We start from the raw sequence: 55,107 nt of genomic DNA, 5'->3' as shown, positions 1-55,107 counted from the left end.
ACACGATCTCGACGATCTCCTCGTTCGTGCTCGGGCTGTCGATGCTGCCGTTCCTCTACAACGTCTGGAAGACCGCCAAGTACGGAAGGATGATCACGGTCGACGACCCGTGGGGCTACGGTCGCTCCCTCGAATGGGCCACGTCCTGCCCGCCGCCCCGGCACAACTTCCTGACGCTCCCGCGCATCCGCTCCGAATCACCGGCGTTCGACCTGCACTACCCCTCGATCCGCGCACTCGAGGAAGCGGCGAACCGCCCCCATGAGTCCGCCACCGTGGCCCCCGGGGACAAGCAGGCCTAGGAGCCGGGGCACCGGACCGAGGAGAGGAGGAGCCGGTGAAGCCGGACAAGGAGAGCGCCCGGGGCCTCGCCCAGGTGGAGGGCTATCTGCTCTGGAACGCCGAGGTCGAACAGGCCCGCCGCGAGGCCCGGCTCTTCACCGAGGCGCTGCCCTGGCTCACCACCGCGCAGCGTGAGGACGTCGAGCGGGTCTACGTCACGGACAGGGTGGCCGTGTGCAGGGAGACGCTGACGAGGATCGCAGGCCGTGCCACGGAGCTCCGGGGTGAGTACACCGCCCGCTACGACCGGCTCAGGGCCCGCTGCGTGGCGATGTCCGTCCTCGCCGTGGGCATCACGGGCGGCACCTGCGCCGCGCTGACACTCATCAGCCGCTGACCACGGCCGTCGGGCGCCCCGCAACCATCAGCGGGGCGCCCGACGGCCGTACGGATGCCGTGCGGATCCGCGTACAGGCGCCGCACCCTCTACGTGCGCGCCGGCATCAGCGCGCGGGCACCGCCCACGCCCGGTCGAGCTCGAACAGCTGCGCCGCGAGCAGTTCCGCGTGCCCCGGGGGCAGTTGCGCCGCGCGGTGGTCCAGCTGGACTGCGCACGCCGTCGTGGTGTCGATGAGCCGCTCCAGGGCGCCGGCGACGCCGTCGGAACCCGCGGAGTGCCGGGCCACCGCAGGGAGTTCGGCCGCGGACAGGTCGATCGCCGTACGAGCGGCCGCCAGCGAACGGTAGGCCTCGCGGCGCAGCGCCCCCCGCCCGGTGTGGTCCTGGGGGGCGTTCAGGACATGCCCCAGATACCGGTGGGCCGCGTCCACCGCCGTGTCGAGAGCGGCCCGCACGGTGTTCCCGCGCCGCCCGGGCAGCGGGAGGTGCCCGACGAGCAGCACCGTCGCACAGGCGAGGAGCGACTCCACCACACGCCGCCAGGACGCCGGAGGCTCACCGCCCAGCATGACCAGCGACAGCACCAGCACGGTGACCACCGCCGTCTGCACCGCGAAGTGACGCGTGGCGACCGGAAGAAGCGCGCCGCAGAGCGTCACCGCGGCGAACAGCGGCCACGGCCCGGACACCGTCAGCGCCAGGAGACCGAACACCGCGGCGCCCACGACGGTACCCACCGCACGGCACAGCACCCGCGACAGGAGCGGCCCGAGATCGGGCTTGACGAGGAACACGGTGGTGGCGGGCAGCCAGTACCAGTGGTCGTGGTGCAGCCACTGCGCCACGACCGTACTCGTCGCACAGCACAGCGCGACCCGCAGTCCGTACTCACGTCCCGCGGGGCTCCACGCACGCCGGAGCACGGAGACGGGTGAGCCCCCTTTCCGCGCGCCCTGAGGCGCCCCGGACGGGCGGTCGAAGACCGAAGCGGCCCGCAGCAGCGCGTCGTCCAGAGCCCGCAGCCCGGCGTCCGTACGCGCCGGAGCCGGCAGCGGCCCGCAGGGACCGCCCGTGCGCACCGCGTCCGCCAGCCTTCCGGGGCCCTCCGCGACCCGGGCGGGCAGCGGCTCACCGGCCCAGGCCAGTGCGGTCGCGGCCTCCGCGAGCGGGAACGCCGCCGCGTACTGCGCGTGCAGCCGGCGCTCGGCCCCGGAGCTCGCCCGGCGCCGCAGCCTCGGCCCGGCCAGCGCGTCCTGCGCCTGGTCGAGCGCGGCGCTCAGGGCCGCGCGCTCGGCGCGGGCGTGCGGGCCACCGGTCGCGCGCAGGAGCCGGGCCACCGCCTCGTACACCGCCGCGACCGCCTGCCGTTCCCCGTCCAGCCGGTACGGGCCGCCGCCCGTACCGCTGTTGGACGGCAGAACCAGTCGAAGCAGGAGCAGCCAGCCTGCCCCGGCCAGGAAGAGCAGGGCGCGCACCGGGCCGGGCTCGGGGAGCGGCATGCCGGCCCCGATCACGACCGCGACCATCACCTGCGTGCCGCACGCCGAGGCCACGGGCCCCGTGGAGCTGACCGCGCCGGCGACCAGACCCAGCAGCCCGAACAGGAGCGGCAGGACAACCAGGGACCGACCGCCCCCCACCGCCGAGGCGATCACCGTGCCGAGCAGCAGACCGGCCGAGCCCGCCAGTGCCGGAACTCCCAGGCGGGTGACCGAGGCACGGCGGCTTCCGGGCCGGTCGTTGATCCCGGCGAGCATGGCACCGAGCGCGGCAGGGACCCCGGCGGTAGGCCGCTCGGCCAGCACGGACACGAGCAGCGGTAGGGCGGCGAGGGCCCCGCGCAGCACCGCGTTCCAGGGGACCGGTCCGCGCTGGGCTCGCAGCACGTGGCCGAGCCACGGGGGAAGGCGGGTGGCGAGAGCAGAAGGGGACACCGGGCTCCTGTCCGCGAGGGGATAGCGACGTATCGCCGGCGGACGCCGTCGGCCTGGGCGCGGACCCAGCGTAACTCCCCCGGGTGGAGCGGGTGCTAAGCGCGCGTTTCCGGCATGTGACACGGCGGCAGGAGCCCAGGAGTCACAGCGCGGCGCCGAACACCTGCGTCCACACGGGACCGCCCGACGAGTCCTCCTTGCCCACGCCGATCTCCTTGAAGGCGCAGTTGAGGATGTTCGCCCGGTGGCCGGAACTGTTCATCCAGGAGTCCATCACCGCGGCGGCCGTCTGCTGGCCCTTCGCGATGTTCTCGCCGTACGTGCTCCACCGGTAGCCGGCTGCGGTGATACGCGCACCGGGGTCCGTGCCGTCCGGCGAGGTGTGCGAAAAATAGTCCCGCGCCACCATGTCGGCGGAATGACGGGAGGCGGCCGTCGTCAGCAGGCTGTTGGCGCTCACCGACCCGCAGCCCTCCTTCGCCCGCTCGGTGTTGACCAGGGCGATGACCTGCTCGGCCACCGACGGGGCCGACGAGGGCTTCGGCGCGGCGGGCGGTTTCGGGGACGGGGTGCGCGGTGCCGGAGCCTTCTCGGGAGTCGCGGAGGCGGTCCTGCTCCTGGACGGGGACGGAGAAGCGGTCCGCGACGGCGAGGGCGAGGCGGACGAGGGAGTGGGGGAGGGGGTGGGCGATGCCGACGGGGACGACGGCGTGGTCACCGGTGCGGAGGGACCCTCCAGCGGGGTGATCGCCGTCGCCGGGTCCTCGCCCGCGTCGTCCGTGTAGAGGTGTACGGCGGTCCCGCCGCCTCCCAGGGCCGCGACCGCGACCAGTCCGGCGACGACCGTGGTGCGGCGCCGCCGCCGGGCGCTGTCCCGCCGGCGCGCGGCACGTCCGTGAGCGGACACGCCGTCGGCGGGCAGGTGGGCGGCAGGCAGGAGATCCGCCGTCTCCGTCACGGGGCCCCAGGCGGACGCGGCCACGGGGACGAGTGCGAGCCCCACCAGCAGTCCCTCCGCCGGGACCAGACCCGACCGGTGCCCCGCGCACACCGTGCAGTCCCGGGCGTGGCGGACCAGACGCTTGCGCCAGAGCGCGGACGGCATCCCGTCCCACCCGCCCGTCAGATCGGCGAGCAGGACACACCGTGGCTCCGCCGCCAGGGCACGTACCACCACCCGGGCGGCCTCCAGCCGCTCCTTCATCCGCTGGACGCGCACCGCGGTGTGCTGCGGTGAGAGGTCGAGGGCGCTCGCCACCTCCGCCCGGGACAGCTGCCCCGCAGTCTCCAGCCACCACAGCGAGACCAGCTCACGGTCGTCGTCGTCCAGCCACCGGGTGGCCTCTGCCGCTTCGCGGCGCTGACCCGTCAGTCCGAGCCGGACGATGGTCAGCTCCACGAAGTCGGCCGCCGGATCGACGACGTCGTACGCGACCGCCATCGGGTCCGCCGATATCTCCCCGGTCCGCCGCTCGCGCAGGTGCCCGCGTATCTCGTTCATGGTGATGGCCACGAACCACGACCGGAAGCTCTTCGGCGTCCGCAGTGAGGGCAGGCCGCGGAGCATGCGCAGCACGCTCTCCTGAACCACGTCGTCGACGTCGGCGTGGCCGTTCAGCGCGCGTCCGACGATGTTGTAGACCAGCGGCAGGTAGGACGCCACGAGCCGGTCCTGCGCCTCGGGGTCGCCCTTCTGCGCGGCCTTGATCAACGCCGTCTCGCGTGCCTCGCCCATGCTGTGCTCACTCTTCCGGGGTCCTGTTCCGTCACTTCCCACACTCGGGAGACGCTGTGCGGCGGGGACAATAACAGGAATCCGGTCAGGTGCTCGATATCCGGTCCCGGATCCGAACACACCGGACGCCGGAGCCGACGACGGTCGCACGGACCGCCGCCAGCTCCGGCGCACCGGCAGGAGAGCGCCGCGCGAAGGGCCGGCGCCCCGGGTCAGGCGTGAGGCGGGTTGTCCCGGTCGCGGTCCGCGCCGAGCTGCTGCTTGAGCTTGTCCTGGCCGGTGTCGACGTGCTTGCCGTACTTGCCCTGGGTCCGGTCGTCGACCATGTCACCGGCCTTGTCGACGCCCTTCCCGGCCTGGTCCTCGTGGCCCTTGAGCATCTTCTTGATCTTGTCCAGCGCGGACATGGCAGATCCTCCTCGCTCGGCTTCCCCCGCCCATCAAGGGTCACCGCACATCGCCCGGTCCGCATCCCCGCGGGACGCCGAGCGGTCCGCGGGGTCCCCGACGTGTGAACAGCGGCTGGCTGGGCAGATACCGGATGACCAGGGAGGTGGTGGCCGTGGGCCGCATCCGGATCGTCCGCCGACCGCAGCCCCCCACGGGGCCGCCCCCGCTCGACCTGAGAACCCCGTCCGGGCGACCCCTGCCCTACTGAAGCTCCTGACGCCCGCGAGCCCCCACCGGCGTCGCGGGCACGGGGCGTGTGAGGCTCCCGACATGAGTGATCAGCCACAGCCGTCGCAGGACCGGCTGCGCACGGACGTCCCGCACTCCGCGCGCGTCTGGAACTACCTGCTCGGCGGCAAGGACAACTACCCCGCCGATGTCGAGGCGGGCCAGATGATCCTCACGGCCTTCCCCGGCATCGCGGGCATCGCACGTGACCAGCGTGCTTTCCTCGCCCGCGCGGTGCGTTTCCTGGCCGCCGAGGCCGGAATCCGCCAGTTCCTCGACATCGGCACCGGACTCCCCACGGCCGACAACACCCACGAGGTCGCCCAGCGGACGGCGCCGGAGTCCCGGATCGTCTACGTCGACAACGACCCGCTCGTCCTGACACACGCCCGCGCGCTGCTCACCAGCACCCCGCAGGGCGCCTGCGCGTACATCGACGCCGATGTGCGCGACACCGGCCGTATCCTCGCGGAGGCCGCCCGGACCCTCGACTTCGACCGGCCCGTCGGCCTCACCCTGCTCGGCATCATGGGACAGCTGCCCGATGAGGAGGACCCGTGGGCCCTGGTCACCCGGCTGATCGCGGCGCTCCCGCCCGGGAGTTATCTGGCTCTGGCCGACGGCACGGACACCAGCGACTCGCTGAACCGCGCGATCGAGGCGTACAACGCGAGGTCGGCCGGCTCGTACCACCTGCGGAGTCCTGAGAGGATCGCGACGTTCCTCGACGGCCTGGAGCCGGTCGAGCCGGGCGTGGTCACCCTGTCGGACTGGCGCCCGGAGCCCGGCCGGAGCGGCCAGGGCACACAGCCCAGCCACGCGGTCGGCGGTGTGGGCCGCAAGCCCTGAGGCAGCGGCCCGGCGGAGCGTAAGCTCCGGAGACATGATCGACCATTCCGCGCACGCCCCTTCCGCCCGCCGGACGAACTGGGCCGGCAACATCACCTTCGGCGCGAAGCAGCTGCACACACCCGCCTCGGTCGCCGAGCTCCAGGACCTCGTGGCGGCAGGGACGGCCGTACGGGCGCTGGGCACCGGCCACTCCTTCAACACCGTCGCCGACACCAGCGGCTCCCTCATATCCGTCGCGGGCCTGCCCCGGTCCATCGAGATCGACCGGGAAGCCCGGACGGCGACGGTCAGTGCCGGTCTGCGCTTCGGCGAGCTGACGGACGCGCTGCACCGTGCCGGCTTCGCGCTGCACAACATGGGCTCACTGCCGCACATCTCGGTGGCCGGAGCCTGCGCCACCGGCACCCACGGTTCGGGTGTCGGCAACCGCTCACTGGCCGGTGCGGTCCGGGCACTGGAGCTCGTCACCGCCGACGGCGCCCTGGTGACCCTGCGTCGGGGCGAGCCGGACTTCGACGGTGCGGTGGTCTCCCTGGGCGCCCTGGGCGTGGTGACCCGCCTCACCCTGGACCTCGTGCCCGCGTTCGACGTCCAGCAGTGGGTGTACGAGGCCTTTCCGCAGAACCGGCTGCTCGCCCGGTTCGACGAGGTGATGTCCGAGGCCTACAGCGTGAGTCTCTTCACCGGCTGGCACGGCGGCCCGGTCGACCAGGTCTGGCTGAAGCGGAAGGTCGGAGACGAGGGGCCCCGCACCGCCCCGGACCAGTGGCACGGCGCGACCCTCGCGTCCGGCCCCAGGCATCCCGTTCCTGGCGTGGCCGCCGAGCACTGCACCCGGCAGCAGGGCGTCCCCGGCCCCTGGTACGCACGGCTGCCGCACTTCCGGCTCGAATTCACCCCGAGCAACGGCGACGAACTGCAGTCGGAGTACTTCGTCGCCCGTCACGACGCGGTGGCGGCCTACGAGGCCCTGGACCGCGTCAGGGACCGGTTCGCGCCGCTGCTCCAGATCGGCGAGATCCGTACCGTGGCCGGAGACGGCCTGTGGCTCAGCCCGGCGCAGGGGCGGGACTCCGTGGCCTTTCACTTCACCTGGGTACCGGACACCGCGGCCGTCACGCCCGCGCTCCGGGCCATCGAGGAGGCACTCGCCCCGTTCGCCGCCAGGCCGCACTGGGGCAAGGTCTTCACCACCGGGCCCGGCGCCCTGCGGGAGCTGTACCCGCACTACGCCGACTTCGAGGGGCTCACCGCCCGCTTCGACCCCACAGGAACCTTCCGCAACGACTTCCTGGCGCACCACTTCCCCCGTACGCACTGAACCGCTAGCCGAGTCCGCTCCGCGGGCCGTCGGACCAGCCCCCCGACGACGGCCGCGGCGCGAGCTCCTCCACGAGGGCGGCCAGCTCCTCGCAGGCCACCTCCGTCTCATGGCGGATGTTGTTGTGCTCGGTCACGATCGCCGCCAGCAGCAGTGCGGTGAGCGCGACACAGCCGTTGAGGATGCTCAGGTTCAGCATCACCTCGAGCACCGAGTGGTCCTCGAACGGTCCCACCCCGCCGGTTCCGGCGATGATCGCCATGACGGACATCAGCAGAGCGCACGGGGCGCTGCCGGCCAGCTGGAACCGCAGGGCGGCCCAGACCAGTACCGGGAAGAGGAGGTAGATCATCGACAGCGAGCTCCTGGTCGCGACGACCGTCGCCGCCACCGCGACGAGCGCCAGCGCCAGCGCCTCCGCCCAGCGGTCGTCCAGGCGGGGCATCCGCGCCTTGCGCAGGACGAGCAGCAGCGGAGTGACCATGAGCACGCCCATGGCGTCTCCCGCCCACCACGCCGACCAGACCTGCCAGAACTGATCCGCCGGGAGGGACCCGCTCAGCAGCTGCACGCCGGCCCCCGCGGTGGCGCTGATGACCATGCCGCCCATCGCTCCCAGGAAGACCAGCACTACCCCGTCACGCAGTCGGTCCAGCTCGACACGGAACCCCACGGCGCGCAGTGCGAGATAGGAGCACAGCGGGGCCAGGGTGCTGCCCGCCGCCACGGCGGCACTCCAGAACGTGAAGCTGTCGGTCAGTGACATGACCACGAGCACGGCCCCCAGCGCGATCGCGGGCCAGATCCGGACACCCAGGTAGAGGAAGGACGCCAGGGCGATGCCGGAAGGAGGCCAGAGCGGCGTGACGACCGCGCTCTCCACCGACACCTGTCTGAGCAGGCCGAGTCGTGCGGACCCGAAATAGGCCGCGGTGATGGCCAGCATCTGCACGACGGTCACGGCTCGGCGTCTGTTTTCCTCACTGCGGATCACGCATCTCATCAGACACCGCGCATGAGGGCAGGCCGCCGTGACACGCGCGGCGTGGGCCTCGCTATCCGGGGGCCGGGGAGATGGCCCCATGGCGCAGGACGAGGACGGCCGCGTCGTCCTCGTGGCCGGTGAAGACCGCCGACTGGAGCACCAGGTCCGCCAGTTCCTCGGCGTCGGCTCCGGCGTGGGTGCTCACCAGGCGCCTGACCCGCTCCATACCGTCGTCGATGGACAGGGACGGCCCTTCGACGACGCCGTCGGTGAGCAGCACGAAGGCGCCGTTCGTCCCCAGATCGCGCCGCGTGACGGGGTAGTGCTGGCGGAGCGCGATGCCGAGGGGGAGACCGCCCGCGTCCGCGGTGATGCCCGAGCGCCCGTCGGTGGTCGCCCACACGCACGCGACGTGACCGGCGCGGGCGCTCTGCAGCTCCCGGGTCCACGGGTCGAGCCGGAGGAACGAACAGGTCGCGAAGAGGCTGGAGTCCATCGACAGGATCAGATCGTTCGTGCGGCCCATCACCTCCCCCGGATCGGCGGCCGAACTGGCGATGGCGCGCATGGCTATGCGTATCTGGCCCATGAAGGCGGCGGCCTCCACGTCGTGTCCCTGCACGTCACCTATGGCGAGGCCGAGCGCGCCGTCGGGCAGCAGGAAGCCGTCGTACCAGTCGCCCCCGATGTCCAGACCGTCGCGGGCCGGCGCGTAGCGAGCAGCGGTCTGCAGTCCCGGCAGCGCGGGGAGCGCGGCGGGCAGCATCTTCCGCTGCAGGGCCTGCGCCAGCTCGACGCGTGCCTGATGCAACTCCACTTCCTGCCTGGCACGGGCAGTCAGGTGCTGCAACGTGCTGAGCAGGTCCTCGGCGCTCGCCGACCGGGGAGTTCGACGCCGGTTCATGGGCCGCTCCGCGTTGGATATTTCCTGCATCCTATTTCGGAGGTGAAACTCCTGCGAGCGCTGGGCCGACCGGGAGGGCGGAGCGGCGGCCAGGTCAGCCGGCCCGTCCGAGGGACGCGGTCAGCCGCCCGAGAGTCGCCTGCAGGACGAGGATCTCCTCCACCGACAGGCCCGTGGCCCTGAGGATCGCCCGGGGCACGGGCAGGGCGCGCGCGCGGAGGTCCGCTCCGGCATCCGTGAGATGCACGGTGACCGAACGTTCGTCCTCAGCGCTCCGCTCGCGTCTGACGAGCCCTGCCGACTCCAGCCGCTTCAGCAGCGGCGAGAGCGTGCCGGAATCCAGGTGCAGCAGCTCGCCGATCGACTTGACCGGCAGGGGGCCGTGCTCCCACAGCACCATCATCGCCAGGTACTGCGGATAGGTGAGGCCCAGGTCCTTGAGCGCCTCCCGGTAGACGCCGCCGAAGGCGCGGGAGGCCGCCTGCAGGGAGAAGCAGACCTGATGGTCCAGCCGCAGCAGCTCGGTGTCCGGCAGGTCCGTGAGGCCCGGGGCGGAGGGCGGAGGTGGCGTCATGGCTCCAGGGTAGCCTGCCGCTCGCCATTTAGTTGTGTGCAATTGAATTGTGTGTCATTCTTTTGGGCGTGACCGGCCCTCGGTCACCGTCGTACGAGATGAGGACATTCCATGGACGCGCTGTACACCGCTGCCGCCACCGCGAACGGCCGCGAAGGCCGGGCAGTGAGTTCGGACGGCCGGCTCGACCTCGCCCTCGCGATGCCGCCGGCCCTCGGGGGCAACGGTGAGGGCACCAACCCCGAGCAGCTCTTCGCCGCCGGATACGCCGCCTGTTTCGCCAGCGCCATGAGCGCGGTCGGCCGTCAGATGAAGATCGACACCAAGGACGTCGCCGTCACGGCCGAGGTCTCGATCGGCAAGGACGGCGACGGCTTCGGTCTCGCCGTCGTCATGCGGGTCGAGCTGCCCGAGGCGCTCGAGGGGGAGACCGGCCGGAAGCTCGTCGAGGCGACGCACGCGTACTGCCCCTACTCCAAGGCGACGCGCGGCAACATCGACGTGGAGCTCGTCGTCGAGTAGGGCCCCTCAGGGCCCGCGCTGCACTCGGACACTCCGGCTCCCCACCCGCACGGGTGGGGAGCCGGTCCTGCAAGGGCGGCAGGAGTCGAACCTGCGGCATCCGGCTTTGGAGGCCGGCGCTCTGGCCTCTGAGCTACACCCCCTCGGTGTGAGCAGACTGACAGCCGGGGGCGCCGCCCGGCAACGCGTTTTCCGTGACGGTCGTCATTGCCCCGTACCGCCTGGAGGCGGCTCCCGGCGTGCGCGTACACTCGGCTCCCGTTTCCGCTGATTGGCGGGCATAACCGATCGATAGGCAGTTTCACGTGAGTTCCGCAGAGACATCCGACGCGCCGATCTACGCCGGCCTGGTGGAGGAGCAGGGCGACGTTCCGGCCGAGGTGCGCCGCGTGGCCGAGGAGACCCTGCTGGAGGTGGAGCTCGCGCTCGACTTCAGCGCGGTGCACGCCGCGGCCGGCGCCCGCTAGCGATCGGCCGGATCAAGCCGGGCCCCGTGGGAAGGATCATGGCGTCCCCCTGGTTACTCACCGTCCGGAGCCTCGTGTGACCGTCAGCCTGCACCGCTCAGCAACCGTCCTGTTCCAGGGCGACAGCATCACCGATGTGGGCCGCCTGGTCGAACCGGACACACCGCTCGGCAACGGCTACGCGCGCATGGCGGCCGATCTCGTACGCGCCGCGCGACCCGGCAGCGGCATCACGTTCGTCAACCGGGGCGTCGGCGGCGACGGCGTAGCCGATCTGCGGGCCCGCTGGCGCGAGGACGCCATGGACGTCGCACCGGACGTGGTGTCGGTCCTGATCGGCGTGAACGACACCTGGCGGCGCTACGACTCGGGTGAGGTCACCTCGCCGGAGGCCTTCGAGGACGACTACCGTGCGATCCTCACGCAGGTACGGGACGGGCTGGACGCCCAGCTGATCCTCATCGAGCCCTTCCTCGTTCCCGTGACGGACGAACAGTGGGCCTGGCGAGAAGACCTCGACCCCCGGATTCAGACGGTCCGCAGGCTGGCCGAGGAGTACGACGCCGCTCTGCTCGCGGCGGACGGCATGCTCAACCAGGCGGCGCGGGCCGCGGGCGGAGCCGAACACATCGCGGGTGACGGGGTCCACCCGACGCCGCTCGGGCACAGGCTCCTGGCGGAGGCCTGGGCCGCGCTCGCCGGTGTGGAGCGCCCCCGCTCCTGAGGTACGGGAATCCTGGCCCAGACGGTCTTGCCCGCCCGGGTGGGCCGGGACCACCCCCATGAGCTGCTCAACGCGTCGATGATGCTCAGACCCCTGCCCCTTTCGAGCGATTCCTCCGCACCGCGCAGCACGGGCACATCCGGGCTGGGGTCGTTGACCGCGCAGACCAGTGTGCTGTCCTGACACGCGAGGCCGAGCCGCGCCGTGGGAGGGACCACGGGCTCCGCTCCGGGCCGCAGCCCGTGACAGACCGCGTTGCTCATCAGCTCACCCGCGACGAGAGCGACATCGTCGGCACAGGACCGCAGGCCCCACCGCTCCAGCGCCTCCCGGACGAACGCCCGCGCCTGACGCAGGCTCTCCGCGTCCGGACCCAGCCGCCGTGTGATGAATCCCGGTGCCCCGATGCCGAGTTCCCGTGCCAGCTCGTCGTGGGGGTCTCCGCCGGATCCGGCCGGACCGGGCGTGGCCGCTGCTGCTCCGTCGCGTGATGTGTTCTCCGCGTGCATGAGCGCTGATCATCCTCCGCAGAAGGCCGGTTGATGGTGCCGTGGGGGCCGGATGGCCACTAGTATCCTCGCCGTCCGCCCGTGCAGTGCAATTGCATCCGGAATTGCACCCAGGGGTGTGAGCAGGGGACATCTGTTCACCCGTGGCGGAGCCTGGCCGCGTATCAGGGCCGGTTCGCACAACAGCCGACAAGGAATGGATCGCATGCAGAACATCGACAACGGCGTTCCCGCCAACTCCCTGACGGGCGTGGAATGGAAGAAGAGCCGCCACAGCAACCCCAGCGGCAACTGCGTCGAGATGGCAGTGCTGCCCGGAGGGGGAGTGGCCGTCCGCAATTCCCGGCACCCCGAGGGGCCCGCCCTCGTCTACACCGACGCCGAGGTGCGCGCATTCCTCGCGGGCGTCAGGGACGGCGACTTCGACGGCATGGGCGGCTGAAAAGCATAGGGATGAAAGGCTGAATCGGGACGGCATTCCCGTACCCGCCGGACCTCCGGGGGCTCCTGATGGCACACTGGCGTCACGACGCCCGCCCTCAGGAGTCCGCATGCCTGGAATCGAACCGCTTCAGCCGTTACGGAAGCCGGCGCTCGCCCCGGTCGCGGCGGCAAGTCCCACCGCCCTGCGCCTGGTTCTGGGCGCACAGCTGCGGCGGCTGCGCAGCGAGGCGGGACTCACCCCCGAGGCAGCCGCTTCCTGCATCCGCTGTTCCACCGCGAAGATCAGCCGCATGGAGACGGGGCACTCCCCGTGCAAGGAACGCGACGCCGTCGATCTCCTCGCCCTGTACGGCGTGGCCGATCCCGCCCGCACGGCCGAATTCATCGAGCTGGTGCGCAGGGCGGGACAACGCGGCTGGTGGCGCCATTACGCCGATGTGCTCCCCGACTGGTTCGAGCCGCTGGTGGGACTGGAGGAGGCCGCCGCGTCCATCCGCACCTATGAGGCGCACTACATTCCAGGGCTCCTGCAGACCGCCGACTACGCCTATGCGGTGGTGCGTTCAGGCCACGCCATCGAGTCGGAGGACGTCACCCGGCGGCGCGTCGAGCTGCGCCTCAAACGGCAGGAGCTGCTGCGGCGCCCCGACGCGCCCAAGCTCTGGGTACTGCTGGACGAAGCGGTGCTGCTGCGCCCGACGGGCGGCGCCGCGGTGATGCGCGACCAGCTCGCCCATCTGCTGGACATGACCGAACTGCCCCATGTGATCGTGCAGGTGGCGCCCTTCGACGTGACCGCCCACACGTCGCCGGGCAACGGCATCACCTATCTGCGATTCGCCATGGAGGGGCTTCCCGACGTCGCGTACATCGAGCACCTGACGAACGCCACCTCCGTGAACAAGCAGGAGAGCACGGACGAATACCGCTGGATCCTGGACTCCCTCAGCGCGCAGTCCCCGAGTCCGGCGGCGAGCAAGGACCTGCTGAGGCAGGCGCTGGAGCGCTACAGCTGAGCGGCTCCACCGCTCCGGTCCGGGCGCCTGCCCCCACTCGTGTGCCGCTCCCGCCCTCGTCCCCGCTCAGGCGGAGCGTCCGAGCGCCCGCGTCACCACTTGCGGCCGACGCCGCCGTACTCGATCCACTCCTGGGTCTCCTGCTTCGGCGCCAGATCCGAGTCCGGCCGCCACGTCGACACCTCCACCAGGCCCGGCTCCAGCACGTCCAGCCCTTCGAGGAAGTCGCGTACGTCGTCCTGCCGGCGCACCCGTCCCCACTGGTTCCCGGTGCTCCTGGCCATGAAGTCCGTGACGAAGTCGCGGGTGGCGGCGTCCTCGCTCACGAGCTGGCACACGACGAGGAAGCTCCCTGGCGCCAGCCTGTCCGCGACCCTGCGCACCAGACCCGCGGGGTCGTCCTTGTCCGGAATGCAGTGCAGCACGGACACGAACAGGGCGGCCACGGGCTCCTCGAAGTCGATGAGCCGTTCCACCTCCGGGTGGCCGAGAATCCCCTCGGTGTCCCGCATGTCCGCCTGGATGACGGCGGTCCTGTCGTTCTCCTCGAGTATGGCCTTGCCGTGGGCCAGCACGATCGGGTCGTTGTCTATGTAGACCACCCGGGCGCCGGGGTCCACCAACTGCGCGACCTGGTGCACGTTGTCCTGCGTCGGGAGGCCGGATCCGTGGTCGATGAACTGGCGGATGCCGTACTCGGACGCCAGATGGTGCACGACCCGCCGGAGGAACCGCCGGTTGTTCACCGCCAGGACCTTGGTGCTCGGCACGACCTCCAGCAGCTCTTCGCACGCGACCCGGTCGGCGGGGTAGTTGTCCTTGCCGCCCAGGTAGTAGTCGTACATCCGTGCGACGCTCGGTACGTTCACGTCGATGTTCTTCGGAATGGAGGTGTCCCCGTTGCTCATTCAGCCCCTCGCGGTTCTGAGAGTAAATCAGTGTCGGTGTGGGGTCATGCTAGGGATCTCCGGGAGGGCCTGACAGTCCTCGGGGGAGTGAGACAAGGGTGCATGACGTGAAATCAGCCAGCTGCGGCCGATGCCGGACACACGCTGGGTCCGGCTTCCTTCGCCCCCTCGCGGCATATGCAGTCGATGCCGGGCGACGGAGTGTCAATATGCCCTGGTGGAAAGCCATTAATCGCATGGCAGCCTCAAACGGTCCGCCGTGCGCGGTCGATGCGGAACGGTGCTCCAACGCGGCTTGAATTCGTTGGTGGTGAGCATGCGTCGGTTCCCTTCGGCGGCGCCGCGAACACGCCGCACGAAAGCGGAAAGGCAGTCGGTGCCGCACGTCCTCCCATTGCCGTCGGCGGACTATCGTTGGCCCCATGTCCGCCCCTGAGCTGATCCGCATCGTCTCGCGCGACTCCCCCATGGCCCTCGCCCAGGTGGAGCGCGTCCGTGCCGAACTGGCCGCCCTGTACCCCGACACCGCCACCGAGGTCGTACCCGTCAGGACCACGGGCGACAAATGGATGGGCGACCTCTCGAAGGTCGAAGGCAAGGGTGCCTTCACCAAGGAGGTCGACGCGGCCCTGCTGGCGGGGGAGGCCGACCTCGCCGTCCACTGTGTGAAGGACATCCCCGCCGACCGCCCACTGCCCGCCGGGACCACGTTCGCCGCGTTCCTCCAGCGCGACGACATCCGTGACGCCCTCGTCCATCCGGAGGGGCTCACACTCGACGAGCTGCCCGACGGCACCCGCATCGGGACGTCCTCCGTGCGCCGTGTCGCCCAACTCGCGGCATCGCATCCGCACTTGACGTGCGTCCCGTTCCGGGGCAACGCCAACCGGCGACTGGCGAAGCTGGCTGACGGAGAGGTTGACGCGCTCCTCCTGGCCGTCGCGGGCCTCCACCGCATCGGCCGACCGGACGTGATCAGCGAGGTCCTGTCACCCGAGACGATCTGTCCCCCGATCGGGGCCGGTGTCCTGGCCCTGCAGTGCCGTGAGTACGACACCAACACCATCGACATGGTCTCCGCGCTCAACCATCCCGGCACCTACCGGGAGATCACGGCCGAGCGCATGTTCCTCCACGTCCTCCAGGGACACTGCAACTCCCCGATCGCCGGATACGCCAAGTCCCAGCGCAACGGAGACCTCTCCCTGCGCGCCTGCGTGTTCACGCCCGACGGCAAGACCGTGCTCAACGCACACGAGTGGGCCGGCCCACTCGACCCCGCCACGCTCGGTACCTCCGTGGCCGTCGCCCTGCTGCGTCAGGGTGCCCGCGAGCTGATCGACACGATCGCGCACTGAGCCGGATCGCCTCCCGCACGCGATCCACGTACAACCCTTCTCGCGCGCGCGAGGTCGAACAGGACGCGTCGATCGACGAGCACGCCCGCGGTCCGGCGGAACCCCATGTCCGCCGGACCGCGCACGCCGCCCCCGAAGGCTGAGGTGCGCGCCCTGCCGACGGGGCCGGAGACACCCGATTGCGCTCCGAATCCGCCCGACCGGCTGCCGAGCGGTCTCCCGGCGCGGATGCTGGGAAGCAGCGCCACGACGGGTGTGCCGCGCCGCGTGCTCCTGCCCGTCGCACGAGAGGAGTCCCCCATGTCCCGGTTCGAGGTGACGGTCGACATCGACCGTCCTGTCGCGGAGGTCTTCGCCTTTCTGGCGGACGGCGAGAACGACAAGAAGTTCAGCCCGCGCGTCCAGGAGATCTCCAAGACTCCGGCCGGTCCCACGGAGGTGGGCACCGTCTTCCGCAGCACGGTGAAGGACGCCGGCATGACGACGCAGCGGGAATTCAGGATCAGCGAACTCGTCGCCCCCACCCGTATCCGCTGGAAGGAGATGTCGACCAACCTCGTCACGGCCAGGGAAGGCGGGTACGACCTGGAGTCCCTGGCCGATGGTCGAACGCGGGTGCGGATCTTCAACGACCTGGAGGGCCACCGCGTGGGCAAGCTCCTGGTCGGACTCGCCGTCGCTGCCGCGCGGAAGGACGCCCCGGCGTTCGGGCAGCGGATCAAGGCCGCCGTCGAAGCGTCCTGAACCCCCTGGCGCGGCCATGCCCGCCATGTCCTTACGCTGATCCGCGCCCGCACGCGTAGGGTCGTGGCCATGGTGCATGTACTGAGCAGCCGGGTGCTCGTGAGGCCCGGTGACCCGGAGGCCTCCCGCCAGTTCTACGGACAGTCGCTCGGGCTCGCCGTCTACAGAGAGTTCGGCACCGGCCCCGAGCGCGGGACGGTGTACTTCCTCGGCGGCGGGTTCCTCGAGGTGTCGGGCCGTTCCGAGGCCCCGCCGGCACAGACGCTGCAACTCTGGATGCAGGTCGCCGACTGCGCGGCGGCGCACGAGGAGGTCTCGGCGCGGGGAGCGCGCGTCCTCAGGCCGCCGGTCCGCGAGCCCTGGGGGCTGATCGAGATGTGGATCGCCGACCCCGACGGCCACCGCATCGTGCTGACCGAGGTTCCCGCGGACCACCCGCTCCGCTACCGCCCCTGAACGGCATCTCTCAGACGAGGGCGGAGAGCGCGACGCGTGCAGCCTCGGCGATCAGCGTGTCCTGGTGCACCGCGTCCCGGGTCGCGCGGCGGGTGAGCACGGCGAGCACGACCGGCTCCGAGTCCGGCGGCCAGAGCACGGCGATGTCGTTCCGGGTCCCGTAACCGCCCGTGCCGGTCTTGTCCCCCACCACCCAGCCGTCCGGGGTACCCGCGCGGATGACGTCGTCGCCGGTCGTGTTGCGCCTGAGCCAGTCGGTCAGCAGGGCGCGCTCCTTCGCGCCGAGGACGTTCCCGAGGGCGTAGGCGCGCAGACCGGCGGCAAGGGCACGCGGCGTACTGGTGTCACGGGGATCGCCGGGCGCGGCTTCGCTGAGCTCGGTCTCGTAACGGTCGCAGCGCGTCGTACGGTCGCCGAGGCCGCGGAGCGCGTCCTGGAGACCGCGGGGCCCGCCGACCTCGCGGAAGAGGAGATTGGCCGCCGTGTTGTCGCTGTAGCGGATCGCGGCATCGCACAGCTCACGCAGGCTCATCCCCGCGGCGACGTGCTGCTCGGTGACCGGGGAGTTGGCGACGAGCTCATCGCGTCCGTAGCGCACACGCCGGTCCAGACGCGCGACAGTGCGGACGTCCAGCACGGCACCGGCGAGCAACGCCTTGCAGGTCGAGGCGTAGGCGAAACGCTCGTCCGGCCTGTGGGTGACGGACGATCCGCTCCCGGTGTCGATCGCGTACACACCCAGCCGCGCGTCGAACTTCTGCTCGAGCTCACCGAATGCGGCCTTCGTACGCGCCGGCTTCGTCGACGGCGAGGACGTGCCTCCGGCCGGACCCGGATCGGTGCGAGTCGGGGGTGCGGAGTCCTGGGAGGCCGGCGCGCACCCGGCGAGCGGGACGGCGGCGAGTCCGGTCAGTGCGCGGAGCGCGGCGCGACGGGAGAGCGGGGGCGGCACGAGGTCGGTGGCTCCTGTTTGTGGGGCCTGTACGGCGATCACCGGGTCCGGGCGATCGTGGGGCCTGCACAGCGATCACCGGGTCCGAGTGGCTCCCAGACTAGGCGCCGCACCGCCCTCTCCCGCCGGCCTGCGGGCCGTGTCGCAGCAGGGGAGAGGACGTGCGCCCGGCGACGGCGCGGGGGAGCACCCCAGGTGCCGTCGCCCCTCGTGTCAGCACCCTTGGCGCGCTGCGTCGCCGAGGCGTATCCGGGTCAGCCCGTCCTCGCCCGCCGTGCCGGAAGCGGACTTGTCCAGGACGTACGCGGTGCCGTCGTCGGTCACCTTGACGTGGTTGGGGTACGCGTCGGTGGCCACTGTTTCCACGATGCTTCCCGCACGCGGGTCCACCACCGACACGCTTCCCGCCAGCCGGTTGACCACCAGGACCTGGCCCGAACACGGTTCGGTGGCAACCGACTTCGCGCCTTCGCCCGTCGGCACCGTCTTCGCGACCGTGCCGCCGCGCAGATCGACGACCGAGAGCGTGCCCGATCCCTGGTCGGCGGTGTACGCCGTCCTCCCGTCGGCGGACAGTGCGATCGAGAGCGGGCCGGTACCGGTGGGAATGAGCCGCGGGGTCGCGGAGCCGGCCCGGACCTCGATGATCCGGCTGTTGGTGAAGTCGGCGGCGTAGACCGTCCCGGTCCGTTCGTTCACCGCGATTCCCGTCGGACCGCTTCCCTCGACGGTGACCCTTCTGACCTCCTCTAGGGTGCGACTGTCGAAGGCGACGAGGGAGCCGTCGCCGAAGGCGCTCGCCCACACGAGGTCGCGCTTCTCGTCCACGACGACCTCGCGGGAATGGTTCACATCGAGTCGGGTGGCGAGGTGTCTGCCGGTTCTCTGGCTGTAGACGGCGACCGAGTTGTTCCGGGTGTTGGTGACCCAGAGGGTGTGGTGCTCATCGTCCACGTCGATGCCGTACACGGCCTCGACCGTGCCGTCGGTGCGGGGAGTGTAGGCCGCTTCCACCTGGAGGGTGTCAGGGTCGATCTTCAGCAGCCGGGACCCGGTGGTGGGGGCCGGCGGCTGGCCCACGGAAGAGGTGGCCCACAACACGTCGTTGCGTTCGGAGTAGGCGGACTGGTAGAGCCCCTGGGCGAGCGGCACCGATGTGACGTGGGTGCCGGCCCGGGTGCCGGTCTCCGCTGCTGCGGAACCGGCGGGCGTGAGTGCGCCGCAGGCGGCAAGCGCCACGGCGGTCGCGGCTGCGCGGCGGACGCGGCGGTTGAGCGTGGCCATGTGTGCTGTTCTCCCTGGACGTGCGCCTCCGGTGGGGCGCACGCGGTACGCGGACGCGGCTGGGACCGCGCCCTTCTGTCCACTGTCGTTCGGCTGTTCTGAGGTCTCGGGGCCACGGGTGGGCCCACGGTCGGAGTGACGTGTACTCAGCGCGCGGGGTGTGTCCGGGACTCAGAACCTCAAGCAAAAGTTAGGTAAGCCTAAGCTAATGTTTGATCAAAGGGCAACAGTCGCAGCTCGCACCTGGGGGCCGGTGGTCCGCCGAAGTGAGGAAGGCGGACGGTGTGGGCCCGGTCCCCGGCGGTCGGCGGGTAGCGTGACCACCGTGATGGCAGGTACTGAGGAAACCCGGCTCGTCATCCTGCGTGGCAACAGCGCGTCGGGGAAGTCGAGCGTGGCGGGCGGCCTGCGTGACACGTTCGGCCGTGGCGTCGCCCTGGTCGCCCAGGACAACCTCCGCCGCCTCGTCCTGCGCGAACGGGACCGGCCGGGAGCAGCCAACATCGGCCTGATCGAGATGACCGCCCGCTATGCCTTGGACGCCGGATTCCACGTCGTGGTCGAAGGGATCCTGTACGCCGACCACTACGGCGACATGCTCGCGCGGCTGTGTGCCGACCACCGCGGCCCGACCCATGCCTACTACCTGCACGTGCCGTTCGAACAGACCCTCCTCCGTCACGCCACCAAGCCGATCGCCGACGAGGTCGGCGAACCGGAACTACGGGCCTGGTACCGGGAGATGGATCTGCTGCCCGGCAGGATCGAGACCGTCATCGGTGCCGACAGCAGCCTCGCGTCCACCGTCGACCGCATCATGCGCGACACCTGCCTGGCCGCTCTCCCGGCCCGGGACCGCTGACGGCTCCGCGCGCTGTAGGTTTTCGCTGTGACAGGTGAGTGGCGCAGGGACCGGATCGGGGCCGCGCTGAGGGGTGAGAACCCGACGGTCGTGCGGCGGCTGACGGCGGGGTTCGCGGTGATCGGCGATGTGCAGTTCCTGCCGGGATACTCGGTTCTCCTCGTGGACGAACCGGATGTGCGGCGGCTGTCCGACCTGCCGAGGGTGAAACGGCTGTCGTTCCTGTCCGACATGGACCAGCTGGGGGAAGCCGTGGAGCGGACCTGCCGGCGGCTGGACCCGGCATTTCTGCGGGTGAATCTGGAGATCCTGGGGAACACGGACCCGTTCCTCCACGCCCATGTCTGGCCCCGGTATGCGTGGGAGCCTGCCGATCGGGTGCGGGGCCCGGTATGGCTCTATCCGCGTGACCGGTGGAGCGATGAGCGGTACGGGCTCGGTCCGCGGCACGACGGCTTGCGCGAGGCGATCGGCGGCGAACTGGACGCACTGCGCTCGGCGGTCTGACGGGATCGGTGGCCGGCGGTCCTGTCCGTCCCTGCCCCCGTGGACCCGGGCCTCAGCGCGCGGGGTGCGATGGAGCGGCCGGAGGCTGCGGCCGACGGTCCGCTGGCAGTCCGCAGGCCGGCGTACCGCCGGGGAGCCGCTCCCGGTTGTTCGCGACGAGCCGGTAGACGCCGTGGGCGATCCAACGCAGGGGAGGCAGGGTGAGCAGGGCTCCCAGGACGCTCCAGCCCTTGCCCGCGCTCAGCAGGAGTTTGGCGACCGCCTGCGCACCGCCGTGCACCGTGCCGTTGGGGGTGATCCACAGGACTTCGTACTCCGCCCGCTCGCGAGTCGTTCCCAGGGAGTCCAGATCGGCGAACTGCCATGGGGTGATCTCGCAGCGGGGCCTGAGGCGACGCTCGGCGAACGTCACCGAAGAAGTGCAGAAGGCGCAGTCTCCGTCGAAGACGAGTACAGGTCGGGTACGCATGGCATCGATGATGCCGCATCGGCCGGCCGGGCCGTTCGCCGCCCGGCGCTGCGCGGGGGCGGAGGGGATCCGGGAAGGGCCGGGGCCGCCGGCGGCCGGTCATAAACCACGGCCACTTTGCGGAACCTTTACCTTGGGTGGGTCGTTGGCTGATTGAGCTCGCGGGCTCGGGACCGACCATTCAGACGAAGACCGAGGTGACCTCAATGGCAGTATGGGACCGGCTCAAGGACCAGGCCAAGACGCTCCAGCAGTCGCAGGGATCGCGCGCGTCGACCGGTGGGCGCAGCGCCGGCCACGGATCGGGCGGCGGGTCACGCGCGCAGCTGGTGAGCACGCTGAAGTCGCAGCTCGCCTCCCTCAAGACGGAGCTGAAGAGCGGCGCCTACCGGGACGCGAGCATGGCGATGTGCGCGCTGGTCGCGGCTGCGGACGGGCATGTGGACCCCGCGGAGCGCCAGCACGTGGAGTCGATGATCCTGGGTAACGAGGTGCTGCAGAACTTCCCGCCGGAGCAGCTGCGCCAGCGCTTCAACAAGCACGTGGACCAGCTGTCCCTGAACTTCCAGCAGGGCAAGGCCGACGCGATGCAGGAGGTCGCCAAGACGGCCAAGAAGCCGACCGAGGCCCGGGCCGTACTCCAGACCGGCATCGTCATCGCGGGCGCCGACGGCAACTTCTCCCAGCCCGAACACATGATCCTCCGGGAGGCGTGCACGGCATTGGGCCTGTCGCCGGCGGAATTCCAGCTCTGACCCGAGGAGGCGGTGTGCCGCAGCGCGCCGCCCCGGGGCGTCTGCGGGGTGGGGGAGGAAGCGGGAGTAGGCCGGTCGGGGCGCGTTGCGACGTTCCGTGAAGTTGCTCCAGCTCTTCCTCGCCGGCGGACAAGGCGGCAGGTCAGGGAGTCACCCCCGCACACGCAGGGATGACCGGACGCGTAGCCACGGCAGCGCGGCCGAGCACCCCGGTCCGGCGCACCGGGCGCCCGGCGGGCCCCGTAACAATGCGCATGCGGGGCGCGTCCGGTCCGTGCTTGCATGGCCGTCATGGTCTCTGCTGAGCGCTTGCTCGCCTTCGCGGCTATGTCCTTCCTGCTCATCATCATTCCCGGGCCGAGCGTGCTCTTCGTTATCGGCCGGGCCCTGGCTCAGGGGCGTCGTGCCGCGCTCACCACGGTCGTCGGGAACACCCTGGGCGCCTACGTGCTCGTCGTGGCCGTGGCTCTCGGTGTCGGGTCGGTCGTGGAGCGCTCGATTCTCGTCTTCACCGTGCTGAAGCTCGTCGGCGCCGCCTACCTCGTCCACCTGGGCATCAAGGCCTGGCGGCAACGCGGCGCCCTGCAGGCCGCGTTCACCGGTGACAAGGCCGTGCAGGGCGGCATGCGTACCTTGGGGGAGGGCTTCGCGGTCGGTGTGGCGAATCCCAAGACCATGGTCTTCTTCGCCGCCGTGCTGCCCCAGTTCGTCGACCGTGCCCAAGGACACATCGTCGTCCAGATGCTTCTGCTCGGCCTGGTCTTCAACATCATCGCGGTGACCTGCGACTCCCTATGGGGACTCGCCGCGTCAACCGGGCGCGACTGGTTCGCCCGGTCCCCTCGGCGGCTCTCCCTGGTCGGAGGAGTCGGCGGTCTCACGATGATCGGCCTCGGGGTCACCGTGGCCGTGACAGGACGCAAGGACTGACCGCACGTCAGAGACGCCCTGCGCGGGCGGTCTGCCTGCTGCGCCCACCAGTTCGCCGGTGTGGGCCACTCGTCTGCCGGCCGGGGGATACCGTTGAGGGGACACGCCAAGCCGCCTCCTGGAGCCCCCGATGAGCGAACAGCCGGCCGCAGACCGGAAGCCGCTGGAGCCCGCCGCCGCCGACGCGGTCCGCGCGTACGCCGCCAAGACCCGCGCCGACGCCGACCGCCTGGCCGCGGTTCTCGAGGACATCGCCACGAACGGCCTGCCCTCCGTGGAGGAGTGCACCCCGTGGGAGGACCTGCGCGACGCACGCCTCGCGCACCTCGCCACCCAGCGCCCCGCCGTCGCCTGATGGCCCCCAGGCGCGCCCGCATCGCGTTCAGCGATTCCGCGGCCAAGCAACTCGAAGAGCTGCCGGAGAGCGCGGTACACGCCCTCGACCGTACCCTCGTCGCCATCAGTGTCGACCCCGACATCGGTGCCCCCATCCCCGGGCACACGGCGCAGCCCGCCCTGCGCCAGTACGCCGATGAGGTCGAGGACGTCCGCGTCCTGTACTTCGTCACCGCGCTGCGCACGGTTGTGGTGGTCGCCTACATCGAGGCGTGACCGGGCGCGAGCGTGCGGGCGGTGCCCCTGCGGAATGCCCGCCTCCCGGCCGGTAGCCTCAGCAGGAGCAAGTAGCACGCGAGCCCGTACGGAGTCAGCATGACCGATAGCGCCCATGTCGTGCTGGAAGGCCTCGACAGCATCCGGACCGACATCGAGGATCTGTACAAGGACCTTCACCGCCATCCCGAGCTCGGTCTGGACGAGCACCGAACGGCCAAGAAGGCGGCCGATGCCCTGCGCGCTGCCGGTTACCGGGTCGTCGACGGCGTCGGCGGCACCGGGGTGATCGCGGTACTGGCCAACGGCGAGGGCCCGACCGTCATGGTCCGGGCCGACATGGATGCCCTCCCCGTGCGGGAGCAGACGGGCCTGCCGTACGCCTCCACCGCGACGGTGACCGGGAGCGACGGCGCCGAGCAGCCCCTCATGCACGCCTGCGGGCACGATGTGCACGTCGCCACCCTGGTCGGCTGCGCACGACTGCTGGCCGAGGCGAAGGAAGAGTGGAAGGGCACCTTCATCGCGCTCTTCCAGCCCTCCGAGGAGCGGGGCGACGGCGCCGACGCGATGCTCGCGGACGGGCTGACGGCCACATCGCCCCGCCCCGACGTGGTGCTGGCCCAGCACGTGCTGCCCTACCCGGCGGGATACGTGGGCACCCGTGCCGGATCGTTCCTCTCGGCGGCCGACAGCCTGCGCATCACCGTCCACGGCAGGGGAGGGCACGGGTCCATGCCGCAGGCGACGGTGGACCCCGTCGTGATGGCGGCGATGATCGTCGTACGCCTGCAGACCATCGTCTCCCGCGAGGTGGCCGCGCTCACGCCCGCCGTGGTCACGGTGGGCAGTATCCATGCGGGAACCGACCCCAACATCATCCCGGACCGAGCCGTCATCCAGGTCAACGTCCGTACGTACGACGACCATGCGCGCGCCCAGGTGCTGGAGGCCATCCAGCGGGTGGTGACGGCGGAGTGCCAGGCCTCGGGGGCGCCGAAGCCGCCCGAGTTCGAGACGATCACCTCCTTCCCCCCGACGGTCAACGACGCGGCGACGACACAGCGCGTCGCTGAGGCGTTCGCCCGGCACTTCGGTGACGACGCGCACACCGTCGACCTGCAGACCGCCAGCGAGGACATGAGCAAGATCCCCAAGGCGTTCGGTGTGCCGTTCACCTACTGGGGCATCGGCGGCACCGACCCGGCGCTGTTCGCGGCGGCCGGCGGCGCCGGGAAGCCCGCGCACGTTCCCGTCAACCACAGCCCGCACTTCGCCCCCGTGCTCCAGCCCACCCTGGACACCGGAGTGCGCGCCCTCGTCGTCGCGGCCCTCGCCTGGCTCGCCGCCTGAACGGCCTCGCCCGCCGCCCGGACGGACGGGCCGCCGGTCCCGCGTCGAGGGAATGGCAGCGAGGGAACTGCGTGAGCGTGGGTCCCGGTGGCGCATAGGGTGACCTCCATGTCTGTCACGTTGAGTTCCACCAAGACCCGCGCGGCCCTCAGGACTTCGGCCCGTGTCTCAGGCGAGGCGCTCCTGGTCCTCGTCATGGCCGCGGTCGCGTTGTGGGTCCTGGGCCGCATGTGGTCGGTCGTCTGGCCGCTCATAGTCGCCCTGTTGCTCACCACCCTGACGTGGCCCACCGCGCGCTTCCTGCGCAGACGAGGCTGGCCCTCGACGCTCGCGGCTTCCGTCGTGACGGTGCTGTTCCTTCTCGTCGCCGCGGGCACGGTGGCGCTCATCGCCGTACCGGTGGCCGATCAGTCGGGGGAGCTGACCGACGGTGTGGTCGAGGGCATCCAGAGGGTGCGTGAATGGGCCTCAGGTCCGCCGTTCAACATCGGCGACGACGAGATCACCGGCGCACTCGACACCGCGATCGCGCGTCTCCAGGACAGCCTCGGCAGCATGGTCACCACCGTCGTGACGGGTGTGAGCACCGTGGTCAACGGTGTGGTCACCGCCGTCCTGGCCGTCTTCCTGATGTTCTTCATGCTCAAGGACGGAGCCAAGTTCCTGCCGTGGCTCTCGCGTCAGCTGCCCGGCCGCCTCGCCACCGACATTCCGGTCGTCGCCGCGCGGGGCTGGTCCACGCTGTGCGAGTTCGTGCGCTCCCAGGCGTACGTGGGCCTGCTCGACGCGGTTCTCATCGGAATCGGGCTGTGGATCGTGGGAGTGCCGTTGGTGCTTCCTCTGGCGGTGCTGACCTTCGTATCGGCGTTCGTGCCGATCGTGGGTGCGCTGTTCGCGGGCTTCGTCGCGGTGCTCATCGCCCTGGTGTCGAACGGAGTGACCGACGCGCTGATAGTGCTGGCGATCATCCTCGTCGTGCAGCAGCTCGAGGGCAACGTGTTCCAGCCCATGATCCAGAGCCGTGGACTCGGCCTGCACGCCGCGGTGGTCCTGCTGGCGGTGACGCTCGGCGGCAGCCTGGCCGGCATCGTGGGCAGCCTCCTGGCCGTACCGGTCGCAGCGTTGATCGCGGTGGTCTGGAACTACCTGCGGGAACAGCTCAGCGAATCGCCCGAGGAGCCGGATCCCCAGGTGGCACCGAGCGGCACCGTCGCATCGTCCTAACGCTTGACGACGGCGCCGGCCCGGGAAAGGGACCGGACCCGGGCCGGCGGCCACGAGGAGACCGCTCGTGGCCGCCCTGCTGTGGACCGCCCGGGCTCCGCGACCCCGGAACCGACGGCTCCCAGGCCTGAACCACGTAAGTGGGGGAACGCGTGTTCCAACTGGAAAAAGGAGCCGACCATGCTGGGAATAGCCGCAGCCGTACTGTTCTTCATCGCCTTCCTGATCAACGCCGCAGACATAGCGACCAACGACGTCTTCGGCTCGGTGAACGTCATGCTCCTCGGGCTGGGCCTGCTGGCCCTGCACGTCGCGGGCATCGGGCACGGGCGGCGGGCCGGCCGCCGGTGACTGCCGCCGGCCCCTCGATCCGGATGACGCCGATGCCTTCCCCCAGGGGGAGGGCTCAGCCGGTACCCGATGCACTGGGCGCGCGCTCCGGCTCCACGGCCGGTGACACCGCCGCACCTCGGCCGTAGGCACCGGGCGGCATGCCCGTCAGCTCGGTGAAGCGGGCACGGAACACGCCCGGCGACGAGCAGCCGACGGCCGAGCAGACCGCGTCCGGGCCGAGGCCGCCGCGTCGCAGCAATGCCGTCGCGCGTTCGACGCGACGCCGCGTCAGGAAGGCGTACGGCGATTCGCCGTAAGCGAGCCGGAACTGCCGGCTGAGCTGCCCGGCCGGCATGTTCGCGCCGCGGGCGAGCGCCTCGACATCCAGCGGTCGCGCGTACTCCCGCTCGATCCGGTCGCGCACGCGGCGTAGAACCGCTAGATCGTTCAGCCGCTGCGCGGAGGCGAGTGCGCGCGCCCACCCGGGGTGACACATGGGAGAACTCCCTTCATTCGGTGTGTGCGAGGACGGGAGACGGCCGTCCGGCTCAGCGAAGTTCCTGGATGCGGATCACGTTGCCCGAGGGGTCACGGAAGGCGCAGTCACGCATGCCGTACGGCTGCTCGGTCGGCTCCTGGACGACCTCGGCGCCACCCGCCCGTACCTGTTCGAAGGTCCCGTCCAGGTCCCTGGTGGCCAGCATGATCCAGCCGTACGTGCCCTTGGCCATCATCTCGGCGATCGTGCGGCGCTCCTCCTCCGTGACCCCCGGGTCGGCGGCCGGCGGTGCCAGCAGGATGGACGTGCCGGGCTGGCCGACGGGCCCGACCGTGATCCAGCGCATCGGGCCCTGCCCCACGTCGCTGCGGACCTCGAAGCCGAGGACGTCGCGGTAGAAGGCCAGCGCGGCGTCCGGATCGTCGTGCGGGAGGGGGGTCGTGTGAATCGAGATGTCCATGTCCGTGACGTTATCCGTGGATCGCCCGCCGACGCTTCTCGATTCCTGATCCGTCCGGAGCGTGTCGCGCGTCCCCTCGGACGGCGCATCACCGGGCCGCCTCCTCCGGGCGCCCGTGGCCCACGGCACCGCCGCCCCGGATGCGCCGCCCCGCCTTTGGGCCCGGGGCACGCACAACCATCGGCAACACTCGAGGGTCACATCAAGTAGGAGCAATCAGCTCTCAGGGACACAAGGGGGATATATGAGGAACACGCGCTTTATCGCGGCCGCCGGAGCGTTGACCGCTCTGGTGGTGGGAGCCACGACCGCCGTCGCCACGACCGCGTCCGCCGCACCCAACGTCACACCCCAGGGCGTCTGCGGCAGCAGCTACAAGACGGTGAACTCGGTGCCCGTCGGCTCTCTGGGCACCGTCTACCTGACGTACAACTCGTCCAACGGCAAGAACTGCGTCGCGACCATCCGCGCCAACCCGGGCACCGCCAAGGCCATGGGCACGTACATCTACGTTCCCGCCACCGACGAGTGGGCCGAGGACTACGGGAACTTCACCTCGTACGCGGGACCGGCCTACGTCTACGGCAAGGGCTACTGCGTGAGCTGGGGCGGTCACATCGCCAACGTCTACGTGTCGGTGGACAACTCCAACTGCGCAGCCCGCAAGGAAGTCCGCCGGACCAGCATCCGCTGATCCGGTTCTCCACTCGGCCGCGATCTCCCGCGCCGCCACCTCCGCAGCCCGGCCCTGCGGCCCTGCCGCAGCCGGTCCTCGCGAGGGCGTGCACGAGCCGCAGCGGCGCGGGAACGTGGCACGTGCCGGGCCCTCCGTACGGGTGTGAACCCAGGGCCCGGCACCGTCGTGGAACCCCCTGGGGCCCGGCACCGTCGTGGAACCCCCTGGGGCCCGGCCTCGCGTCAAGCCTGGTGCCGGTACGTCGTCGGGCTCAGAGCCCGGAGACCTTGGAGCTCGCCGACAGCTCGTAGACCAGGGTGACCGTGCGACGCCCGCCGGGCGGGAGCACCACGTCCCAGCGGGCAATGCCTTCGTCGTCGACCGTGTCGGGCACGGGGGTGCAGTTCTCCTTCCGGAGGCGTATCTCCACCGCCGAGACTTCGGAGACGGGCAGCCGCTCCCGAAGGGCGACCACGCGGTTGCCCTGCTCCCCGGGGGCGGAGAACCGTGAAAGATGCAGCCGGACCGTACGGGTGATGACGGTCCGCTGGGTGATGCCGGTGGTCTCGCGGGACTCCTCGGTGTGCCGGACCACCCGGTGATCGTCGCTGCTGCCGAAGGCGAGCTCGACGGGTGCGCCGGGTGCCGTGAAGTCCAGGGTGCCGCGCCCGCTGAATCCGCTCTCACGGACCAGGTCCACGGGCCCGGCGAGCAGCGCGTGCCCCGCAGGGCCGTCGAACCGCACCACCTGCGTGACCAGCGGAGACAGCTCGGGCGAGCAGGCGTACTCACTGCGGGCGGACGTGGTGACGACGGACAGCGGCACACGGTGGGCACGGCCGTCGGCCGGGACGGAGACACGCGCAGGTGCGCGCAGCACCCGTGCCTCACCGCCGTCGTCCACCCCGGGCAGGCCCAGTACCGGAGCCGGGCCGAGCGTCCCGATCTCCTCCTCGCGCAGCTCGACATCGACCGTGCGGCGTTCCGCCGGTGAGCGGTCCGTGAGCGTGAGCCGGTCCTCACCGAGGCGCGGTGGGTCGGTGGCGAGAGCGGAGCGGGCCGTGGACAGCGTCAGCTTCACATCACGCCAGTCCTCCCCGGTGCGCTGCCAGACCATCGCGTCCGTCTCCAGCGTCAGGGAATCACCGTCGAGCACCGCCCGGTAGGCGGGCCGCCACAGCGCGCACGGGGTCAGATGGGTCAGCCGCAGCTCGACCGGACCAGCGGCGGAGGACTCCAGGGTCAGCTCGACATACGCGACGAGCTCGGCGGGCTCCTCCTCGGACATGTGCATGGCCTGCTGGGCCTCGGCGAGTTGGACGGCCAGGACGGTCAGACGGGCCTCCACGGTGCGCAGTCGCTCGGCACACGTGGCTCGCTCGCCGTCGACCCGGTCCAGCTCGAGGGACCACCGGGAGCTGTCGGCCTCCCCGGAGCCCGCACCCTCCCCGACATCGCGCAGCAGATCCGCCGCGAGGCGTCCGAGGACGTCCCGCCGCGCCTGAAGCCGGTCCCGCTGGTGTTTCAGGTCGAGCTGTTCCTCTTCGAGCGCGGCGATCTGCCGGCGCAGCGCGGAGTCGTCGGCGCGCGGCAGCGGTCCGCGCGGCGTCCAGCTACGGGTGAACCGTACGTCGAGCACGGCCGCCGGGTGATCGGCGGTCAGTTCGGCATGCAGGGTGCGGTCGACGGCGAGAGCGCTGACCGGCCCCAGGCGCAGACGCCGGACTCCCGCCTCCAGATCGAGTACGAGGGCACGCTCGACGTGGGCGCGGTCCTCCAGACATGTGACGGCGGTGACCGGGAGGGCGATCGGCTCCGGGGCTGTGGTCATGGTGTGTGTCAGCTCCTGCGGTTGCCACCGACGAGGGCCTTGCCGGCCGGGATTCGGATTTCGTAGCCGCCGTCGAGCACGGCGGTGCCGCCCGCGGGCAGCTCGACCCGCCAGACACGGGTGCCCGGTGCCCGGTGACCGGCATCGGCGCCCTCGTCCTCGGGTACGGTCCAGTCGGCCCGTTCCTCGATCCGGACATCCGGGTCGGAGGTGACGGGCACCTGCTCGCGGACCTCGACGGTGACGGGCAGCGCGAGGCGGTTGGCGAGTTCCACATGGACGCGGTGGTCGAGGACCGTGGTGTTGTTGCGCAAGCCCGCCGTGGACTCGTGCAGATTCGTCCGGCGGGTGACCTGGACGCCCTCGGCCTGTCCGAGCCCGAGCCGCCGGACACCGCCGGGGGCCAGCGTGGGCAACGCCGCGGTCAGCAGGAAGTCGTCGTCGACCGTGACGTCCACCGGGCCGGCGAGCAGAGCCTGGTCGGTGGAGTTGGAGATCACCAACGTCGCGTACACGGTCTGTTCCACGGACGGGATGCAGAGGTACTCGGTGTGGGTGCCGACCGGGATCTCCCCGATGGTGACGGTGTGCCAGGTGCCGTCGGACGGGATGTCGGCGCGGGCCGCGGTGTCGAAACGGTGGTCGAAGGAACCCGCCGACTCACGGGGCCGCACAGCGTGCCCCGGCAGCGGAAGCGCCGCCACCGTTTCGGCGCGCCTGCGGAACTCGGCCGCCACCGCGTCGACGGAGGAGCCGGGGAACAGCCGCCCCCTGCGCGCCGACCGCTCCTCGGGGCCGCAGAGCTCGAGTGCGGCGTAATCGAGCTCGGCGCCGCTGGGCTGCGGCGGACCGGTCACCGGAGCCGCGGACGGCGGCGGGGGCGAGCCAGGCGCGGCCGGGGCGGCAGCCGCCAGGGGAGCAGCGCCCCCGTACGAGGGCCCGCCGCCCGTACGCGACCTCCGGGCCTGTGCGGGCGCGGGCATTCCGGCGGCGAATTGTTCGGGGGAGGCGCCGCCCGGCATCGGGAGGGGAGGGGGAGGCGCGCCGTACCCCGGAGGCGCGGGCGGCGGTGGCGGAACGGCCCCGGCGGCCACGGGCACGGCGATCGGGGCAGGGCGGGGGCCGGCCGCGTCGTACCCGGCGAAGAGGTCGGTGAGCCCCGCCGGAGGCTCCCGCCAGCCGGTGCGCGCCGACGGCGGCTGCCGGCGCCCGATCCTGACCGAGCGGAGCTTCGGCAGTCCGGTGTCGCGCCGCAGGTCCGCCGTGGCCAGCGCGAGGGACACCCCGGTCCAGTCCTCCCCGGTGCGCTGGGCCACCGAGGCCCGCAGCACCAGACGGCCGCTGCTGTCGCCCTGACGGTGGCTGAGACGGTACGTCGGCACCCAGACGGCGCCAGGCACCCCGTACTCCAGTTCAAGGAGGACCTCTGCCGACGCGTCACCGGAGGCCGAGGCATCGACGATCAGCAGGGCCGACACCGTCGTGTCCACGTGCGCCGACGGCACGTCGGTGGACGCGCGGGCGAGCCTGTCCACGGCGATGCCGAGCTCGTGCTCCGCACGGAGCAGCGCTTCCTCCAGCTCGACGAGGCGCGTGTGCAGTCCCGTCAGCCGGTCGTCCACGAAGTCGGCCAGCTGAAGCCAGGAATCGACCGGGGTGCGACGGTGCCCGTCCTCGCGCCTGCGGGGCGGAGGCACCGGGCGCAGCGCGCCTGTCTCCCCGATCAGGGTCAGCTGGTGGTCCCGGCGAACCTGCGCCGCCCCGTACTCGTCCCGCAGCCGCACGACCTCGTGCCGCAACTCGTCGGGCGTGGAAACGTCCTGCGGTTCGGCCTCGACCTCCACCCGGGCCTCGCTGACTCGCACTCCGGGGGTGCCCGGAACGCGGGCCCGCAGCGAACCCGGGTCCAGGGCCCTGGGCAGCCCCGTCACGCGCACCCTGCCGTCCGGCGGCACGCTGCCCCGAGCCAGACGGCGGCAGACCGCGCCCCGCTCGTACACCACCACAGAATCGAGGGTCGAACCCCACCTCTGTGCTGCCTCGACCGTCATGTCGTCCGCCCCCTGTCCAACGCCGAGCGAAGCCTACGCCAGGACGTTCGGTGCGCGTCGAGGCCGACGGAACACGCCCGCGCGGGGCGGCCGGCCCACGAGGACGACTCCGTTCCCCGGCACTTGCCATAGAGCGCGGTCCAGCACCTAGCTTGGCCGCCATGACCACACCTCAGCACAGGATCGGATCGGGCCTCGGCGCCCGGAGCACCGCGGACGACGTACTTCGCGGGATCGATCTGTCCGGCAGCACCGCCATCGTCACCGGCGGCTACTCGGGACTCGGCCCGGAGACGACCCGCGCCCTGGCACGTGCCGGAGCGCACGTCGTGGTCCCCGCCCGCCGACGGGAGGCCGCTCAGGAGGCGGTCCAGGGCATCGACGGTGTCGAGACCGAGGACCTCGACCTCTCGGACCTCGGCAGCGTCCGTGGTTTCGCCGACCGCTTCCTGGCCTCCGGCCGCCAGGCCGACATCGTCATCAACAATGCCGGAATCATGGCCTCCCACCTTCAAGACGCCCGCGCAGGGCGCGGCGACCCAGGTGTGGGCGGCGACCTCGCCCCAACTGGCCGGCATGGGCGGTGTGTACTGCGAGGACTGCGACATCGCCGAGCCGGCCGTTGGCGGCTCGGAAGGAGGCGTGCACGCACACGCGACCGACCCCGAGCAGGCCGCGCGGCTGTGGGCGCTGTCCGCAGGCCTGACAGGCGTCGACGCATTCGCGGCGACCGCCTGAGGGGTGTCGTAAACGGTCGAGGGTGGCGGCATCCGGTGAGGGATGCGCCACCCTCCGGGGCGCCGCGCTGGAACGCGGTGGTGCCCGGTCCCTGTTCCATGGTGCAGCCACGACGCCAGGGGGCCGCAGGCACGAGGACCTGGGGCAGCGTTGGTAGGAGGGTGTCATCGTGTGCGCGTGTTCGGCAACGCCCGATGGACGGAAATGAATGAAAAGTTTGGTTTCACTCTCCTGAACTGCGGCTTCCCGATTGCGGACGGTGAGCTCGGCCACGTGTTCGCCCGCATCGCGGCGGTGCGCTCTGGACGTTCGTGTATCAACGCTCCTGACCGAGGGGCCGTGCGTTGTGATGCCCGGGTTGCTGGTGAGAGGATCGCGGCACGTTGACGGTCCGGGACCTGGAAGTCCCCGTCGGCGTTCACGGTGCAGCCCAAGTCAGCACTTATCACAGAGTTCTGACATGACATCAGCAGGAGACACCTATGCGTTCACCGCTCTTCCCGCCCTGGCCGTCCAGCGCCTCTCCGGGAGCGCTGACCTCCGGTGAGGTGGTCGTTGTCGTCGTGGTCGTCGTCGTGGCGGGAGTGTTCGCCCTGGCCGGCCTGCCCGTGTTCGGCGCCCTCGAGTTCATCGCGGGTGCCCTGTGCGTGGCGCTGAGCTCGTTGCGGGCGATGCGCACGGCGGCGGTGTCGCCCCCCGGGGCAGTCTGATCCGATGGGCCGGCGTGAGAACGCCGTCGCCGCACAGACCCGGCAGTCCGAAGCGCTCGCGCTGTGGTTACGCGCCCAGCGCGAGCGCAGGGGCGTCACCTACGCGGCGATGGCTGAACTGACAGGTGGCAGGTTCACCGCGTCGATGCTCTCGCGGGGCGCGAGCGGGAAGGTCCCTTCCCGCAACCTCGTCGAGGCGTACGCGAAGGCCTGCGACGCCGACGTCGCGCTCGCGGTCCGACTGTGGAAGGCGGCTCGGCGCTCCGAGGAGGAGCTTCGCCGCCGTGACGAGACGGCGGCCGAGTTCGAGGACCTGGCCAGCTCGGTGAGGTTCGCGCTGACACATCCTGAAGTGATCGAGACGTTCGGGCAGTTGCGCAGGGCGATGATCCACGCACGGGCCGAGGAAGGTCAGCCCTCGCTGGGGTTCTTGCAGGCGAGGGCGGGGCGTACGGAAGACGGCCGGCGCTTCCGGCTGCCCAAGAGCAGCCTCAGCGCGGTCCTGCGCGGGGGAGCGGTTCCCTCGCGCGGCCATATCACCGCGTTCATGGAGGCGCTGGGCGCGGCCCCCGGCAAGGTCCGGGACTGGGAGCGTGCGTGGGACAGGATCGCGGAGTTCCACGCCCATCGCCCCCCGGCCGTCGGCAGGACGGCAGTCCGGGGCACACGTGCGCCGGGGCCGGAGCGGCACTCTGTTGTGCTGATGACGGCGCCCATGGCCGGGTGGGACTCCGGGTACCTTCGCGACCGGGTGCTCAGGGACTACCTGTACAACGACGCACCGCGCGTCGGCGGCGGCCCCCGACGTTGCCTCCCCTCCACCGGCCGCACCCGCGCCGGACTGCCGATCAGGACACCGCGCCGATACGAACACCCCTGTCCTCAAGTCGAGTTCAGCACTCGTATCCAGCACATTCCCCCAACGCCTGCGGGCCCGCCCGTGAGCAGCTTGCCTGACTCGGCACACCTCCCGGCCTTCCAGGCGCACGACGCGTCCTGGAGGACGGCGGCCCCGGCACCGCCGAAACGTATCGCGCGCATGGCGGAGCGATGGTTGCCGAAGAGGGCGCCGAGAGACCACAGACGCTGGCCGCAGTACTGAGCGCGGCATCGGGTGGAGTTCGGATCGCCGACTGACCGGGGCGGTGATCATCGCGACCGATGATGAGGCGCCGCGGGGGAGTGGCGCAGGGCCGCGCCCCGGTTCGGGTTCTTCCGCCCGGCAGCGGATCGTTCACGAGGAGTGCCGCCTGTGCGGGCAGTCCCCACGCCCTTACGCGCCTACGGCCGGGTGAACGTCAGGTGTGTGACGCCGCCGGGGGTTGTCACGGACTCGGTCCGGAAGCGCGTGTCGAGTCCTTCGAGGCCGTCCCACAGGCGTTCACCGCGGCCCAGGATGATCGGGACGACGGCGATGTGGAGATGATCGATGAGGTCTTCGGCGAGGAACTCGCGGACCGTGGTCGGCCCGCCGCCGATCCTCACATCCAGACCGCCTGCGGCCTCGCGCGCCTGACGGAGTGCCTCCTGCGGTGTGGCGTCGATGAAGTGGAAGCTGGTGCCGCCCTCCATCTCCACCGTCGGGCGGGGGTGGTGAGTCAGGACGAACACCGGGGTGTGGAAAGGAGGGTTGGGCCCCCACCAGCCGTTCCAGTCCTCGTTCTCCCATGGCCCGCGCTGGGGGGCGAACTTGTTGCGGCCCATGATCTCCGCTCCGATGCCGGCATTCCAGGTGCCGGCGATGGCGTCATCGACCCCGGTGCTCCCGTCCGTCTTGCCCAGCATCTGCTGGAAGGTCCTGGTCGGGAAGAACCACTCATGGAGCCGTGTGCCGGCGTGGCCGAACGGGGCGTCGAGGCTCTGCCCGTCACCGGTGGCGAATCCATCGATGGAGACGGAGAAGTTGTGGACTCTCACGCGGGACATGGCACGGACTCCTGCCCTCGAAGCGATGTGTTTGCGCACTGCACATACTGAGCGTGGGCGAGCCTAGACTTGGTGTGAGGGGTATGCAATCACTGGAGGCGGCCAGTCGAGCCGAGCCGGGACACGGATGCGCGGTCAACGCGCCTGCCACCTGCCACGGTGCCCTCGCCGCCCGGCAGGAACTGCCGCAGCCATGCCTGCGCGGGATTGGTTGCACCGTAGCCGGGACGGTCGGTGATTTCGCCCTCCGGGGCGGACTCCCGCAGCCGCTGCCTCAGCTGCTGGAGCAGCTGCCGGCAGCCCCGACCACTCTGTTTGCACCGTTCGACCGGCAGATCCGAATCTCATGCCCTCTCAGGGGCAGTAGAACTGGACCGTTGTCAATTTGTCGTTGGCGTACTCGCCGGCCCAGTCGCCCCTGGCGCCGTACTGGTGGGTCGGCGTGAAGTCCAGGTCCGAGTAGTGGGCCGGGTCGTCGACGAACTTCACCTGACAGGTGGAGTTGTTGAGCCAGGAGGAGACCTGATTGTTGGCCAGGTCCCCGTTGAGGAAGTGGACGCTGTAGAGGTTGACGTTGCCGGTGGCCGGAGTGATGAGGGCCTTGGACCCGGTGCCCCCGCCGTGCTGGTAGAGACAGAGGGCCCAGCCCGGGCAGTCGGCGTACGGCGGGTTGGCCGCGGAGGCCGGGGTCGCGGCTGACAGCAGCGCCGCAGCGGATGCGACGCCCGTCGCGAGAGCCATCTTCAACGACTTCATTCCCACTAAACCCATCCCCATGGAACACCACCTTCTGAGCCGCCGGTGCGGCCCGGTACCGACCGCACGGAACGACGCACCGCGATCTTCACGGGAGATCCTAGCCATGTGTTCCCTGTGAAGCCGTCCCGCCGTCAGTAATGCGCCAGTCTCACGGCGTTGGGCTCATACCGCAAGATCAACTTTGTAGTCTCGCGCTGTTATCCACCACATCCCGTGGGCAGAAAGCCGCATCCTGCGGCTCCGGAGACGCCGCACCCAGCGGCCCCAGAGAAGAGACACCCGTGTCCCTGCATTTCCTTCACATGCCGGACCGCGCCACCCGGCGCAGACCCGGCCCCAGACCCCGGCGCACGCTCGTGCAGATGCTCTGCACCGCGTTACTCGCCTCCCTCGTCACGATGGTCGTACCCACCTCGGCACAGGCGGCCGAGGGCGTCACCGAGCCGTCCATCACGTTCAACACCCAGGGCGGCACCCGCTGGGACCTCGTCAGGTCGTCCCTGCTCAAGGCCGCCGACGTGATCGCTCTCCAGGAGACCGTGAAGCCGCCGAGCGATTTCACGGGCGAGCAGGTGCTCCTCGACAACAGCACCGACACCACGCAGACCCCGACCGGACTGCCCAGCCTCAAGTACCGTGTCAGTGCGGCACGTTGGGGAAAACCTGGAACGCGCGCCGCACCCGGCGTCCTGATCTACCTGAAGATCCTGGACAAGGCCGCCTGGGGCCAGACCAACGGAACCGACGACCCCGACGCCGGCACCGAGGGCAACACCCAGAAATCCATGGCCATGTGGCTGAAGGACGCCCCCGACGACCTCAGCACCCTCGCCCCGCGCATCCGCGTGCTGCCCGCCGCGGATCCCGGCAACAAGTGGATCAGGACCCGCCCCGCATTCGGCGTACAGGTGGGTGACACCTGGTACTTCAACATCCACGCCGCGTCGATCCGTTCCGGGGACACTCCCAACCCGCACGCCGTCGCGCTGATCAACACCATCTCCCAGACCATGGCCGGGCAGCGCTGGCGGGCCCTGGGCGACTTCAACAGTTCCGCCGCCCCCACCCGCGGCCGATTCCCGAGCACCTTCTACGCCACTCAGAACGGCCGCCCCGACGGCACCCCCGCGACCACCCAGCTCTCCGGCTACGCACTGGACTACATGATCGCCAGTGACCAGCTGGACAACCTCTCCGTGTCCCTCAACGGCCGCAACGGAACCTCCGACCACTGGCCGGTGCGGTTCGCCCCTGCCGGCGGGCCCACATGCGGCGACAGCTGGGGCAGCGTCACCGTCTACAACCCGGCAGCCCGTGCCGCCCGCGCCGCGGCCGACGACTCCTGCGGTCCGCCTCCAGCCGTGGTCTCCATGGGCGACAGCTACATCTCCGGCGAGGGCGGACGCTGGGCGGGAAACGCGGCTGCCTCGGCAGCGGGTTCGGCCTGGGGCACCGACCGGGCCGCGGTGAACTGCAACGCGGACGAGAGCACCTGTGACCACGATGTGTCCCGCGTCTACGGCGACACCGGGTACGACCGGGGCGCCGACGCCTGTGACCGGTCCGACTCCGCCGAGATCCGGGGCCTCGAACTCGACGGCGTACCGCTGGAGCGGCGCTTCAACATCGCCTGCTCCGGCGCCACCACCGACAACGTCACCACGACCGGCTTCAAGGGCCAGCGGCCCCAGGTCGAGGACCTCCGGGACATCGCGCAGAACAACGACGTGCGCATGGTGGTGCTCTCGGTCGGCGGCAACGACCTGAAGTTCTCCGGCATCCTCCAGGACTGCGTCAAGGCGTACTTCTACCCGTCGCTGTTCAACAAGGGCTGCCGGGGCGCCAAGGAGAAGGAGTTCGCCGAGAGCCTCGATCCGGTACGGGCCAAGGTCGTAGGGGCGGTCGAGGCGATCCGTACGGTGCTCCGCGAGGCGGGGCAGGACGACGGTACGTACCAGATCGTGCTCCAGTCCTACGCCAACCCGCTGCCGCTGGGCCGCAACTACCGCGACCCGGAGAACGCACCCGTGCCGCCCGCCAACTACGGCCGCTACATCAACGGAGGCTGCCCCTTCCTGGACGCCGACAGCGACTGGGCGCACACCTCCGTGGTGCCCCGGATCAGCGCCATGCTGCGCGGCGCGGCCAACGAGGCCGCAGTCTCCTTCCTCGACCTGCAGAGTGCGTTCGCCGGGCATGAACTGTGCAGCACGACGACGCGGCAGGCCGATTCGAGTCACCGGCTGACGGCCCCGCTGGGTGCCGAGCACGCCGAGTGGGTGCGCTGGGTCCCGTACCTGTTCGACGGGTTGAAGGACCTACCGTGGCATGCCCAGGGCAACCAGCAGGAGGCGATCCATCCGAACCGCTACGGACAGCAGGCGCTTGCCGCCTGCCTGACGAAGATCGCCGCTCAGCTCGGCGACCAGCCGGTGGCCTCCTCCTGTGTGGGTCGGCCGTCCGCCCCGCCCGGCTCCGTGGACGGTTCGGTGGGCGACTCGGGCCAGGATCTCGGGCGTGGCAATCGCCGCGGGCCCGTGGCCGGGCTGCCCGACTGGAGCCGGGCCGGATACCGCGGCGGTGAACTGCTGCCGTCGGCCGCCGCCCGCAACCCCGACACCGCCTGTCACTTCGGCCCCTCCGCACTGGAGTCGCAGTTCCAGGTGAAGGCCGACGACGGGCAGGACGACACAGCGGGCCTCCAGAAGGCCATCGACCGGATACGCGACGACTGCTCCGCCCATGCGAGTCCCGGCCGTCTGTCGGTGATCGAGCTGCCCAAGGGGGCGCTCAACGTCAGTAAGCAGCTCTCCGTGGACGCTTCCTACCTGGTCGTACGTGGCCAGGGCTCGGACCCGGCGAACGGCTCGCGGATCGTCTTCCGTCCCGACGAGAACACGAGGTACGACGTTCTCACCGCCAAGGGCGAGCGCTGGGACCAGACCGGCACGGTGCACAAGTGCGAGTTCACCACGGGCAACAACGTCGGCACCGGCGGCTGGATCTGGCCGGGCCGCGGCCTCTTCCGGGTCCAGACCAGGGAGGCCGCCGAGAAGTACGCCAGTATCTGCGGCTTCCCGTCCAAGATCCCGGAGAACCGGCGTGACCTCTTCGAGGGATCGATCAACCAGCACTGGGAGTCGGGAGTCGCCGTCGGCGGGTCCTCGGACGACGCCAACTACTCCGCGCGCCAGGGCGACCGGGTCGTCCAGCTGAACGCCAAGGCGTCCATGGACGCCTTCAAGCCGGGCGGCGACCTGTGGGTGGGTGCCGCCAACAGCCTGAAGTTCTACCAGTCCCAGGAGGTCGCGGGCGCCACCGCGGACGACGGCCGGCTGGAGAACCTGCACATGCGCCAGCAGGTGTTCACCATCACCGCCGTGGACACCGCGAAGCGAACGGTCACCCTGGACAAGCCGCTGGAGTTCGACCTCCCGGTCGACTCGACCTCCGACGGCTCGCCACCCCTGGGGGTGAGCGGCAAGCCGTACGTCAGCAAGGTCACCGCGCTGAAGATGATCACCGATGTGGGCTTCGAGGACTTCTCCTTCACCGAGGACCTGAACGGCCTGCCGAAGCTCAGCGGCGGCACCTACCAGCTCGATCCCTCCCAGGCGGTCCACAACTACGGCAACATGGCCCCCGAGTACGCCATGCACGGCATCGTCTTCAAGTGGGCCAGGGACTCCTGGGTGCGGGGTGTGCGCGCCGACATGGTCGGCTCGCACCCCGTCGTCACCGAGGTGGCCCGGAACATCCAGATCGAGCGGAACGTCTTCGACGGCTCCTGGAACAAGGGCAAGGGCGGCAACGGCTACCTGCGTGGGTCACGGGTCTGGGACTCCCTGTACGCCTCGAACACCAGCCGTAACCTGCGGCACTTCACCTTCCAGTGGTCGGCGTCGGGCAACGTCGCGATCGGCAACGACTTCGACTCCGACCTCAACCTGCACGGCGGCTGGGAACGCCGGAACCTGTTCGAGAACAACACCGTCCGTGTGCCGTACAACCACTCCTCGGGCGAGTGCGACACCAACTGCGGCGGCGAGGGCGGCGCCGGCGACGACGGCACCTGGTGGCCTGTCTACTGGGCCGCCGGCAGCAAGGGCATCGGCTGGTCGGGTTCCACCGGCCCGCAGAACGTCTTCTTCCACAACACCCTGGCCAAACAACGCGTACCCGGAGGCCCGTACGAGCCCTACCACCCCTACGGCGACACCTCCCGGCTGTACCAGTTCGGCTCCGCCGCAGGTGACGCGGGCACCTTCCAGCATCTGACAAGTGCGGGCGGCCCGATCCAGGACTGGGCCACGAACGAGGGGGTGGACTACTCCCGAGGAGATGGCGTCAACGCCTCCAGGACGGACTCCAGACCCTCGCTGTTCCTGCGCGACTACAGCTCCTGACCCGTGGCGCCCCGGACCACCACCCCGACCCTGCATCCGCACGGCAGGCAGGGGCAGGTCCGGGGCGCCTCGCGGTTCTGGAGCCCGGCCGGTTGTCGGCCCCAACTACCCCAGGACGCCAGCCTGCACGACCGCCGCCGCCGTGACGACACCCTGCTCTGTGGGTGTTCGCCGCCGGACCGTGCTCGGCCCATGACGACGGAGCGGCGGCATCCGCCGCGGTGGAGAGGGCCACCGCTTCACCGACTGCCGCGTCGTCATTCACTCAGGAGCGTCAGGAGCCACGGTGACGGAGAACTTCTACTCCCAGGGCACCCACAGCACCTTCATCAGCAAGCCGGTCGAACACCGGCGTACGAGACTTGGGAATGCACCCACCGACTCGCCCAGCGAGTGGCCCGCCTACCGCCACGACCGCTGGCCGGCCTCGACCAACCGGTAGCTGCGGGAAGACTTCGTCACACTCGCCGTCCGCTGCAGCTGTTGGCGGCGCCTTGCCCTCAGCGTTCTCCGCTAGGCGATGCCGCGCAGCCAGAGTTCATGCAGCGAGTGGGACACCGCGTCATCCTGCCACCCCGTCGCGCGCCCGGACCGGGCCACCTGGCGACCACGCCCGTGAGCTCCTTACGGGTTCCTCCACGTACGCCCACGGACGCGTGCCCGGCAGGTGTCAGGACCCGGGCAGATTGAGGACGTACTCCCTGGTGGAGTCCCCGCGCATGCAGCGCGCCAGCTCGGTGACGTGCTCTGCCTGGCCGGCGGAGAGGCGCCGCACCTCCCACAGCAGAACCGCAGCGTCCACCGCTCCCGGGGCCGCAGGAGGTGGCACCTCACGCAGGTGGATGCCCGTGAGCGCGGCCAGTTCTCCGGCGTTGACCCCCAGCAGGGCTGCGAAGTCCGTCACCAGGCGGGGCGTCAGCTCCTTGCGACCCTCGCCGAAGGTCGTTTTTCCTGCGGTATTGAGCGGATCAGCTGCAGGAGTTAACGCCGCTCGTCGGCGGAAAGGTGCACCGCATCCATCACGATGCCCGGTGTCCACCGGCCGGCCGCGGCGTCCAACGGCGCCATATCGTCCGGGACCGCCAGCCCCGCAAGGATGAACAGATCGACGGCATGGAAACTACGACAGGCGCGATACGCCGGAGCAGCCCCTCGCTTGGGGGTTCCCCCACGAGCACCGCTCGGACCTCGTTTGCCGTCAATCCGGCGCGACTGGCCAACTCCTGCACGCTGAGCGCTCTGTGGTCCAGCAACCATGCCAGCATCACGCCGAAACCAGGGTGCCCCGTCGTCCCCGCAGCCTCACTCATCTGCTTGATTGAACAGGTACGGAACCGAAAGGAACAAGGCGTCATCGCGTCCGCGGTTCGCCGGGAGTGCTCCTGCGAGGTTCGCTGCTGTGGGAGCAGGGGGCTAAGAGGCAGTTACGTTTCGTGACCAGCTTGCCGTCACTGATACTCCCGCCGGGACCGGCGTCGGCGATCCCCGTCCTCGCGGGATGCCCCCAAATCCGATGCCTACGCTGCCACCCTCGCCTCCCGCTCGATGGCGTTCCGCCGAGCGGTGCAGCCGTTCTTGGCGATGTGCGCCGCTGGCTCGCTCCGCTTGATGCCTCCCGTGAACCGCTGATGACCAGTCGCGTCCTCAGCCGCCCTCAGTCACCGTGTGCCGGCGGCTGTAGTGGCGGGCCGCCCGGGCGCGGTTTCCGCAGGACGGCTTGCACCACTCCTGGCGCCCGTGGCTCTTCACGAAGTAGCGCACACAGCGGGGTGCGGTGCAGGAGCGCAGTTGCTCGCGTTGCGGGCCGCTGAGGAAGTCGATGGCGGACCGGGCCAGGGCCGCGAGGAGCCGTACGTACGGGTCCTTCTCCGCGGACAGCAGCTGGGTGCCCTGAACTCCCCGGGTCGGCCAGTGCAGTTGAGGGGCTACCGGTTCCCGCGCGGCGACTGTGTTGAGGTGGGTCACAGCCCGGTCGGCGGGCATCAGGTGGTGGGCGTCCGCCGGGCTGGGCGGAGCGGGGCTGACCGCCTGGGCGAACAGGGCCCGGACCGCCTGCCGGAGCTCGATGATGCGGAGCCTGACGTCCTCGTCCGCGGCGAGCTCCGCGACCGCGACGTGATCGGCCAGCAGATCCGCCTGCTTCTGGATCCAGCGCTTCGTTCCCTCGATCGTGGCCAGGTCGTCGGCGGGGCCGCCTTCGCCGTCGTGGCGAACCGTGCTCGCCAGTTCCATTGGCAGCCAGCGCTCCACAGGGCATCCCCTTCCGCCTCGGCACCGGTCGTCCACCACTTGAGCACATCCCTGCGCACACCCTATGGTCTCTAACGGAAAAACTGAAAACTTCCGTTGGAGCCGGGGAGGGCGTAGCGCCTACGCCCTCCCCGGCGCAGGAACTCGGCCGGGCCCGCCATCGAAGGAGACTGCGGAATGACGCTGCTTGCACAGATCAGCGACCTGCACCTGGACGGCAGCGAGAGGGCGACCCTGCGTGCCGTCCGCGTCATGGACTACCTCCGGGCCCTGCCGCACCCGGTGGACGCGGTCCTGGTCACCGGTGACATCGCCGATCACGGCGCGGAGGCCGAGTACGAGGAGGCGGCCCGGATCCTGGCCGCGCCCTTCCCCGTGCTCACCTGCCCCGGAAACCACGACGCCCGGCCGGCGTACCGCAAGGCCCTGCTCGGCGAGGTGCCCGAGGAAGGCCCGGTCAACCGGCTCCACCACGTGTCCGGCACCGCGATCCTGATGTGCGACTCCACCATCCCGGGCCGTGACGAGGGGCGCCTCGACACCGAGACGCTCGCCTGGATCGACTCCACGCTCACCGCGCTGCCGCAGGACACCCCGGCCCTGATCGCCTTCCACCAGCCGCCGGTCGCGCTCCACCACCCGCTGCCCGACTCCGCCATGCTCCAGGAGCCCCGGGGCCTGGCCGACCTGCTGGACGCGCACCCGCAGGTCGCCGCCGTTCTCACGGGTCACGCCCACACCGCGGCCGCCTCGGTGTTCGCCGCACGTCCGCTGATCGTCGGACCGGCCATCACCTGGACCCTGCGCATGCCGTGGGAGGGCGACCGGGCCGCGGACCGGGACCAGCCGCCCGGTCTCGCGTTCCATGTCCTGGACGACGAGCGGCGGCTGACGACCCACTACCGCGTCGTGCTCCCGTAAGCGCTCGCGCGCAGGGGAGACCCGGGGAGCGGGCGACTCAGTCGGCCCCTCGGCGACCGCCTTGTGTGCGCGCGGCGGCGAACGCCTTGTGTACGCGCGCAGGGGGTCGGTGCCCTTACCTCGCTTTGATTGCCGTGGTGATGAAGTGTTCCGTGCGGGCCCGGACGGCATACCGTCCGGGCCCGCCGGGTCGCGGGGGTCAGCGCTTCATGAGGGCGAAGACTCCCCAGCTGAGGTACTCACGTCCGTAGCGCGCGTACTGGGCGGGCTCGGTGGCGAGTTCCCCCCGTACCTCGGAGGCCATGTCGTCGTCCGGGTTCTCGTCGAGCCAGCGACGCATGCTGAGCCACTGGGCCGCGGCGTAGCGGTCCCAGCTGTTCTGATCGGCCAGCATCATCTCCACGACGTCGTACCCGAGGTCCTGGAACTGCCCGATCAGCCCGTGGAGTTCCAGGAAGTCGGCGGTGGAGGTGGCGTGGCAGGCCTTGGCGGTCTCCTCGTCCGGCGGGGTCTGCCGCCAGAAGGGCTCGCCGATCAGCATCATCCCGCCGGGGCGCAGGCTGCGCTCCAGCAGTTCGATTGTTCCGGCGACGCCGTTACCGATCCAGGTGGCGCCGACGCAGGCGGCCAGGTCGACGGGCTGGTCGGCGACGTGGCCGGCGGCGTCGCCGTGGACGAACTCGACCTGGTCGGCGACGCCGAGTTCGGTGGCGCGGGCCTGGGCCTGCTTGGTGAAGAGCGTGCTGATGTCCACCCCGGTGCCCGTGAAGCCGAGGTCGCGTGCCCAGGTGCACAGCATCTCGCCGGAGCCGCTGGCCAGGTCGAGGACCCGGGTTCCGGCGGGGAGGCGGAGTGATGCGCCCAGGGTGGCGAACTTGTCCGCGGTCAGCGGGTTGTGGATGCGGTGGCCGCTCTCGCGGATGGTGAAGATGCGGGGAAGGTCCATGATCGGATTCCTTTTCGTCATGCCTTGAAGTGGGGGGACTGCTTGAGGGCGCGAATATGGCGCGAGATCTGCTTCCTTGGCCGTTCCAGCTCGGCGCGCAGCCGCGCGTCGGTGCGGGCGGCGGCATGGGTGTTCTCGCGCTGCAGCCGGTGGTAGCTGTCCAGGCGCCGCTGGATGAGGTGGCCGGCCTCGATGGCAGCCAGCACGGCGCAGCCCGGTTCGGTGGTGTGGGCGCAGTCAGCGAAGCGGCAGTCCCGGGCCAGTTCGGTGATCTCGGCGAAGGTCTGGTCCAGGCCCTCGTCGGCTTCGTGCAGGCCGACGCCGCGCAGGCCGGGGGTGTCCAGCAGGACCCCGCCGTGCGGCAGTGGCAGCAGTTCCCGCCAGGCGGTGGTGTGCCGGCCCTTGCCGTCGCTGTCGCGCACCGCGCCGGTGGCCAGGAGGTCCTCGCCCAGCAGGCGGTTGCCGAGGGTGGACTTGCCCGCGCCCGAGGGCCCGAGCAGGACGACCGTGCCCGACAGGACGGCGGTGAGGACGTCCAGGCCCTCGCCGGTGGTGGCGCTGGTGACCAGCACCTCCACGCCCGGGGCGGCCTCGGTCAACTCGGCCGCCGCGGAGGCGGGGTCGGCATGCCGGTCAGCCTTGGTGAGCACCACCACAGGGGTGGCACCGCTGTCCCAGGCCAGGGCGAGCATGCGCTCGATCCGCCCGAGCTTGAGCGGGTCGGCCAGGGATACGGCCACCGCCACGGTGTCGACGTTCGCGGCCAGTACCTGAGCTTGGGAGGTGCGCGAGGAGGTGGAGCGGACCACGGCGGTCCGGCGCTCCAGCACCTCCACCACGGTGGCGGAGGTCGCCGGGCCGGCCGGCCGGACGGCCACCCAGTCCCCGGTGCACGGCGTCAGCCGATCACCGGTACCCGACGAGGGGAGAACCATTGCGCGGACGGGGCCGGTCTCGGCGACGACGTCGCACAGACCGCGCTCGGCCCGTACGACACGGCCCGGGACCAGTCCTTCGTCCCTCGACGGGGCGAAGGACGACTCACGCTCCGTGTCCCAGCCGTAGTCGACCAGAGTCAGGACGCGCGAAGGGTGGGAGAGAGGAGATGGGTGTGAAGTGTGTTGGTGAAACAAGGTGGAGACCCTTGTGAGGGGGTCCCGCCGGACGGCAGACATGCCGGAACCACTCCCGCAGAGGGGAGGCTGGCAGAGGAAAGGTCAGACTGAGACCCGAGAGATGCGAACGAGTCGGGCACCGCACACAGCGGTGGTCACCATGACCGTCATCGCGCATCTCCTCCGATCTCCAAGAGTGGTTTGGTCACCACTTCCACATAGACCCTAGCATCTTCGGTGGACCTGTTTCGAGGCCGGGCAATGCGGGGCTGTCGCATGGACAGAGCTTGGCCTCCTCGGAACCTTGCGCATGTCGATCCGGGGCTGGCTCTTTTCCGTAAGAGGAATCACCCGCACCGATCGCATGCGTACGACGCCTCCCGACGACCACGGCGATCTCGGGCAGGGACGAGAACAGAGGCAGACATCGCCGGCTCGCGTTTCTCACGACGTCTTCGCTGTTCACCGCGGTGGCGAGCCCGATAATCCGTTGACCGCCGTTCATGGGCCCTTGCTACTGTCGGGCGTTCCGTCGAGCTACTCGGGCCTGCTGCGCCCCGGAAGGAGTGAGTTTTGTGCCCCCGGCCTTCGCCGCGCGTGCCTCGCTGTGCGGCTTCAGTCATCACGTCCTCCTGCCGCCGGCCCACTCGGACGGCTGCCGGATGCGGCTTCCTGGTGCTCTGACCTGCCCACACGCCCCGTAGTCCCCGCGCGCTGCGGCATACGGGGGCCTCTTCGGCGAGGCCGCTCGGCCTGCTCTTGCTGTCATGACCGACTTCTCAGCAAGGAGCCCTCCGGGTGTCCAGTACCGACAAGACTCTCTCCAACACCTCCCACACCGTTCTCTCCGGCACTTTCACCTGTGCGTGGTGCGGCCTGACGGTGTCCGCCGCCACTGGCGACGGCACACGACGAAACCACTGCCCGTCGTGCCTGCACTCGCAGCACATTCTCGACCATGTCGAGGGCGGCCCCAGCGAATGCCAGGGCCGGATGTCGCCCATCTCCGTCGCCGTGCTGCGCACCGGCGACTGGATGGTCATTCACCGTTGCGTGCTCTGCGACGAGCTGACCTCCAACCCGATCTGCACCGACGACAACCAGCTCATCCTGATGCGCATGGCCGTGCGGCCGCTGGCACAACCACCGTTCCCGCTCGAAGCATTCGGCGACCTGTAAACGGGGAGGAGGAAGACCCCATGCCGAGACGAGCGAACGACTCCAGCAGACGTACGCGGGGAACACGACGGCCACAGCGGCACAAAGACGTCCTGCACCGTCAGGGAGGGCACCGGCGACACGATTTCAGGTGCGTGGGCTGCCGACTGGACGTGTCCTTGGACGCGCCCGGCACCAGCCACCGCAATCACTGCCCGAACTGTCTGGCCAGCCTGCATGTCGACCGCCGGATCCCGGGTGACCGGGCAGCGGCCTGCCGTGGACGGATGGAACCACTGAGCATGTCCGTGCGGCCCGACGGTGAATGGATGATCATTCACCAGTGCCAGTCCTGCGGCGAGCTCAGCGCCAATCGGATTGCCGGCGACGACAACGCACTGACCCTGGTGCGCCTTGCCCTGAAACCGCTGAGAGACACCAGCATCGCCCGCCGCACGCTGCTCCGGTTGTGACCTGAGCCGCACCTCGCGGCCCCGAACCGTGGAACCGGGGCAGGCGCCGCCCGTTCCGTGCGGCGTTCCGCACCCTGCTCCCGCCGGTGTGGCAACAAGGCCGCACGAAGGGGCGAAGCGTACGAGCGCGGATGTGCTCGTACGCTTCGCCCCTTCTCCAGGTCTCGGAGCACTGTGAGTGCCGCCTCCTGTGATCGACGCCCCCGCCGGTCAGTGTGTCCGCGTGGTCGGCGCATCATCGTGAGGCGTACTCCACTCTCACTCGCGCTCACCGTCGCTGCCGCCCTCCTCGTGCTCGGCGCTGTCCTCATAGCCACTTGCTCGGGAAGAACCACCGCTCAGAAGATGAGCTCGACGGCGGAGAAGCTCCGGCCGGCCACGCGAACCGTACGGAGCCACCGCGGTTGACCTCTATCGGTAGGTGCCTGATTCACCGAGGTTCCTCCGCCGAGGCGTACGCCCGGCCCGCCCATCAGAAGGGCGTCAAGGCCGAGAAGACCGCGGCGAGGTGCTGAGTGCGGTGTTCAGCGCACCAGAACAGGTGTCTCCGCGAGAACGCCGACGCCGTTCACGCGCATCGATGCGGTCAGTGCGAGCGGACTCATGCCAGAGCGGTGGCGATCTCGGGGGCCATGTCGAACGCCCGCCACTTCCACTCCTCCTCGGCCTCGTCGTTGCGCTCGCTCTCGTTCCAGGTCGGCGGCAGACCCATCCGCTGCCGCTCGGCTTGTTCCTGCGCAAGGGGGGTACGGGGCGGACGAGGCCCAGGGCCGCCATGACTCCCGTCTGGTCCCCGGTCGGTACGGCGATCCAGTAGTGCCAGCACGTCGACAGCGGCCTTGGGCGGTCGTCCTCTGCGATTCTCACGAACGGCTCAGCTTCTCGGGCTCTTCCTGCGCGACCGCGGCGGCTGGGGTTCCGTCCCGCTCCGGGAGCAGCTCGGGCATCCCTTGCAGAAGCACTACCACGCCGGTCACGTCGCCGGTTTCGGAACGGCCGACCCATACCGGGTAGGTACCGTCCCCGGTCGTTGCGAAGGCCATGAGCTCGCCGCCGGAAGCCCCGTCCCAGGTACGCAGCATGAACATGGAGCCGTCGTCGATGTTCTTGTACCCGTCCAGGTTCGGCTCCCCTTGGACCAGCCCTCGCTCGAAGAGCGTGATGAGCGGCTCCCAGGCTCCGGCATCGGCGAAGCAGCCGGTGGCGCCGTCGGTGTCGAAGCCGGCTATCTGCTCCTCGATGAACAGCCGCGGATCGTCGTCAGGACCGAGGGCCATCTCCCAGGTCGCAGCGGGGGTCTCGCTGACGAGCAGTCGGACGGCCGTGCACTCCGTGCTGGTGACCTCGGCGTTCCGCCACTCGCAGTGGTAGGTGAAGCGGACTCGCGCCTCGTCGAGGACGTACTCCCCGGGAGGGACGGGGACCGTGATGCGCGGCCCGTTGCCGTGGTCGGTGTCCGGGCCGGAGACAGCCAGCAGCCCGCTGGGTACGCACAGGGTGCCGACCCGGTGCGGGTCCACGACGGTCATCTCGGGGTGGTACCCGTCGGTCACGCGCACGCCTGGCCGGAACAACTGGTTGATCGGACCGGGCCGCGCGGCGCGTGGCGGACGCCAGCAGGTGGCAGGGAGGCCTCCGTCATCTGACTCGGCCGCCGCGGGCACCTCGGCCGCCTCGAAGGCCGGCGGCTCGATGAGCTCGTGCACCTGGGACGAGAGCAGCGGCCACTCCCCGAACGCGGGGCGGTCCATCCAGAGCTCGTCGTCCCGGAGTCGAGGCGAGGTGATGTGGGAGCCCCCGCCCTGTCCCCGCCGCTCCTCTATCCGTTGGCCCCTTCCATCCGGGAAGAGGTCCACCGTTATGCGTGGGCACACCTTGTCGAACTCCGCCATCTCCGGGCCTGTGTAGTACCAGCCGACGGAGTACCGGCGCAGCAGCCGCGACGGGTCGTCCAGCAGCCGCATGTCCAGGCTGTAGGTGCGGCGGCCGTGGGCGTCGTAGATCCACAGCCCGACGTAGTGGTCCAGCCAGGAGACGAGCCGGACTTCCAGCGGAGCCTCCCGGCCCGGCTCCCGGTACACCACCACGTACGGAAGGCCGGCGGCATCCCGTTCCCGGGCCTCCTCCGCGGATATCGGCCACCGGGGCGCACAAGCCTCCAGGTCCCATGCCCGCGCGTACCCCACCTCGATGACCATCGCCGCTCCTGTTCCTTGCCTGTCTCGGCTCCGTGATGAGCTGAGCTGCAAGGTAGCCGCTGCCTGTGACAACGGCCCTATGGGGTAGGTGGCGGGCCTGCTCCGGAGCCCAGACGGTCAGTGTGCCGACAGGCTCAGGCGTTCCCTGGCGTTCCTCAGGTCGGCGGTGAGCGCGTCGCTCATCGGATCCCCGGCTCGTTCCAGTATGTCGACGAGAGCAGCCGCTCCGGCCAAGGCGCTCTCCTCGGCCTCGCGCAGCGGCACGGTCGCGGGGGAGTCGCCGGTGTTCACGGTGGTCCAGCGGCGGGCGGCATCGCAGAGGAGCAGTGCCTCCCAGAGGACGCGCAGTGCTGCGGGAAGGCGGTCGGATGCCATCAGCTGGTGGCCGATCCGGGTGAGCGAAGTGACCTGACGTGGCACAGCGTTGACCACGTTCATCCGGCCGGTAGCCGAGAACCTGGCTCCGTCCCCGCCGCAGAGGGAAAGTCGCAGCGTCCGGATCTCCAGTGGATCCAGGGCTCCGGCCCGCACCCCGCCCGCGAGCCTCGTGGACTCCGTCCGCTCCGCTTCCAGCAGTGCCTCCCGCAGACTCGGCGCAAGCACCGACCCGAACTCCCGCTCCATCTCGGCGATCCGATCATGCGACCCGCGGGCGGCCATGGCCAGATGTCCGGCCGCCTCCGCGTCCCGCCCGGCCTCTCTCAGGTGGACACCGATCCGGGCATGAGCCCCGGAGCTCCCGACCCGGCTGAGTTCCGCGGCCTCCAGAATCACGCCGTCCACGGCCAGCGCCGCGTCCCACTGCCCACGTGCCGCCTCCAGCATGGAGACGACCGGGGCGGCGATACCGATCGCGTACGGGACCGCCTCAGGGCCGATCCGGCCCGCCTCCTGGTATCGGGCGAGGGACTCCTGGCCGCATTCCAGAGCCAGTTCATGGTCCCCTACCCGAAGTTGGACGTCCGCCCCGACAGCGAGGATCCGGGCCGCGTCCGTGGATCGGTCGGAGAGGGGAGCGAAGGCTCCCGCACGCATGTACCCACCGATGGACATGTCCAGATCGCTGAGCGCGCTGAAGGGACGGTCCCACTCGGCATAGGCCCGGGCCCTTCGCAGCCTGACATCGGCCGTCAGCAGGACCGCGGGAACGGGACCCGTCTCCTGCAGGTCACCCCGCTGCTCACCCCGCTGCTCACCCTCCTTCCAGGTGGCGAGCTGCTCAGCCTCCAGCCTCTGGTACAGCTCCTCGGCCTGGTCCAGGGCAGCGACTGCACCGGTCATGTCTCCGACATCAGTCCTGGCCCGTCCCATGGCGTAGAGCAATCCCGCTCTGGCCTGGGGAACCTCCGGCAGGTCCGGGGAGACGGCGTCCAAACGGTCCAGAGCGTGCTGCGCCCGCGCGAACTCGGCCAGCGCCTGCGCCGGCCCCTGGCTCTGCTCGGCGGCGAGCCCTCGTTCGTAGGCCGTCCGGTACTCCTGGATCGCCTGCTCGGTACGATCCTGGTCCTGAGAGGCTCCGCGCCGCCGAAATATCTTCATCTTCCCTATTTTTCGCTTGAGTTGACTACATCCAGCTGTCCGGTGAACGTCGGCATCCTGTCACGGCGTCTCCACCGGATGCCCTCGTTCACTTCGAATGGGTCTGTCACCCTCCGTACTGATACCGCCGTCTTCCGGCCGTGGAGCACCTGACGGCCCTGTACGCCGGGTGGATCCGTAGGTACGCCGGCGAGCGGATTCCGGGCCGGGAGCTCGCCGAGGCCGACTGGATCGACACCTTGCACGCCTTCACCCACGCCTGCAGCTGGCCGCGGGCGCCACCGGCGTGCATCAGCCGCCGCCCCCGGTCCCGCCGGTCATGCCGGGTATCGGGACTTCGACGCCTACCTGGCCTCCCGGGTGCCAGGAACGCCCCCGCAGTCCATCCGGCGGCAGCCGAGATGCTCCGCCGGGCGGACGACGCCGAGCTGCCGCAATGACCCTGACCACGCGTTTGGCGAACTGACACCTCACGGAGGCACCCATGGCCACAGGTGCAGACACCGATGTGGGGCAGGCCGACCGTGCTGCTGCGCGGGCCCCGCTGTCTCCCGGCCCGTCGAACGCCGTAACCGCGGCCGAACACCCCGATCTGCCCCTCTGGCCAGGCAACGACGCGGGCGTGGAAGGACTGTGTACCCGAAAACCAGGACAGGGCCGAGGACATGTGGGCCGTGGTCGTGGAGGGCCTGGAGACGATTGTCCGGAGGTCATCGGTTCTCGACCGTCCGTTGCCCATGAGCGATCCAGCGGTACGGATATCTCCGCTGCTGCCGCGTCCGGCCTCGCCACGGCGCCGCGGAGGAGACGGACCGAGTGCTTCCGCCGCTCCGACCGTTCACGCTCAAGTCCTATGGTTCAGTCGCGCGTGCGCCTCCCGCCCACGCCGCGCCCCGGAGGGACCCAGTTGATGTTGCGTCGCAAGGTACGAAGACGGCTCTCGGCCACCGCCCTTCTGCCCCTGCTCGGGCTGAGTGCGGCCTGCTCGGATGCCGGGCGTCCGGCCGGAACAGCCGAGGCCGCCGAGCGGAAGCCGGTGGCGACGGAGACGATGGGCCATGCCGCGCCTCTTACGGCTGCTGAGCTCAAGGCCGCCCTGCTCACCGAAGCGGAGGCGACGGGCTTCACCATCACGGGAAGCGATTCGCGAGTCGGCGCCGCCGCCGCTGATGCCGGAGCCGCGGAGACGGGCGAGCCTGCGGCCTGCCTGGTTCTGCGAGAGACTCCGCGCCAGAACGCGCCCGAGCGCGGTGAGTCGGCTTCCGCATGGTCGATCATGTACCTGGGTGACGGTGCTCTGTGGCCCAGGCAGACCGTGCTCACCAGCTATCCGGTGGACTTGGCGCGCGCCCGCATGGCGGAACTGCGCCGGACCGTGGAGGACTGCGGCCGCTTCCATGTCCGCAATGCTTATGGAACCGGTTCCGTCACCACCGAGACACTGCCGGTTTCCGCGCTCGGCGAAGAAGCCGTGCGCTACCGCATGCTGGCCCGCACGAAGTCGCGTTCCGGGGACCTGGGATCCAGCAGCTACGCCTTGGTCACCGTCGTCCGGGCAGGAGGTGTCATCGCCTCGGTGCAGACCTCCGACGTCTTTGGGAACCTTCCTGCCGAGCAGGTGAAGGGGTTCGCACCGGAACCGGGGCCGGACGAGCCGATGACCGCTGTTCTCGCAGAGAAGGTGAGCAAGGCCGCCGGCGCCTGAACACCGACCCGCACAGCAGGGGAGCGCAGGGCCGTGAACGCACTGCCCGCCCACTGCACGGCGAGGTTACCGGGGCGGCAGAATCCGGCTCAATTCTCCCGGGTGCGACTCCCTCCATGCTGGTTACAGCACGCCTACGGCGTCGGAGGGCCTGTCAGCTGGGGCGTGGCGCGTCCTGAGTATCCGCATTGTGTTCGCGCACGGCGATCCGGGCGAACTTGGTGAGCATCGCCCCGTTACGGATGCCGACGACGTAGTCCACGGGGAGGCCGTGCATACGCGTGCCGGGGCCCCGGAGGGGGTGCCAGTCCAGCTGGAGGAGGGTGTGCTCAGCCCACGGGATCAGATGCATCGCGATGCGGGCCGCGCCGAAGGGATCTGCCTTCGCTTCCAGTTCCAAGCGGCGCTGTGGCTCGCAGATGCGGACGACGCACGTGTCGTCGATCACCAGTGGGCCTGCGCCGACGCGGACTTGCAGCCGGGCGCCCACGTCCGGCCAGTGGGGGTCAGCGGCGAGGATCTGCCGCGTTCCGCTTACCCACTCTCTGTAACGGTAGCCATCGCAGAGAAGTCGCCAGACCGTGGAGGGCGGAGCCAGAATCAGACGGCGGGCCCGAGCCATGCGGATCACTCCACTTCAGAGAGGAGACGCGCCGTGTGGCCCCGGAGAGGGGTGCACGGCCTCATCCCGGAGCCGCAGACGGCTGGCGCCGCCCATGGCCCGACCGGTGCGCATCCCCTTCACTCTCGGTCCGCGGAGGGGCGCCCGGACACTGACGCGCTGGAGCATGGTGCGGCTGTCACCTCTTCGGCCCATCGGCGATAGGGAAGGGCGTTGACAGTCTCCGGGAACAGCCTGTTCTCGCTCCCGCACCCTCGCCGCGACTCGAAGCAGGTGTTCAGCGAACGCACTGGGACGGACGAGCTGCTGGACCGGCCGGAGGGGGTGGAGTGGCGGGGTAGGGGCGCGCACATCTATGCGGCGGCGTAGGACTCCGTCGGCTTCCTGGGGTTGGCTGGGCCCGTTCTGTGTGACTGCTCAGGCCGGTCTGCGGGCGACAGTCGTCGCACGGCTCGATGTCGGGTTGTGCGAGTTTCACCACGACGATCAGCCGCGTCCGGTCGCAAGCCCTGACGGCTCTTTGGGGGAATGCAGGTTCGTTTCCTCACCGCTCGTATGGGTGACGCACAGGTGCCAGCTCGGCGCACCGGGCAGGAAGGGCCATGGCAACGCCCCCACCAGCAGAAGGACCTACCATGCGTCTTCGCTCCGCCTTCACCGCCGTACTCGGCGCCGCCCTGCTCATCGCCGCCACGCCTGCCTCCGCCTCGGCCGCGAGCGGACAGTTCCGCTACGACTACCTGACCACGGAGGGGTACGAGGCCACAGGGTTCCTCAACAACCCGCCCAGCGACCAGTGCCTCGACCTTCCCGGGGTCGACCAGAACAGCCCCGAGCCCGGCCACTCACCCAAGAACCGCACCGACGCCTGGGCGACCGTCTTCACCGACCTCAACTGCCAGGGCGACTCCTTCACCCTGCGCCCGCAGACCGGAGGAGGCACGGAACGACTCAAGGTACGCTCCGTCATCTTCAACTGACACCCCACCACCCCGGTCAGACCGATTCTCTGCTGGGCGAGCTCGGGACAGGTGCGATCGCCTCGTCCCGGGCGGCGGACAGCAGCTTCCGCAGCGGGTCGAGGAAGTTCTCCGTCGCGCCCGACGTCCACGCCTCGTGAATCACCGGAGCATCGGTGAGCCCGTACTTCGCGCCGGAAGGCGCTGGAGCAGGCGCAGGGTGCTGTTGGTGCCCCACAGGGCGCCGGTTCGCAGCGCGGAAGAGCTCCACGAGGACCGAATCCTCCTCGGCACCCATCGGGATCCGAATTCCCGATCCCAGGAATCGCTGTGCCCCGGGAGGCCAGGACACAGCCCTCCTCATGCCCCGTGGGTCCTACAAGTGGGTTGTGGAGAGCAGGCGTTACTCCCGCCCGCGGGTAGACCGGGATATCCGACAGGGGCCGACGATGGATTGCTGGCGGAGCACGACCGGCCGGTCGCCGGCCCCTGCCGACTGGTTGCCGAGCTCGGACGGGGCGGTATGGGCAGGGTTCTGCTCGGCGTGACACCGGACGGCCGCCTCGTGGCGGGCAAGGTGGTGCGCTCGCAGTCCGTGGAGGACGAGGGCTTCCGATCGCGCTTCCCCCGTGAGGTAGAGGCGTCCCGCCGGGTGTCCGGCGCCTACACGGCGGCCGTGGTGGACGCCGACGCGGGCGCGCCGCTGCCCTGGCTCGCCTCGGTCTTCGTCCCCGGCCCGCCGCTGAGACCGTCGTCGCGGAAACAGGGCCGCTGCCGGCCGGGACAGCAGCACGGCTCGCTGCCGGGCTCCCCACGGCCCTGACCGAGATCCACCGCGCCGGACTGATCCACCGCGACCTCAAGCCCTCGAACGTACTCCTCGCCTCGGACGGGCCCCGGGTCATCGACTTCGGGATCGCGAGGGCGACCGACAGTGAGGGTGGCACGGAGATCACCCACACCGGATGGCTGGTCGGCTCCCCCGCCTACATGTCGCCCGAACAGGCCGAGGGCCGCGAACTCACCCCGGCCAGCGATGTGTTCTCGCGGTCGGCGTCTACGCCGACCACCT

57 protein-coding genes, 1 tRNA gene and 2 pseudogenes (2 of these 60 only partly in view) are annotated in these 55,107 nt (G+C 70.5%); 34 read left to right on the top strand and 26 right to left on the bottom strand.

Annotation, left to right across the window (positions count from 1 at the left end; translation table 11 throughout):
- The coding region annotated (locus ACWCQM_RS34780) for a cbb3-type cytochrome c oxidase subunit I (protein WP_450919060.1) crosses the window boundary (this coding region is incomplete at its 5' end): on the top strand, positions 1–302 show 302 of its 1,125 nt. 823 nt of the annotated region lie to the left of the window's left edge.
- Positions 303–337: 35 nt separating this feature from the next.
- Positions 338–679 (top strand): hypothetical protein, encoded by a 342-nt coding sequence (locus ACWCQM_RS34775; RefSeq protein ID WP_450919059.1) that lies wholly within the window; start codon positions 338–340, stop codon positions 677–679.
- Between the two features lie 106 nt (positions 680–785).
- On the opposite strand, the gene ACWCQM_RS34770 is transcribed toward ACWCQM_RS34775, so the two are convergent.
- The 3 genes from ACWCQM_RS34770 to ACWCQM_RS34760 all read right to left on the bottom strand — a co-directional run bounded on the left by ACWCQM_RS34770 (position 786) and on the right by ACWCQM_RS34760 (position 4,757).
- Complete coding sequence (locus ACWCQM_RS34770; RefSeq protein ID WP_450919058.1) at positions 786–2,615, bottom strand: FUSC family protein; 1,830 nt, start codon at positions 2,613–2,615, stop codon at positions 786–788.
- 142 nt (positions 2,616–2,757) lie between these two features.
- Positions 2,758–4,350 carry a sigma-70 family RNA polymerase sigma factor gene (locus ACWCQM_RS34765; protein ID WP_450919057.1) on the bottom strand — a complete coding sequence of 531 codons (1,593 nt, stop codon included), beginning with the start codon at positions 4,348–4,350 and terminating at the stop codon, positions 2,758–2,760.
- 212 nt (positions 4,351–4,562) lie between these two features.
- Positions 4,563–4,757 (bottom strand): antitoxin, encoded by a 195-nt coding sequence (locus tag ACWCQM_RS34760; RefSeq protein ID WP_450919056.1) that lies wholly within the window; start codon positions 4,755–4,757, stop codon positions 4,563–4,565.
- A 313-nt stretch (positions 4,758–5,070) separates the two neighbouring features.
- Here ACWCQM_RS34760 and ACWCQM_RS34755 point away from each other — a divergent pair, with 313 nt between their 5' ends.
- Together ACWCQM_RS34755 and ACWCQM_RS34750 are read left to right on the top strand one after the other, a co-directional pair.
- Entirely contained in the window at positions 5,071–5,877 is an 807-nt protein-coding gene (locus ACWCQM_RS34755) for an SAM-dependent methyltransferase (RefSeq protein ID WP_450919055.1), read from the top strand.
- A gap of 34 nt (positions 5,878–5,911) precedes the next feature.
- Positions 5,912–7,201, top strand: a complete 1,290-nt coding sequence (locus ACWCQM_RS34750) for an FAD-binding protein (RefSeq protein WP_450919054.1) — start codon at positions 5,912–5,914, stop codon at positions 7,199–7,201.
- 4 nt (positions 7,202–7,205) lie between these two features.
- Here the strand turns inward: ACWCQM_RS34750 and ACWCQM_RS34745 are convergent, their stop codons facing one another.
- The 3 genes from ACWCQM_RS34745 to ACWCQM_RS34735 form a co-directional block, all read right to left on the bottom strand.
- Complete coding sequence (locus ACWCQM_RS34745; protein WP_450919053.1) at positions 7,206–8,195, bottom strand: MASE1 domain-containing protein; 990 nt, start codon at positions 8,193–8,195, stop codon at positions 7,206–7,208.
- 61 nt (positions 8,196–8,256) lie between these two features.
- Positions 8,257–9,090: a PP2C family protein-serine/threonine phosphatase gene (locus ACWCQM_RS34740; protein ID WP_450919052.1), complete on the bottom strand. Its 834-nt coding sequence runs from the start codon at positions 9,088–9,090 to the stop codon at positions 8,257–8,259.
- 94 nt (positions 9,091–9,184) lie between these two features.
- Positions 9,185–9,664, bottom strand: a complete 480-nt coding sequence (locus tag ACWCQM_RS34735) for a MarR family winged helix-turn-helix transcriptional regulator (RefSeq protein WP_450919051.1) — start codon at positions 9,662–9,664, stop codon at positions 9,185–9,187.
- 111 nt (positions 9,665–9,775) lie between these two features.
- Between ACWCQM_RS34735 and ACWCQM_RS34730 the strand changes: the two genes are divergently transcribed.
- Positions 9,776–10,186: an organic hydroperoxide resistance protein gene (locus ACWCQM_RS34730; RefSeq protein WP_267079338.1), complete on the top strand. Its 411-nt coding sequence runs from the start codon at positions 9,776–9,778 to the stop codon at positions 10,184–10,186.
- Between the two features lie 70 nt (positions 10,187–10,256).
- On the opposite strand, the gene ACWCQM_RS34725 is transcribed toward ACWCQM_RS34730, so the two are convergent.
- Positions 10,257–10,329: transfer RNA gene (locus ACWCQM_RS34725), tRNA-Trp, on the bottom strand.
- A gap of 162 nt (positions 10,330–10,491) precedes the next feature.
- Between ACWCQM_RS34725 and ACWCQM_RS34720 the strand changes: the two genes are divergently transcribed.
- Complete coding sequence (locus tag ACWCQM_RS34720; protein ID WP_267079339.1) at positions 10,492–10,653, top strand: hypothetical protein; 162 nt, start codon at positions 10,492–10,494, stop codon at positions 10,651–10,653.
- A 76-nt stretch (positions 10,654–10,729) separates the two neighbouring features.
- Positions 10,730–11,377, top strand: a complete 648-nt coding sequence (locus ACWCQM_RS34715) for an SGNH/GDSL hydrolase family protein (protein WP_450919050.1) — start codon at positions 10,730–10,732, stop codon at positions 11,375–11,377.
- A gap of 23 nt (positions 11,378–11,400) precedes the next feature.
- Here the strand turns inward: ACWCQM_RS34715 and ACWCQM_RS34710 are convergent.
- Positions 11,401–11,886 (bottom strand): annotated as a pseudogene (locus tag ACWCQM_RS34710) (ATP-binding protein); the annotation flags it as partial.
- Positions 11,887–12,091: 205 nt separating this feature from the next.
- On the opposite strand from ACWCQM_RS34710, the gene ACWCQM_RS34705 reads away from it, so the two are divergent.
- Together ACWCQM_RS34705 and ACWCQM_RS34700 are read left to right on the top strand one after the other, a co-directional pair.
- A complete protein-coding gene (locus ACWCQM_RS34705) occupies positions 12,092–12,328 on the top strand; it encodes a DUF397 domain-containing protein (RefSeq protein ID WP_073752227.1) in 237 nt (78 codons plus the stop codon).
- A gap of 109 nt (positions 12,329–12,437) precedes the next feature.
- Entirely contained in the window at positions 12,438–13,346 is a 909-nt protein-coding gene (locus ACWCQM_RS34700; protein ID WP_450919049.1) for a helix-turn-helix domain-containing protein, read from the top strand.
- A 92-nt stretch (positions 13,347–13,438) separates the two neighbouring features.
- Here ACWCQM_RS34700 and ACWCQM_RS34695 read toward each other — a convergent pair whose 3' ends face one another.
- The gene (locus ACWCQM_RS34695) at positions 13,439–14,254 is read right to left on the bottom strand and encodes an SAM-dependent methyltransferase (protein WP_450919048.1); all 816 of its coding nucleotides are present in this window, start codon (positions 14,252–14,254) and stop codon (positions 13,439–13,441) included.
- Between the two features lie 422 nt (positions 14,255–14,676).
- On the opposite strand from ACWCQM_RS34695, the gene hemC reads away from it, so the two are divergent.
- The 3 genes from hemC (at position 14,677) to ACWCQM_RS34680 (ending at position 16,812) form a co-directional block, all read left to right on the top strand.
- On the top strand, positions 14,677–15,612 hold the full coding sequence (hemC, locus tag ACWCQM_RS34690) for a hydroxymethylbilane synthase (RefSeq protein WP_450919047.1): 936 nt from the start codon (positions 14,677–14,679) through the stop codon (positions 15,610–15,612).
- A gap of 300 nt (positions 15,613–15,912) precedes the next feature.
- Entirely contained in the window at positions 15,913–16,356 is a 444-nt protein-coding gene (locus ACWCQM_RS34685; protein ID WP_450919046.1) for an SRPBCC family protein, read from the top strand.
- Positions 16,357–16,425: 69 nt separating this feature from the next.
- Positions 16,426–16,812: a VOC family protein gene (locus ACWCQM_RS34680; RefSeq protein ID WP_450919045.1), complete on the top strand. Its 387-nt coding sequence runs from the start codon at positions 16,426–16,428 to the stop codon at positions 16,810–16,812.
- Between the two features lie 10 nt (positions 16,813–16,822).
- Here the strand turns inward: ACWCQM_RS34680 and bla are convergent, their stop codons facing one another.
- Both bla and ACWCQM_RS34670 read right to left on the bottom strand, forming a co-directional pair.
- Positions 16,823–17,764, bottom strand: a complete 942-nt coding sequence (gene bla / locus ACWCQM_RS34675) for a class A beta-lactamase (protein WP_450919066.1) — start codon at positions 17,762–17,764, stop codon at positions 16,823–16,825.
- A 213-nt stretch (positions 17,765–17,977) separates the two neighbouring features.
- Complete coding sequence (locus tag ACWCQM_RS34670; RefSeq protein WP_450919044.1) at positions 17,978–19,048, bottom strand: YVTN family beta-propeller repeat protein; 1,071 nt, start codon at positions 19,046–19,048, stop codon at positions 17,978–17,980.
- A gap of 328 nt (positions 19,049–19,376) precedes the next feature.
- Between ACWCQM_RS34670 and ACWCQM_RS34665 the strand changes: the two genes are divergently transcribed.
- Together ACWCQM_RS34665 and ACWCQM_RS34660 are read left to right on the top strand one after the other, a co-directional pair.
- On the top strand, positions 19,377–19,910 hold the full coding sequence (locus ACWCQM_RS34665) for a kinase (RefSeq protein WP_450919065.1): 534 nt from the start codon (positions 19,377–19,379) through the stop codon (positions 19,908–19,910).
- Between the two features lie 27 nt (positions 19,911–19,937).
- Positions 19,938–20,417: a diadenosine tetraphosphate hydrolase gene (locus ACWCQM_RS34660; protein ID WP_450919043.1), complete on the top strand. Its 480-nt coding sequence runs from the start codon at positions 19,938–19,940 to the stop codon at positions 20,415–20,417.
- A gap of 52 nt (positions 20,418–20,469) precedes the next feature.
- Here the strand turns inward: ACWCQM_RS34660 and ACWCQM_RS34655 are convergent, their stop codons facing one another.
- A complete protein-coding gene (locus ACWCQM_RS34655) occupies positions 20,470–20,886 on the bottom strand; it encodes a thiol-disulfide oxidoreductase DCC family protein (RefSeq protein WP_450919042.1) in 417 nt (138 codons plus the stop codon).
- Positions 20,887–21,092: 206 nt separating this feature from the next.
- Here ACWCQM_RS34655 and ACWCQM_RS34650 point away from each other — a divergent pair, with 206 nt between their 5' ends.
- From ACWCQM_RS34650 to ACWCQM_RS34620, 7 genes are all read left to right on the top strand, one after another.
- On the top strand, positions 21,093–21,641 hold the full coding sequence (locus ACWCQM_RS34650; protein WP_450919041.1) for a tellurite resistance TerB family protein: 549 nt from the start codon (positions 21,093–21,095) through the stop codon (positions 21,639–21,641).
- A gap of 291 nt (positions 21,642–21,932) precedes the next feature.
- Entirely contained in the window at positions 21,933–22,571 is a 639-nt protein-coding gene (locus ACWCQM_RS34645) for a LysE family translocator (protein ID WP_450919040.1), read from the top strand.
- Between the two features lie 130 nt (positions 22,572–22,701).
- Entirely contained in the window at positions 22,702–22,926 is a 225-nt protein-coding gene (locus ACWCQM_RS34640; protein WP_267079353.1) for a hypothetical protein, read from the top strand.
- On the top strand, positions 22,926–23,183 hold the full coding sequence (locus tag ACWCQM_RS34635) for a hypothetical protein (RefSeq protein WP_450919039.1): 258 nt from the start codon (positions 22,926–22,928) through the stop codon (positions 23,181–23,183). Before ACWCQM_RS34640 ends, ACWCQM_RS34635 begins: the two co-directional genes overlap by 1 nt.
- 99 nt (positions 23,184–23,282) lie before the next feature.
- Positions 23,283–24,536, top strand: coding sequence for an amidohydrolase (locus ACWCQM_RS34630; RefSeq protein WP_450919038.1), 1,254 nt, complete (start codon positions 23,283–23,285; stop codon positions 24,534–24,536).
- 108 nt (positions 24,537–24,644) lie between these two features.
- Complete coding sequence (locus tag ACWCQM_RS34625; RefSeq protein WP_450919037.1) at positions 24,645–25,760, top strand: AI-2E family transporter; 1,116 nt, start codon at positions 24,645–24,647, stop codon at positions 25,758–25,760.
- 180 nt (positions 25,761–25,940) lie between these two features.
- Complete coding sequence (locus tag ACWCQM_RS34620) at positions 25,941–26,111, top strand: hypothetical protein (RefSeq protein WP_450919036.1); 171 nt, start codon at positions 25,941–25,943, stop codon at positions 26,109–26,111.
- A 55-nt stretch (positions 26,112–26,166) separates the two neighbouring features.
- Here the strand turns inward: ACWCQM_RS34620 and ACWCQM_RS34615 are convergent, their stop codons facing one another.
- Positions 26,167–26,517 (bottom strand): helix-turn-helix domain-containing protein, encoded by a 351-nt coding sequence (locus ACWCQM_RS34615; protein WP_450919035.1) that lies wholly within the window; start codon positions 26,515–26,517, stop codon positions 26,167–26,169.
- Positions 26,518–26,641: 124 nt separating this feature from the next.
- Entirely contained in the window at positions 26,642–27,052 is a 411-nt protein-coding gene (locus tag ACWCQM_RS34610; protein WP_450919034.1) for a VOC family protein, read from the bottom strand.
- Between the two features lie 244 nt (positions 27,053–27,296).
- Between ACWCQM_RS34610 and ACWCQM_RS34605 the strand changes: the two genes are divergently transcribed.
- Complete coding sequence (locus ACWCQM_RS34605) at positions 27,297–27,746, top strand: spore-associated protein (protein ID WP_450919033.1); 450 nt, start codon at positions 27,297–27,299, stop codon at positions 27,744–27,746.
- Between the two features lie 253 nt (positions 27,747–27,999).
- Here the strand turns inward: ACWCQM_RS34605 and ACWCQM_RS34600 are convergent, their stop codons facing one another.
- Positions 28,000–29,559 (bottom strand): mucoidy inhibitor MuiA family protein, encoded by a 1,560-nt coding sequence (locus tag ACWCQM_RS34600; protein WP_450919032.1) that lies wholly within the window; start codon positions 29,557–29,559, stop codon positions 28,000–28,002.
- Between the two features lie 8 nt (positions 29,560–29,567).
- Positions 29,568–31,610, bottom strand: a complete 2,043-nt coding sequence (locus ACWCQM_RS34595) for a DUF4139 domain-containing protein (protein WP_450919031.1) — start codon at positions 31,608–31,610, stop codon at positions 29,568–29,570.
- 161 nt (positions 31,611–31,771) lie between these two features.
- Between ACWCQM_RS34595 and ACWCQM_RS34590 the strand changes: the two are divergent.
- The 3 genes and pseudogenes from ACWCQM_RS34590 to ACWCQM_RS34580 all read left to right on the top strand — a co-directional run bounded on the left by ACWCQM_RS34590 (position 31,772) and on the right by ACWCQM_RS34580 (position 34,160).
- Positions 31,772–32,348, top strand: a pseudogene (locus ACWCQM_RS34590) (SDR family NAD(P)-dependent oxidoreductase).
- A 482-nt stretch (positions 32,349–32,830) separates the two neighbouring features.
- Positions 32,831–33,058, top strand: a complete 228-nt coding sequence (locus ACWCQM_RS34585; protein WP_450919030.1) for a hypothetical protein — start codon at positions 32,831–32,833, stop codon at positions 33,056–33,058.
- A 4-nt stretch (positions 33,059–33,062) separates the two neighbouring features.
- Entirely contained in the window at positions 33,063–34,160 is a 1,098-nt protein-coding gene (locus ACWCQM_RS34580) for a helix-turn-helix domain-containing protein (RefSeq protein ID WP_450919029.1), read from the top strand.
- A gap of 179 nt (positions 34,161–34,339) precedes the next feature.
- On the opposite strand, the gene ACWCQM_RS34575 is transcribed toward ACWCQM_RS34580, so the two are convergent.
- Positions 34,340–34,984, bottom strand: coding sequence for a dihydrofolate reductase family protein (locus ACWCQM_RS34575; RefSeq protein WP_450919028.1), 645 nt, complete (start codon positions 34,982–34,984; stop codon positions 34,340–34,342).
- A gap of 354 nt (positions 34,985–35,338) precedes the next feature.
- Positions 35,339–35,725 carry a peptidase inhibitor family I36 protein gene (locus tag ACWCQM_RS34570; protein WP_450919027.1) on the bottom strand — a complete coding sequence of 129 codons (387 nt, stop codon included), beginning with the start codon at positions 35,723–35,725 and terminating at the stop codon, positions 35,339–35,341.
- A gap of 380 nt (positions 35,726–36,105) precedes the next feature.
- Between ACWCQM_RS34570 and ACWCQM_RS34565 the strand changes: the two genes are divergently transcribed.
- Both ACWCQM_RS34565 and ACWCQM_RS34560 read left to right on the top strand, forming a co-directional pair.
- Positions 36,106–40,149 (top strand): GDSL-type esterase/lipase family protein, encoded by a 4,044-nt coding sequence (locus tag ACWCQM_RS34565; protein ID WP_450919026.1) that lies wholly within the window; start codon positions 36,106–36,108, stop codon positions 40,147–40,149.
- Positions 40,150–40,435: 286 nt separating this feature from the next.
- A complete protein-coding gene (locus tag ACWCQM_RS34560; protein ID WP_450919025.1) occupies positions 40,436–40,591 on the top strand; it encodes a hypothetical protein in 156 nt (51 codons plus the stop codon).
- Positions 40,592–40,819: 228 nt separating this feature from the next.
- Here the strand turns inward: ACWCQM_RS34560 and ACWCQM_RS34555 are convergent, their stop codons facing one another.
- Entirely contained in the window at positions 40,820–41,053 is a 234-nt protein-coding gene (locus ACWCQM_RS34555) for a hypothetical protein (RefSeq protein WP_450919024.1), read from the bottom strand.
- A 740-nt stretch (positions 41,054–41,793) separates the two neighbouring features.
- Complete coding sequence (locus ACWCQM_RS34550) at positions 41,794–42,399, bottom strand: CGNR zinc finger domain-containing protein (RefSeq protein WP_450919023.1); 606 nt, start codon at positions 42,397–42,399, stop codon at positions 41,794–41,796.
- 177 nt (positions 42,400–42,576) lie between these two features.
- On the opposite strand from ACWCQM_RS34550, the gene ACWCQM_RS34545 reads away from it, so the two are divergent.
- Complete coding sequence (locus ACWCQM_RS34545) at positions 42,577–43,320, top strand: metallophosphoesterase (RefSeq protein WP_450919022.1); 744 nt, start codon at positions 42,577–42,579, stop codon at positions 43,318–43,320.
- A gap of 199 nt (positions 43,321–43,519) precedes the next feature.
- Here the strand turns inward: ACWCQM_RS34545 and ACWCQM_RS34540 are convergent, their stop codons facing one another.
- Both ACWCQM_RS34540 and rsgA read right to left on the bottom strand, forming a co-directional pair.
- Positions 43,520–44,266 carry an SAM-dependent methyltransferase gene (locus ACWCQM_RS34540; protein ID WP_450919021.1) on the bottom strand — a complete coding sequence of 249 codons (747 nt, stop codon included), beginning with the start codon at positions 44,264–44,266 and terminating at the stop codon, positions 43,520–43,522.
- Positions 44,267–44,283: 17 nt separating this feature from the next.
- The gene (gene rsgA, locus ACWCQM_RS34535; RefSeq protein ID WP_450919020.1) at positions 44,284–45,399 is read right to left on the bottom strand and encodes a ribosome small subunit-dependent GTPase A; all 1,116 of its coding nucleotides are present in this window, start codon (positions 45,397–45,399) and stop codon (positions 44,284–44,286) included.
- Positions 45,400–46,179: 780 nt separating this feature from the next.
- On the opposite strand from rsgA, the gene ACWCQM_RS34530 reads away from it, so the two are divergent.
- Positions 46,180–46,560 (top strand): RNHCP domain-containing protein, encoded by a 381-nt coding sequence (locus ACWCQM_RS34530; protein ID WP_450919019.1) that lies wholly within the window; start codon positions 46,180–46,182, stop codon positions 46,558–46,560.
- A gap of 20 nt (positions 46,561–46,580) precedes the next feature.
- Positions 46,581–47,012: an RNHCP domain-containing protein gene (locus tag ACWCQM_RS34525; RefSeq protein WP_450919018.1), complete on the top strand. Its 432-nt coding sequence runs from the start codon at positions 46,581–46,583 to the stop codon at positions 47,010–47,012.
- Positions 47,013–47,875: 863 nt separating this feature from the next.
- On the opposite strand, the gene ACWCQM_RS34520 is transcribed toward ACWCQM_RS34525, so the two are convergent.
- Positions 47,876–49,210 carry a DUF4241 domain-containing protein gene (locus ACWCQM_RS34520; protein WP_450919017.1) on the bottom strand — a complete coding sequence of 445 codons (1,335 nt, stop codon included), beginning with the start codon at positions 49,208–49,210 and terminating at the stop codon, positions 47,876–47,878.
- A gap of 117 nt (positions 49,211–49,327) precedes the next feature.
- Positions 49,328–50,749: a hypothetical protein gene (locus ACWCQM_RS34515; protein ID WP_450919016.1), complete on the bottom strand. Its 1,422-nt coding sequence runs from the start codon at positions 50,747–50,749 to the stop codon at positions 49,328–49,330.
- Between the two features lie 910 nt (positions 50,750–51,659).
- On the opposite strand from ACWCQM_RS34515, the gene ACWCQM_RS34510 reads away from it, so the two are divergent.
- Complete coding sequence (locus tag ACWCQM_RS34510; protein ID WP_450919015.1) at positions 51,660–52,454, top strand: hypothetical protein; 795 nt, start codon at positions 51,660–51,662, stop codon at positions 52,452–52,454.
- A gap of 154 nt (positions 52,455–52,608) precedes the next feature.
- Here the strand turns inward: ACWCQM_RS34510 and ACWCQM_RS34505 are convergent, their stop codons facing one another.
- Positions 52,609–52,902, bottom strand: a complete 294-nt coding sequence (locus ACWCQM_RS34505) for a hypothetical protein (protein WP_450919014.1) — start codon at positions 52,900–52,902, stop codon at positions 52,609–52,611.
- Between the two features lie 809 nt (positions 52,903–53,711).
- On the opposite strand from ACWCQM_RS34505, the gene ACWCQM_RS34500 reads away from it, so the two are divergent.
- Positions 53,712–54,056, top strand: a complete 345-nt coding sequence (locus tag ACWCQM_RS34500) for a hypothetical protein (protein ID WP_450919013.1) — start codon at positions 53,712–53,714, stop codon at positions 54,054–54,056.
- A 16-nt stretch (positions 54,057–54,072) separates the two neighbouring features.
- Here ACWCQM_RS34500 and ACWCQM_RS34495 read toward each other — a convergent pair whose 3' ends face one another.
- Entirely contained in the window at positions 54,073–54,201 is a 129-nt protein-coding gene (locus ACWCQM_RS34495; RefSeq protein WP_450919012.1) for a hypothetical protein, read from the bottom strand.
- 357 nt (positions 54,202–54,558) lie between these two features.
- On the opposite strand from ACWCQM_RS34495, the gene ACWCQM_RS34490 reads away from it, so the two are divergent.
- A complete protein-coding gene (locus ACWCQM_RS34490) occupies positions 54,559–54,858 on the top strand; it encodes a hypothetical protein (protein ID WP_450919011.1) in 300 nt (99 codons plus the stop codon).
- On the top strand, positions 54,744–55,107 hold the 5' portion of the coding sequence (locus ACWCQM_RS34485; RefSeq protein ID WP_450919064.1) for a protein kinase domain-containing protein. 254 nt of this gene lie beyond the right edge of the window; only the first 364 of its 618 coding nucleotides appear in the window; the start codon lies at positions 54,744–54,746; the stop codon falls past the right edge of the window. The genes ACWCQM_RS34490 and ACWCQM_RS34485 overlap by 115 nt, the downstream gene beginning before the upstream one ends.

The organism is Streptomyces sp. NPDC002125 (genome assembly GCF_053593715.1).
This window is presented reverse-complemented; position numbering and strand designations above follow the sequence as displayed.

Bases quoted from the DNA above. Each gene is read 5' to 3' on its own strand.
- ACWCQM_RS34625 (WP_450919037.1), top strand. From the start codon at position 24,645: ATGTCTGTCACGTTGAGTTCCACCAAGACCCGCGCGGCCCTCAGGACT.
- ACWCQM_RS34570 (WP_450919027.1), bottom strand. From the start codon at position 35,725: ATGGCTCTCGCGACGGGCGTCGCATCCGCTGCGGCGCTGCTGTCAGCC.
- ACWCQM_RS34525 (WP_450919018.1), top strand. From the start codon at position 46,581: ATGCCGAGACGAGCGAACGACTCCAGCAGACGTACGCGGGGAACACGA.
- ACWCQM_RS34630 (WP_450919038.1), top strand. From the start codon at position 23,283: ATGACCGATAGCGCCCATGTCGTGCTGGAAGGCCTCGACAGCATCCGG.
- hemC (WP_450919047.1), top strand. From the start codon at position 14,677: ATGTCCGCCCCTGAGCTGATCCGCATCGTCTCGCGCGACTCCCCCATG.
- ACWCQM_RS34695 (WP_450919048.1), bottom strand. From the start codon at position 14,254: ATGAGCAACGGGGACACCTCCATTCCGAAGAACATCGACGTGAACGTA.
- ACWCQM_RS34600 (WP_450919032.1), bottom strand. From the start codon at position 29,559: ATGACCACAGCCCCGGAGCCGATCGCCCTCCCGGTCACCGCCGTCACA.
- ACWCQM_RS34645 (WP_450919040.1), top strand. From the start codon at position 21,933: ATGGTCTCTGCTGAGCGCTTGCTCGCCTTCGCGGCTATGTCCTTCCTG.
- ACWCQM_RS34515 (WP_450919016.1), bottom strand. From the start codon at position 50,749: ATGAAGATATTTCGGCGGCGCGGAGCCTCTCAGGACCAGGATCGTACC.
- ACWCQM_RS34540 (WP_450919021.1), bottom strand. From the start codon at position 44,266: ATGGACCTTCCCCGCATCTTCACCATCCGCGAGAGCGGCCACCGCATC.
- ACWCQM_RS34635 (WP_450919039.1), top strand. From the start codon at position 22,926: ATGGCCCCCAGGCGCGCCCGCATCGCGTTCAGCGATTCCGCGGCCAAG.
- ACWCQM_RS34565 (WP_450919026.1), top strand. From the start codon at position 36,106: ATGCTCTGCACCGCGTTACTCGCCTCCCTCGTCACGATGGTCGTACCC.
- ACWCQM_RS34670 (WP_450919044.1), bottom strand. From the start codon at position 19,048: ATGGCCACGCTCAACCGCCGCGTCCGCCGCGCAGCCGCGACCGCCGTG.
- ACWCQM_RS34620 (WP_450919036.1), top strand. From the start codon at position 25,941: ATGCTGGGAATAGCCGCAGCCGTACTGTTCTTCATCGCCTTCCTGATC.
- ACWCQM_RS34730 (WP_267079338.1), top strand. From the start codon at position 9,776: ATGGACGCGCTGTACACCGCTGCCGCCACCGCGAACGGCCGCGAAGGC.
- ACWCQM_RS34740 (WP_450919052.1), bottom strand. From the start codon at position 9,090: ATGAACCGGCGTCGAACTCCCCGGTCGGCGAGCGCCGAGGACCTGCTC.
- ACWCQM_RS34755 (WP_450919055.1), top strand. From the start codon at position 5,071: ATGAGTGATCAGCCACAGCCGTCGCAGGACCGGCTGCGCACGGACGTC.
- ACWCQM_RS34610 (WP_450919034.1), bottom strand. From the start codon at position 27,052: ATGGACATCTCGATTCACACGACCCCCCTCCCGCACGACGATCCGGAC.
- ACWCQM_RS34760 (WP_450919056.1), bottom strand. From the start codon at position 4,757: ATGTCCGCGCTGGACAAGATCAAGAAGATGCTCAAGGGCCACGAGGAC.
- ACWCQM_RS34655 (WP_450919042.1), bottom strand. From the start codon at position 20,886: ATGCGTACCCGACCTGTACTCGTCTTCGACGGAGACTGCGCCTTCTGC.
- ACWCQM_RS34510 (WP_450919015.1), top strand. From the start codon at position 51,660: ATGTTGCGTCGCAAGGTACGAAGACGGCTCTCGGCCACCGCCCTTCTG.
- ACWCQM_RS34685 (WP_450919046.1), top strand. From the start codon at position 15,913: ATGTCCCGGTTCGAGGTGACGGTCGACATCGACCGTCCTGTCGCGGAG.
- ACWCQM_RS34520 (WP_450919017.1), bottom strand. From the start codon at position 49,210: ATGGTCATCGAGGTGGGGTACGCGCGGGCATGGGACCTGGAGGCTTGT.
- ACWCQM_RS34585 (WP_450919030.1), top strand. From the start codon at position 32,831: ATGCGTTCACCGCTCTTCCCGCCCTGGCCGTCCAGCGCCTCTCCGGGA.
- ACWCQM_RS34580 (WP_450919029.1), top strand. From the start codon at position 33,063: ATGGGCCGGCGTGAGAACGCCGTCGCCGCACAGACCCGGCAGTCCGAA.
- ACWCQM_RS34595 (WP_450919031.1), bottom strand. From the start codon at position 31,610: ATGACGGTCGAGGCAGCACAGAGGTGGGGTTCGACCCTCGATTCTGTG.
- ACWCQM_RS34640 (WP_267079353.1), top strand. From the start codon at position 22,702: ATGAGCGAACAGCCGGCCGCAGACCGGAAGCCGCTGGAGCCCGCCGCC.
- ACWCQM_RS34765 (WP_450919057.1), bottom strand. From the start codon at position 4,350: ATGGGCGAGGCACGCGAGACGGCGTTGATCAAGGCCGCGCAGAAGGGC.
- ACWCQM_RS34605 (WP_450919033.1), top strand. From the start codon at position 27,297: ATGAGGAACACGCGCTTTATCGCGGCCGCCGGAGCGTTGACCGCTCTG.
- ACWCQM_RS34665 (WP_450919065.1), top strand. From the start codon at position 19,377: ATGGCAGGTACTGAGGAAACCCGGCTCGTCATCCTGCGTGGCAACAGC.
- ACWCQM_RS34500 (WP_450919013.1), top strand. From the start codon at position 53,712: ATGCGTCTTCGCTCCGCCTTCACCGCCGTACTCGGCGCCGCCCTGCTC.
- ACWCQM_RS34735 (WP_450919051.1), bottom strand. From the start codon at position 9,664: ATGACGCCACCTCCGCCCTCCGCCCCGGGCCTCACGGACCTGCCGGAC.
- ACWCQM_RS34545 (WP_450919022.1), top strand. From the start codon at position 42,577: ATGACGCTGCTTGCACAGATCAGCGACCTGCACCTGGACGGCAGCGAG.
- ACWCQM_RS34490 (WP_450919011.1), top strand. From the start codon at position 54,559: ATGGGCAGGGTTCTGCTCGGCGTGACACCGGACGGCCGCCTCGTGGCG.
- ACWCQM_RS34705 (WP_073752227.1), top strand. From the start codon at position 12,092: ATGCAGAACATCGACAACGGCGTTCCCGCCAACTCCCTGACGGGCGTG.
- ACWCQM_RS34650 (WP_450919041.1), top strand. From the start codon at position 21,093: ATGGCAGTATGGGACCGGCTCAAGGACCAGGCCAAGACGCTCCAGCAG.
- ACWCQM_RS34700 (WP_450919049.1), top strand. From the start codon at position 12,438: ATGCCTGGAATCGAACCGCTTCAGCCGTTACGGAAGCCGGCGCTCGCC.
- ACWCQM_RS34575 (WP_450919028.1), bottom strand. From the start codon at position 34,984: ATGTCCCGCGTGAGAGTCCACAACTTCTCCGTCTCCATCGATGGATTC.
- ACWCQM_RS34750 (WP_450919054.1), top strand. From the start codon at position 5,912: ATGATCGACCATTCCGCGCACGCCCCTTCCGCCCGCCGGACGAACTGG.
- ACWCQM_RS34680 (WP_450919045.1), top strand. From the start codon at position 16,426: ATGGTGCATGTACTGAGCAGCCGGGTGCTCGTGAGGCCCGGTGACCCG.